Source organism: Xenorhabdus sp. Sc-CR9 (genome assembly GCF_963897815.1).
Classification (GTDB): domain Bacteria; phylum Pseudomonadota; class Gammaproteobacteria; order Enterobacterales; family Enterobacteriaceae; genus Xenorhabdus.
Map to the genome: position 1 here is coordinate 1 of NZ_CAWQTY010000163.1, position 47,653 is coordinate 47,653.

37 protein-coding genes, 1 tRNA gene and 2 pseudogenes are annotated in these 47,653 nt (G+C 40.9%); 13 read left to right on the top strand and 27 right to left on the bottom strand.

What is annotated here, in order from left to right:
* Positions 1 to 89: 89 nt before the first annotated feature.
* Positions 90 to 524, bottom strand: a complete 435-nt coding sequence (locus AACQ81_RS07515) for a hypothetical protein (RefSeq protein WP_237386846.1) — start codon at positions 522 to 524, stop codon at positions 90 to 92.
* Between the two features lie 363 nt (positions 525 to 887).
* Between AACQ81_RS07515 and AACQ81_RS07520 the strand changes: the two genes are divergently transcribed.
* From AACQ81_RS07520 to AACQ81_RS07555, 8 genes are all read left to right on the top strand, one after another.
* Entirely contained in the window at positions 888 to 1,520 is a 633-nt protein-coding gene (locus tag AACQ81_RS07520) for a response regulator transcription factor (protein ID WP_237386847.1), read from the top strand.
* Positions 1,521 to 3,101, top strand: a complete 1,581-nt coding sequence (locus AACQ81_RS07525; protein ID WP_237386848.1) for an MASE1 domain-containing sensor histidine kinase — start codon at positions 1,521 to 1,523, stop codon at positions 3,099 to 3,101.
* A gap of 45 nt (positions 3,102 to 3,146) precedes the next feature.
* The gene (locus AACQ81_RS07530; protein WP_237386849.1) at positions 3,147 to 4,439 is read left to right on the top strand and encodes an MFS transporter; all 1,293 of its coding nucleotides are present in this window, start codon (positions 3,147 to 3,149) and stop codon (positions 4,437 to 4,439) included.
* 860 nt (positions 4,440 to 5,299) lie between these two features.
* Positions 5,300 to 6,331 carry an ABC transporter substrate-binding protein gene (locus tag AACQ81_RS07535; RefSeq protein WP_237386850.1) on the top strand — a complete coding sequence of 344 codons (1,032 nt, stop codon included), beginning with the start codon at positions 5,300 to 5,302 and terminating at the stop codon, positions 6,329 to 6,331.
* Between the two features lie 106 nt (positions 6,332 to 6,437).
* Positions 6,438 to 8,516 (top strand): ABC transporter permease, encoded by a 2,079-nt coding sequence (locus AACQ81_RS07540; protein ID WP_237386851.1) that lies wholly within the window; start codon positions 6,438 to 6,440, stop codon positions 8,514 to 8,516.
* A 15-nt stretch (positions 8,517 to 8,531) separates the two neighbouring features.
* Positions 8,532 to 9,581, top strand: a complete 1,050-nt coding sequence (gene fbpC, locus AACQ81_RS07545) for a ferric ABC transporter ATP-binding protein (protein ID WP_237386852.1) — start codon at positions 8,532 to 8,534, stop codon at positions 9,579 to 9,581.
* Between the two features lie 33 nt (positions 9,582 to 9,614).
* Entirely contained in the window at positions 9,615 to 9,821 is a 207-nt protein-coding gene (locus AACQ81_RS07550) for a Tm-1-like ATP-binding domain-containing protein (RefSeq protein ID WP_237386878.1), read from the top strand.
* A 401-nt stretch (positions 9,822 to 10,222) separates the two neighbouring features.
* A complete protein-coding gene (locus tag AACQ81_RS07555; protein ID WP_237386853.1) occupies positions 10,223 to 11,563 on the top strand; it encodes an MATE family efflux transporter in 1,341 nt (446 codons plus the stop codon).
* A 22-nt stretch (positions 11,564 to 11,585) separates the two neighbouring features.
* Here the strand turns inward: AACQ81_RS07555 and AACQ81_RS07560 are convergent, their stop codons facing one another.
* From AACQ81_RS07560 to AACQ81_RS07570, 3 genes are read right to left on the bottom strand one after another with little or no spacing between them, the layout of a single operon-like run.
* On the bottom strand, positions 11,586 to 12,245 hold the full coding sequence (locus AACQ81_RS07560; protein WP_237386854.1) for a DUF799 domain-containing protein: 660 nt from the start codon (positions 12,243 to 12,245) through the stop codon (positions 11,586 to 11,588).
* Complete coding sequence (locus AACQ81_RS07565) at positions 12,245 to 12,601, bottom strand: DUF4810 domain-containing protein (RefSeq protein WP_237386855.1); 357 nt, start codon at positions 12,599 to 12,601, stop codon at positions 12,245 to 12,247. Before AACQ81_RS07565 ends, AACQ81_RS07560 begins: the two co-directional genes overlap by 1 nt.
* A gap of 23 nt (positions 12,602 to 12,624) precedes the next feature.
* Entirely contained in the window at positions 12,625 to 13,296 is a 672-nt protein-coding gene (locus AACQ81_RS07570) for a CsgG/HfaB family protein (protein WP_237386856.1), read from the bottom strand.
* Between the two features lie 1,251 nt (positions 13,297 to 14,547).
* On the opposite strand from AACQ81_RS07570, the gene AACQ81_RS07575 reads away from it, so the two are divergent.
* Positions 14,548 to 15,873 carry an amino acid permease gene (locus AACQ81_RS07575; RefSeq protein ID WP_237386857.1) on the top strand — a complete coding sequence of 442 codons (1,326 nt, stop codon included), beginning with the start codon at positions 14,548 to 14,550 and terminating at the stop codon, positions 15,871 to 15,873.
* Between the two features lie 1,009 nt (positions 15,874 to 16,882).
* Positions 16,883 to 17,449, top strand: a pseudogene (locus AACQ81_RS07580) (tyrosine-type DNA invertase); the annotation flags it as partial.
* A gap of 353 nt (positions 17,450 to 17,802) precedes the next feature.
* On the opposite strand, the gene yjiA reads toward AACQ81_RS07580, so the two are convergent.
* The 5 genes and pseudogenes from yjiA to AACQ81_RS07605 all read right to left on the bottom strand — a co-directional run.
* Positions 17,803 to 18,765: a GTPase gene (gene yjiA / locus AACQ81_RS07585; RefSeq protein ID WP_237386858.1), complete on the bottom strand. Its 963-nt coding sequence runs from the start codon at positions 18,763 to 18,765 to the stop codon at positions 17,803 to 17,805.
* A 57-nt stretch (positions 18,766 to 18,822) separates the two neighbouring features.
* Positions 18,823 to 19,026 (bottom strand): YbdD/YjiX family protein, encoded by a 204-nt coding sequence (locus AACQ81_RS07590; protein WP_047962587.1) that lies wholly within the window; start codon positions 19,024 to 19,026, stop codon positions 18,823 to 18,825.
* A gap of 157 nt (positions 19,027 to 19,183) precedes the next feature.
* Positions 19,184 to 21,337 (bottom strand): carbon starvation CstA family protein, encoded by a 2,154-nt coding sequence (locus tag AACQ81_RS07595; protein WP_237386859.1) that lies wholly within the window; start codon positions 21,335 to 21,337, stop codon positions 19,184 to 19,186.
* 270 nt (positions 21,338 to 21,607) lie between these two features.
* Positions 21,608 to 23,032, bottom strand: a complete 1,425-nt coding sequence (locus tag AACQ81_RS07600) for a phosphoethanolamine transferase (protein ID WP_237386860.1) — start codon at positions 23,030 to 23,032, stop codon at positions 21,608 to 21,610.
* Positions 23,033 to 23,316: 284 nt separating this feature from the next.
* Positions 23,317 to 23,448 (bottom strand): annotated as a pseudogene (locus AACQ81_RS07605) (type I methionyl aminopeptidase); the annotation flags it as partial.
* A 420-nt stretch (positions 23,449 to 23,868) separates the two neighbouring features.
* On the opposite strand from AACQ81_RS07605, the gene mutS reads away from it, so the two are divergent.
* Positions 23,869 to 26,430: a DNA mismatch repair protein MutS gene (mutS, locus tag AACQ81_RS07610; RefSeq protein ID WP_237386879.1), complete on the top strand. Its 2,562-nt coding sequence runs from the start codon at positions 23,869 to 23,871 to the stop codon at positions 26,428 to 26,430.
* Between the two features lie 200 nt (positions 26,431 to 26,630).
* On the opposite strand, the gene rpoS is transcribed toward mutS, so the two are convergent.
* The 15 genes from rpoS to cysJ form a co-directional block, all read right to left on the bottom strand.
* Positions 26,631 to 27,626, bottom strand: a complete 996-nt coding sequence (gene rpoS / locus AACQ81_RS07615) for an RNA polymerase sigma factor RpoS (RefSeq protein WP_237386861.1) — start codon at positions 27,624 to 27,626, stop codon at positions 26,631 to 26,633.
* A gap of 53 nt (positions 27,627 to 27,679) precedes the next feature.
* Entirely contained in the window at positions 27,680 to 28,753 is a 1,074-nt protein-coding gene (gene nlpD, locus AACQ81_RS07620) for a murein hydrolase activator NlpD (protein WP_237386862.1), read from the bottom strand.
* Between the two features lie 152 nt (positions 28,754 to 28,905).
* The gene (locus AACQ81_RS07625; RefSeq protein WP_237386863.1) at positions 28,906 to 29,532 is read right to left on the bottom strand and encodes a protein-L-isoaspartate(D-aspartate) O-methyltransferase; all 627 of its coding nucleotides are present in this window, start codon (positions 29,530 to 29,532) and stop codon (positions 28,906 to 28,908) included.
* The gene (gene surE / locus AACQ81_RS07630) at positions 29,532 to 30,290 is read right to left on the bottom strand and encodes a 5'/3'-nucleotidase SurE (RefSeq protein ID WP_237386864.1); all 759 of its coding nucleotides are present in this window, start codon (positions 30,288 to 30,290) and stop codon (positions 29,532 to 29,534) included. The genes AACQ81_RS07625 and surE overlap by 1 nt, the downstream gene beginning before the upstream one ends.
* Before the next feature lie 197 nt (positions 30,291 to 30,487).
* Positions 30,488 to 31,537: a tRNA pseudouridine(13) synthase TruD gene (gene truD, locus AACQ81_RS07635; RefSeq protein WP_237386865.1), complete on the bottom strand. Its 1,050-nt coding sequence runs from the start codon at positions 31,535 to 31,537 to the stop codon at positions 30,488 to 30,490.
* A gap of 2 nt (positions 31,538 to 31,539) precedes the next feature.
* Positions 31,540 to 32,013, bottom strand: coding sequence for a 2-C-methyl-D-erythritol 2,4-cyclodiphosphate synthase (ispF, locus tag AACQ81_RS07640; RefSeq protein ID WP_237386866.1), 474 nt, complete (start codon positions 32,011 to 32,013; stop codon positions 31,540 to 31,542).
* Positions 32,010 to 32,834, bottom strand: a complete 825-nt coding sequence (gene ispD / locus AACQ81_RS07645; RefSeq protein WP_237386867.1) for a 2-C-methyl-D-erythritol 4-phosphate cytidylyltransferase — start codon at positions 32,832 to 32,834, stop codon at positions 32,010 to 32,012. The genes ispF and ispD overlap by 4 nt, the downstream gene beginning before the upstream one ends.
* 30 nt (positions 32,835 to 32,864) lie before the next feature.
* Positions 32,865 to 33,158 carry a cell division protein FtsB gene (gene ftsB, locus AACQ81_RS07650; protein WP_237386868.1) on the bottom strand — a complete coding sequence of 98 codons (294 nt, stop codon included), beginning with the start codon at positions 33,156 to 33,158 and terminating at the stop codon, positions 32,865 to 32,867.
* Positions 33,159 to 33,540: 382 nt separating this feature from the next.
* Complete coding sequence (gene cysC, locus AACQ81_RS07655; protein WP_237386869.1) at positions 33,541 to 34,182, bottom strand: adenylyl-sulfate kinase; 642 nt, start codon at positions 34,180 to 34,182, stop codon at positions 33,541 to 33,543.
* Positions 34,183 to 35,625, bottom strand: coding sequence for a sulfate adenylyltransferase subunit CysN (cysN, locus tag AACQ81_RS07660; RefSeq protein WP_237386870.1), 1,443 nt, complete (start codon positions 35,623 to 35,625; stop codon positions 34,183 to 34,185). It lies immediately after the preceding gene.
* Between the two features lie 11 nt (positions 35,626 to 35,636).
* Complete coding sequence (cysD, locus tag AACQ81_RS07665; protein ID WP_237386871.1) at positions 35,637 to 36,545, bottom strand: sulfate adenylyltransferase subunit CysD; 909 nt, start codon at positions 36,543 to 36,545, stop codon at positions 35,637 to 35,639.
* Between the two features lie 10 nt (positions 36,546 to 36,555).
* Positions 36,556 to 38,010, bottom strand: coding sequence for a siroheme synthase CysG (gene cysG, locus AACQ81_RS07670; RefSeq protein WP_237386880.1), 1,455 nt, complete (start codon positions 38,008 to 38,010; stop codon positions 36,556 to 36,558).
* Between the two features lie 266 nt (positions 38,011 to 38,276).
* Positions 38,277 to 39,011, bottom strand: a complete 735-nt coding sequence (locus AACQ81_RS07675; RefSeq protein WP_237386872.1) for a phosphoadenylyl-sulfate reductase — start codon at positions 39,009 to 39,011, stop codon at positions 38,277 to 38,279.
* A complete protein-coding gene (gene cysI, locus AACQ81_RS07680) occupies positions 39,008 to 40,756 on the bottom strand; it encodes an assimilatory sulfite reductase (NADPH) hemoprotein subunit (RefSeq protein WP_237386873.1) in 1,749 nt (582 codons plus the stop codon). The genes AACQ81_RS07675 and cysI overlap by 4 nt, the downstream gene beginning before the upstream one ends.
* A gap of 1 nt (position 40,757) precedes the next feature.
* Positions 40,758 to 42,581, bottom strand: coding sequence for an NADPH-dependent assimilatory sulfite reductase flavoprotein subunit (gene cysJ, locus AACQ81_RS07685; RefSeq protein ID WP_237386874.1), 1,824 nt, complete (start codon positions 42,579 to 42,581; stop codon positions 40,758 to 40,760).
* 279 nt (positions 42,582 to 42,860) lie between these two features.
* Between cysJ and queD the strand changes: the two genes are divergently transcribed.
* Entirely contained in the window at positions 42,861 to 43,223 is a 363-nt protein-coding gene (queD, locus tag AACQ81_RS07690) for a 6-carboxytetrahydropterin synthase QueD (RefSeq protein WP_237386875.1), read from the top strand.
* 34 nt (positions 43,224 to 43,257) lie between these two features.
* Here queD and queE read toward each other — a convergent pair whose 3' ends face one another.
* Entirely contained in the window at positions 43,258 to 43,929 is a 672-nt protein-coding gene (queE, locus tag AACQ81_RS07695; protein WP_237386876.1) for a 7-carboxy-7-deazaguanine synthase QueE, read from the bottom strand.
* Positions 43,930 to 44,098: 169 nt separating this feature from the next.
* Here queE and AACQ81_RS07700 point away from each other — a divergent pair, with 169 nt between their 5' ends.
* Entirely contained in the window at positions 44,099 to 45,481 is a 1,383-nt protein-coding gene (locus AACQ81_RS07700; RefSeq protein ID WP_237386877.1) for an amino acid permease, read from the top strand.
* Positions 45,482 to 45,576: 95 nt separating this feature from the next.
* Here AACQ81_RS07700 and AACQ81_RS07705 read toward each other — a convergent pair whose 3' ends face one another.
* On the bottom strand, positions 45,577 to 46,416 hold the full coding sequence (locus AACQ81_RS07705) for an endonuclease/exonuclease/phosphatase family protein (protein ID WP_272903052.1): 840 nt from the start codon (positions 46,414 to 46,416) through the stop codon (positions 45,577 to 45,579).
* A gap of 1,112 nt (positions 46,417 to 47,528) precedes the next feature.
* Positions 47,529 to 47,605, bottom strand: a tRNA-Asp gene (locus AACQ81_RS07710).
* Between the last annotated feature and the right edge of the window lie 48 nt (positions 47,606 to 47,653).

Sequence of the window (47,653 nt, forward strand, 5' to 3'; positions counted from 1 at the left end):
GTTTCTTTAACAACGGATAAATGTTCAATCAGGGTCATAGGTAAGCGATTAGAAGAGAAATAAGGCTAATTAGATCATGCTATTAATTTTCATTCAATAGATGTTAAAAAAGTATGCTCGCGCCCTGTACCCGATGCAACCTCCTTTGTAAAATTGCATCGTATTTCCCATAATTTTTGTTTATCCATTTCTTCTGTTTTATTTTTTTCTCTCTGTTCTTCTTCTGTTTTCTCATATAGTACATCTTCTTCCTCATACATTACTCCCTTAGATTTAGATGTATTACAAAACCACTCTTCAGTCTGAAGTGAACACATGAAATTATCAATACATTGTAACGCTTGTTGTTTACTAACTTCTTTAACAACAGGAATATATCCATTAATAAATCTAGGATTCTGGTAAGCTACATTCGTATTCAATACCTCTTCTGGAGGCAAGGTACTAAATGATCTCCGACGAGATAATTTTTTGTGCGAAACAAAAGGCATGTAGCTATTGAATGAATTATTTCTTTTTAACATAACTTCCTCTCCCAAAAAACATTTTGAAAACACTAACTTTATAAATAAGATAATTATAATAAACCCCTCCTATAAATAAAATGTAATTTAACTTATTAAAACCAAAACACTCAATTAAAAAATTAAAATAATTTTAACAAGATCATTAAAATACCTTGATAAATTTAAACAAAATAGATTCATTCACACTCATATCTATACAGATAACTAAAAACAATTAAAATCAATATAATTTAGTCACTTTACAATTAAATTTGTTATCTGACCAACAAATTTAATTGATTTATTTGAATAGATTTTATTTTGTGAACATTATGATATATAACTGAACTTATAATAATCACTCTACAATATATAATAAAAATGAAGATAAAAATTGCTCTCATTGATGATCATGTTGTGGTTCGTTCAGGCTTTGCACAATTATTGACACTTGAAGATGATATTTCAATCGTCGGTCAATACAGTAGTACCAGTGAAGCTTGGCCCGACTTGTTAAAAAAGAGGATCGATATTGTCATCATGGATATCTCTATGCCGGATGAAAGTGGCTTACAACTCCTCGCCCGGCTGCGCCCAAAGTATCCGGAGTTTCGCACAATTATGCTCAGTATTTATGACACTGCCGCTCTTGTACAAAGTGCGTTAGATTCAGGTGCTCGTGGTTATCTGACAAAATGCTGTGGACCAGAAGAATTAATCGAAGCAGTACGAACAGTTCATAAAGGCGAAATTTATCTCTGCGCCGATGCAATGAAAGCATTACGCCAAAAACCTCAAGAGACTAAGGTATTACAGACGCTAACATCACGGGAACGGGAAATTTTTAACCTATTGATCAATGGTATTAGCGTAAAAAAAATTGCCGAACAACTTGAACTGAGTCCCAAAACAGTGCATGTTCACCGTGCTAATATTCTTGGCAAACTACGGTGTAATTCTACTATTGAACTTGTCCATTATGCATTACAACATCAAATCATTACAGGTCAATAGATGAATTGGAAAACACGTTTCGGTTTGCAGTCTCTATTTTTATTTATTTTTTACTCACTTGCTTGGATTTCTCTATGGGCCATTAGTTTTTATTTGCACGAGGACGGGCAACAAGCAGTGCTTTTGTTGCCACAAGGATTGAGACTGGTGCTTATGATCCTGCTATGGCGGCGTTACTTACCATTCCTTATTATCAGTGAAACCTGTATATTGTCATGGTTAAATAACGAACAGTTAATTACAAACTCAGTTATACTATTTTCACCCATCATTAGTTTAATCACTGTTTTTATGATTCAACAAATATGGAAACGTTATTCTCTTTATTGGCAACAACTTTATATACTGCTAATTGGCGTTATTATTAATAGTTTGCTACAAACTTTCTTCCTGAGTTTTTCACTATCATCTAAAGTAAATCTTTTTTTTCTCGCTTCAATCACTGGGGGAGTTCTCTTATCCCCATTTGTTTATCTGATTTATATCTACCTGTATGAACAAAGTTTAGAAAATAATCAATTCACGGATAATTCACTCTATCCACAACTGCAATCTTCTTTTTTTATGTGGTGTTTTTTATTTAGCTTACTAGGGATCAGTGGACACTTTTTTTTGTCACCGAAAATTGAAGGACTTTTATCAATTCTGGTCTTTATTCCTAATGTTTTTATGGCCTATCGCTATGGTTGGCAAGGAGGTGTCTTTTCTGCATTATTAGGCAGTTTAATAGTTACCTTTGCTCGTCAATCCAGTGGCTCATTTAGTGAACTTCAAGAATTGGAAATATTTTTGACTACTCAAGCATTATTAGGAATCGGACTTGGCATCGCTATCAGTCGTCAGCAACAGCTGGCAAGTAATCTGAATCACTATCGTGGACGATTGGAAAAAGAATTAATAGCACGCTATACCTTAATGCAAAATTTAGTACATATTGAAGAAGATATCCGTAAAAATATTGCCAGAGAATTACATGATGAAATAGGGCAAAATATTACTGCAATTCAGATTCAATCAACTTTAGTAAAACGTACAGCCACCTCACCACTGATAATAAAATCAGCGGAACAAATCAAATACCTATCTCAACAAATTCATCAAGCCACCCGTCAACTGCTACGTGAACTACGCCCACCAGCTTTAGATGAAATGTCATTTGAACAAGCTATTCGCCATCTGGTAAACGAATTTGCTTTTGAGGAACAAAACATTATTTGCCAATTTGATTATCAACTTTCACAAGAGCCGAAAAACAGTACCATCACTTTAACTCTTTATCGACTTGTTCAAGAACTACTGAACAATATCAGCAAACATGCCAATGCCAGTGCCATTACGATCACATTAAGGCAAAAAGAAAACTTAATTCAACTCCAGATTAGTGATAATGGAATTGGTATCATTGATGATAAGAAAAATACAGGGTTTGGCTTGAAAGGTATTGAAGAACGAGTTCGCGTACTTGGTGGAAATTGGAGCTTAGATACTCAACAAGGAACGCATGTTATTGTTAATCTGCCCATAAACTCAGATGAGTGCATTCAATCATCAAGAATTATTTCTAACGTACTAAAACTATAGCCTAAGTCTTTTATTGCCATTTATTTATTTTCATGGAGATTTATTATGCAATCCAATAGCAATGACCAGATTTCTCATAATTATAGCTATTGGAGAAACTATCTATTGATATCAATGATTGTTGGTTATGCTGCGTTTCAACTAACACGTAAAAGTTTGAATATTGCTATGCCTGAAATGCAAGTAGAGCTAACTCTAAATAAGGATGATATCGGTTGGATAGCAAGTCTATTTTATCTTGCTTATGGTTGTTCAAAATTTGTATCAGGCATTTTTCATGACCATACTGGCTATCGCTGGTTCATGGGGGCAGGGTTATTGATTACGGGAATACTTAATATCATTTTTACATTTTGCTCATCATTAACAGCTTTGTTAATTGTCTGGACACTAAATGGCTTTTTTCAGGGATGGGGTTGGCCTCCTTGCGCACGATTACTGACTCACTGGTATTCACACAATGAACGAGGATTTTGGTGGGGGTGTTGGAACATATCTATAAATATAAGCGGAATTCTTCTGACACTGTTATCAACATTCTTAACAGATTATAGCTGGAGAGTTGCATTACTGCTACCAGGGATTATTAGCATTATATTAGGAATCTGGTTATGCCAACAGTTACTAGGAATACCACAGGAGCATAATTTACCAAGTATTGGAACCTGGCGCCAAGATAAAATGGAACTGAGACAAGAACGATTATCTCCTCCAATACCAATGATGAAAATTCTACAAAAAACTATTCTATTTAATCGCACTATTTGGCTTCTGGGATGCTCCTACATTTTGGTCTATTTCATTAGAATCGCAATACATGATTGGGGAAATCTTTGGTTATCAGAAAAACATGGTGCTAATTTGTTCAATACTAATATTACCCTTTCACTATTTGAATTAGGTGGACTGTTAGGAGCATTTTGTTCAGGATGGGGATCTGATATATTCTTTCGGAGCCGACGAGTACCAATGATTTTGCTGTTTTCTATTGGGTTATTTTTTTCAGTAACCGCACTTTGGCTTATTCCTATACAAAATTACATCTTACTATCTACTTGTATTTTCAGTATTGGTTTTTTTGTTTTCGGCCCACAAATGCTAATTGGACTAGCAGCGACAGAACATTGTCACAAGAAAGCTGCTGGCACGGTTACTGGGTATTTAGGCCTATATGCCTATCTTAGTGCAGCCATTGCAGGTTGGCCATTGAGCCAGATAATTAACCACTATGATTGGTCTGGAATGTTTGCTTTGCTTACTCTTGCCGCTGCATTAATGGGTTTATTGCTAATGCCGATTTTAATAACAGATATTAATAAATATGATAATATACCTTGACAAGAACACTATCTTACAGGTTATTACTCACATCTGACAAATTTGGTATAGAGTTAAAAATAGAAGTCATGAGTGTCGATCCCTTTGCATCTTATGCGCTTCTATTATCAAATCAAGGCTAAAAACCACTTTAGCATGACAAATAAAACCATCTTGTCATAAACAGGTTTTCATAATAGTGATGCCCGCACCCCACCATACGAAGCGTAAGGAGGTGATATACAATTTTGGAATGCTATTTCTTCAAAATTTCACTTTATATTTCCCTTTGTATGATTTAAATTTTGCCTTTACTTAGTTGATGTTTTTTTCCACAGAGAAGTATTACTATAAATTGAAGAGTATTTTGCAACCACCTAAACATTAAATATTACATCAAGCATAGATATTTTAAAATAATTTTTAATTTCAATACCTATTACTAGGTGATTAGCATAAAAATAAGGCATCAAATAGTCTTACTTATACATAAAATTTAAAATAATATTTTTTAACACATCCTTTCTTTCCAAAATGGATAGACATTCTAAAACCAAACCCAAAACTAATTACATCCATTAAAAAAACAACAAAAATCAAAATAAAATATTGTCAATCAATAAATTATAAAATATTAAATTAACATTTAATATTCAAAAATCCTTTTAAAATAAAACTCTACTCAGTGAAGACCATTAAAAATGTTATCTGGTTTGCAAATTCATTCTATTCATTTGCATAAAATGATTAACCTCATCATGATACTCTACGAATGAATTAGCAGGACTCTATTTTTAAATCAAATTAACAGTAAGAATTTCGTTTATTAATATTCAATTAATTCACCCTAAGTAGATATACTGAACATAAGGACATTGTTAATGAAACTCAATTATCTGACTGCACTCATCGCAATAGGATTAACAGCCATCACCCTAACCAGTAATGCCCAAGCAGCAGGTCGGTTAATTGTTTATTGCAGTGGTACCAATGCACTATGTGAAATAGAAACACGTGCATTTGGAGAGAAATATAATGTCAAAACCACTTTTATTCGCAACGGAACAGGTAGCACACTAGCCAAAATCGAAGCAGAAAAACGTAACCCACAAGCAGATGTATGGTATGGCGGTACACTCGACCCTCACTCTCAATCAGGTGAGCTAGGTCTTCTTCAACCTTATCAGTCACCCAATCTATCTCAAATAATGCCTCAGTTCCGCGATCCCGCAAAACGCAAAGGTAATTACACTTCTGCGGTTTATATGGGGATTTTAGGTTTTGGCGTGAATACAGAGCGCTTGAAAGAAAAAAATTTGCCTATACCAACCTGCTGGAAAGATCTGACCAAACCTGAATATAAAGGTGAAATCCAAATTGCTGATCCGCAAAGTTCCGGTACTTCTTATACTGCACTTGCAACATTCATCCAATTATGGGGAGAAAACGAAGCTTTTGATTACTTAAAAAAAATAAATAGCAATATTTCCCAATACACTAAATCAGGTATTGCTCCCGCCCGTAATACTGCACGTGGTGAAACAGCTATTGGGATTGGATTCCTGCATGATTACTCACTGGAAGTTGAAAATGGCGCCCCTATGAAACTGATTGCCCCCTGTGAAGGCACTGGCTATGAAATCGGTGGTGTCAGCATCATCAAAAATGCTCGCAATATGGATAACGCCAAATTGTTTGTTGATTGGGTACTTTCCAAAGAAGCTCAAGAACTAAGTTGGAAAAAAGGTCAGTCTTACCAGATCCTCACCAATATTACGGCTGAGTCCTCCCCTATGACACTGAACCCCGCTGAATTGAACCTTATCAATTATGATATAGATAAATATGGTTCCAATGAAATACGTAAGAGTCTGATCAATAAATGGCTCACTGAAGTCAAAATGAGAAAATAACCCCAAATAATCAATAAAATCTATTCGGGCAACGAACCATAAACATATGTTCGCTGCCTGAGCATGTAATTTATGTACTTTCTTTATAAAATTTATTGGGGGAATTATGTCTCATACCCTTACTTTGCTACACAAGCAGGTTCGGGATTCTGTTTTCTGGTGGGTTATGCTGGCATGGCTGTCATTTGCCTTGCTGCCATCATGGAGCCTGGATTACGGCCTTTTTGATTCTACACAAGAAGAATTATTGTCAGCTTACGGCTGGTACAGTATCAATATCAGCATATTATGGTTTCTGCTACCATCAATATTGTTATTTCGCCCACGTTTTTCCACCACATGTGACACACAGCAGCGCCACTATTTTAATGCAGGATATACCCTATTATGTATATTGTTCATTATCATCAGTGCAACATTAAGTGATCGTGGGCTTGGTTATGCTACAGTTGGTCTGTTTATCGCTTTGGGTGCAATCATTACTCTCTCCCTTTCCCGACTGGAATGGCTTGGTGGTGATAATTTCGTCATCGGTTCTCTGGTGTCTATCATTGCATTGATTGGCGTATTTATTCTTTTTCCCAGCATTGCCATCTTCATCCCCATGTTTACGGATGAGTCCGGTAATTTCGCACCACTTGAATTTCTATCAATACTTGGGCAACCCCATATCCTGAAAATTATCGCCAACTCTGTACTGCTTTCTGTTGCTGTGGGGCTGGGTTGTACGTTTTTTGGATTGGTACTGGCAATTTACACTGCCAGAATTGCTAAACGCTCAGCTATCATTGGGCGAGTATTCTCTATCTTACCGATTGTGACACCACCATTTGTTGTCGGATTAGGTGTAACACTAATGATGGGGCGTTCCGGTTATATAACGGAATTTCTTTCTACATGGTTTGGTTTAACTAATACTAACTGGTTATATGGTTTTACCGGAATCTGGATTGCCCAAGTACTGGCATTTACACCAATGGCATTTATGATCTTGGATGGTGCCATCAAGACAATCCATCCTTCTCTGGAAGAGGCTTCCTATACTCTACGAGCTAACCGCTACCAAACTTTCTTCCATGTTTTTATACCCCTGTTGAAACCTGCCCTCGCTAATGCTTTCTTGATTGTCATTGTTCAATCTTTGGCTGATTTCAGTAATCCATTAGTTTTGGGTGGTAACTTTGACGTACTCGCCACTCAGATTTACTTCTACATTACAGGTTCACAGCTTGATTATCATGCTGCCAGTACATTAGGTGCGTCACTACTGGTTTTCTCGCTTTTAGTTTTCTGTGTCCAATATATGTGGATAGGTAAACGTTCCTATGTCACTGTTTCCGGTAAATCCTACCGTGGAGATGTACAGCCTTTGCCATCCTCACTGACTTGGATCGTTTGTACTACCCTGTTTATCTGGGTAACGTTTAATATCCTGCTATATGGCAGCATTTTCTATGGTAGTTTTACCGTAAACTGGGGAGTGGATTACACACTTACACTGGATAATTTCATCAAATTATTTGGTCAGGGAATGAGTGACGGTGCATGGCCCTCTCTACTGGATACATTACTGTATGCGGGTATTGCTGCACCAATTACCGCTATTTTTGGGCTATTAATCGCTTATATTGTGGTGCGCCAACAATTCCGGGGCAAGAAAGTCATTGAGTTTACTACTATGCTCTGTTTTGCTGTTCCTGGTACGGTGGCAGGGATATCTTATCTTCTGGCATTCAATAATGCGCCATTCTATCTGACAGGTACTGCATTTATAATCATCATCTCCATGACTATGCGAAACGTTCCCGTCGGCATTCGTGCAGGTATTGCCGGACTTGGGCAAATCGATAAATCACTGGACGAAGCCTCTCTCAGTTTACGGGCTGGCTCAATGAGAACCATTCTTTATATTCTATTGCCACTTTTACGTCCGGCTATCTTATCTGCGCTGATTTATAGCTTTGTCCGTGCTATTACCACGGTCAGTGCCATCATATTTTTGGTAACCCCCGATACGCGTGTAGCAACAGCTTATATTTTGAATCGAGTTGAAGATGGCGAGTATGGTTTAGCTATCGCATATGGCTCCATTCTTATTGTAGTCATGCTGGCGGTCATTTTCTTATTTGACTATTTAGTTGGCGAAACGCGTGTTTCTCGCTCAAAAGCCAAAAATACCCAATAATCACGGAGTGATAATATGACTCAGCAACATTTTGTCGAATTAAAAAATGTGATCAAACGTTTCGGTAATAACACCGTCATTGATTCACTAGATTTATCTATTTCTCGAGGGAGTATGGTCACTTTATTAGGGCCATCAGGGTGTGGTAAAACGACCGTGCTCAGATTAGTGGCAGGATTAGAGAAACCGACTGAAGGTAACATTTTCATCGATGGAGAAGATGTTACTGACCGTTCTATCCAACAAAGGGATATTTGCATGGTATTCCAGTCATATGCCCTTTTTCCACATATGTCATTGGGAGAAAATATTGGTTACGGATTGAAAATGCTGGGGCGACCAAAAGCAGAGATCCGCGAACGAGTCCAAGAAGCCTTGGAATTGGTGGATTTGAGCGGGTTTGAACATCGTTATGTTGATCAGATCTCCGGAGGGCAACAACAGCGTATTGCTTTGGCACGTGCACTTATCCTGAAACCCAAGGTTCTGTTATTCGATGAACCTCTCAGCAATCTTGATGCTAACCTGCGCCGCAGTATGCGTGAGAAAATCCGTGAATTACAGCAACAATTCAACATTACCTCACTCTATGTTACACATGACCAAACTGAAGCTTTTGCAGTTTCTGATACCGTGCTGGTTATGAATAAGGGAAAGATCATACAAATTGGCTCACCACAAGAGCTTTACCGCCAACCTGCATCAAAATTTATGGCCAATTTTATGGGAGATGCCAATATCTTCCCTGCGATACAAGGTTCTGACTACATAGATATTTTTCAAAATCGTCTACCACGTCCCGCTAATTTCACAACAACACAAACATCAATTACTGTTGGTGTTCGCCCTGAAGCAATTACCCTGAATCAGCAGGGATGTGAAAGCCAACGTTGCAAAGTCAATCACGTCGCGTATATGGGATCACAATATGAGGTGACGGTTGATTGGAACGGACAAACACTATTGTTGCAAGTCAATGCCACACAATTGCAACCAAGGGTGGGCGAAGATTATTATCTGGAAATCCATCCAATCGGAATGTTTATGTTGGAAGGAGAAAAATAAGGGTAGGTTAAAGTAAAAAACATATCTTCCCTTATTTCTGAAAAAGGATTTTCAACATTAGATTTCAAAGATAATCTCTTCTGGGATCCTGAAGAAACCCAAGAGATTATTGATGTTTTTGCAGTTAACTTTATTGAAACTGAAAACAGGAGACTAATCAAAAGTCCTCACTATATTAATTCACCCGAATTTTTCCATCAAGTTATTAATTTATATAAGGAAATAATCACAATAATTTAATAGGACAAATATCTTAATTAAAGAAAATTCAATTGACAAACATGGTTGTACTAACCTAAAAAAGCATAGATAGTTTAATTAAACTGTAATATCAGGAAACATCAGAACTTCCCATTAATAGCAAAAATATTAACACTGAAATTAACAAACTGGTTAAATGATAAAACAACAATAATTAGCCATTCGTTAGATTATCTTTAGATAATCTCTTCACAATACCAAACTCCTGCGGCAATTAGCACAGGAGTTTCTTCCTAACTAAATTTTTCGCAATTCACAATGATAAATCATCTATTCTGCCTATCAACTCATCACTAAAACCTGTAGAATCATCTACACTTTCTGGGTATGTCACACCGCAAAAAGACCATTAATATCACTTCTAATAATAGGTTTTCACAATGCATCAGTCTGATGTTGTTGATCGCTCGCTTTTTTCATTAAGCTGGCCAATTTTCATTGATATCTTTCTGCATATGGCAACGTTATTGATCAATACATATATGGTCAGCCATATTTCTTCTTCTTATCTCGCTGCAATGGGTGTAGGTAATCATGTTTTTGATCTCTTTATTACTATTTTCAACTTTATTAGCGTGGGTTGCAGTGTTGTCATTGCACAATATCTGGGCTCAGGAAAACGTGATAAAGCCAGTCAGGCAATTCATATTTCCATTGCGTTTAATTTTGTGCTGGGTTTCAGTTGTGCGCTGATCACGGTTTTTTTCGGTTATAAGATCCTGCATATCATGAATCTGCCGGAAAATCTGAGGGAAGATGGATTCGCGTATTTGCATATTCTCGGTATTTGCCTGATACCTGAAGCTATTTCGATTATTCTGGCGGCCTGTTTACGGGTTTATGGCAAGTCAAAAACAGCCATGTATGTCACGTTAATTGCCAACTTGCTCACTATTGTCGGCAATATGATTGTTCTATACGGATTCTTCGGATTACCTCAATATGGGCTGGAAGGCGTGGCATGGTCTACGGTATTTGGTCGTACTGTTGCGGTTATTTTACTTTGCGGGTTACTGTTCTACGGCCTGAGAATCAAACTAGAGTTCAAATTGCTTATACACTGGTCTAGAAATATGCTGAACAAAATTCTGCATATCGGTTTGCCTGCCGCTGGTGAAAACCTGGTGTGGATACTGCAATATATGACTGCACAAGCATTTATTGGTTTGATGGGAGAAACTTCTCTGGCAGCGCAAACGCTATATTTTCAGTTATCGCTGTTCATTATGCTGTTTGGTATTTCAACCAGTATCGGCAATGAAATTATGGTCGGTCACCTTGTCGGAGCAAAACGCTTCGAGGATGCTTATATTAGAGGGCTAAAAAGCCTGCGGATAGGTGTTATTGTTACCGTCGGTGTTGTTCTGGCGTTCTGGATTTTCAGGGAGCCTCTCCTTGAGATCATGACGGAAGACAGGAAGATTATTGAGCTGCTGCTGCCACTGTTCCTGCTTTCCGTCTTTCTGGAGCCGGGACGTACTTTCAATATTGTGATGGTCAATGCTTTGCGTGCTTCTGGCGATGCCCGTTTCCCACTCTATACCGCGATGATTTTTATGTGGGGTATCTCCATTCCTGTCGGTTATTTTCTCGGAATTACGATGGGCATGGGAATTTTGGGGATCTGGATCGGATTTTTCTGCGATGAATGGATTCGAGGGTTAGTTAACGCCTGGCGCTGGAAATCTAAAAAATGGCAAACCAAGCGATTGGATGTCTGATTTAAACACCATAATAAAAAATTTATAACTGTTCTTTACCATAGAACTCTGAACGAGGTCCATACAGCAAACGACCATTCCCTCCTGCACCTAACAGGCGATTACTGGTAATGCCTGCGATATTATGACCTTTGTCCGTGACAGTATTCGCAATCTGGGCGATAGCAGCCGATATCAGCATTCCAACCAAACCACCGCTGGAATAGTTATCGTTCTCTGTGGAAGACGCCGTCGCAACACCACTCCAAAGTGCTTTACCTGTATGTAGATCGACCAAACGGGCTGTCGCACTGACACGAGTATCGCTGTTTATAATTAGGTATTGTGTACCGTAGTCAGTAATAGTCAGATAAAGAGCGGAGTCTGCACCAAAAATATCATGCAGTTTCTTATAGCTGAGGTTATGGATATCCTGCGCTTCATTCATCCCATTTTGACGGAATGTTTCTTCAACTACCGCAACGGGATAAACATAATAGCCTGATTCCGCCAATGGATAAGTGACCTGAGAGATTAAGCTGCCAGAAGCCTGTACCTCTACCGATTTATTCACGGCAGGCAGAACCAAAATGGATTTAGGTTTACTTTCTCTCAGTGCTGAATAATCATATGGTTTATGTTGGACACATCCAGTCAGTACCAATAATAATAAGGCACCGATTGCCCCCAAAAAACGGTTCATTATTTAGCTCCTTTATTCTTGCTCAACAGAAAATCCATGTAAGGTGCTGACTCTGGAAACAGTTTTTTCTCTATATCAAACTGCTGGAAAGCATCCTCAATATTACCCGTTTTGCTATAAAGCAGCCCCATTTGAGCATGTAACCCAGGTGGAACAGGCTTATCTTTAGCCTTGGCTTGTTCGATAACTTTCTGCAATGCCTGAAGCTGTTCTTGTGGCCCTGTTTTATCCTGCTGATAATATTGATACAGAGTTGGCTGATAATCACCCCATACATACAGGGTTTTAGGTGCTTTGACACATCCTGCCAACAATAGTATTCCCAACAACATTCCCGTCTTTTTCATCGAAGACATGTAACTCGCTTCCCCATATAAAATTAGTTAGCCGGCTTCCATGCACCATTTTCGATGCCAGCCACCAGATCATTGATTGCTTCGCGGATCGCTAAATCCAATACCTTGCCGTTCAGGGTAGAATCGTAGCTGGAAGTACCGCCAAACCCAATGATTTCACGGCTGGACAGTTTATACTCTCCTGCTCCCGCGGAAGAGAACACAACTTCAGAAGTCTCTACATTCACTACGTTCAGCATCACTTTTGCATAGGCAACCTGGGATTTACCGCGTCCTAAAATGCCCCATAATTGATGGTCGCCCACTTCTTTACGACCAAACTCGGTTACCGAACCCGTAATAATGTAATTAGCCCCTTTTAATTTCTGAGTTTTGCCTTGTAAACCCGCTTCCGCTTTCAATTCAGCCATATTGGTACGTTCCAGTACATTAAAACGGCTAGTTTGTTGTAAGTGGGTTACGAGGATCGTTTTTGACTGATTTCCTAAACGATCAATACCATCAGAAAAAATACCGTTCTGGTAGCTTGAGCGGTTTTCAAATTTACCTACCGCAATCGGGCTACGAATTCCGGTATAGGTAGTTTTATAAGAAGAAACTTTTTGTACTTGTAGTGTTGACGAAGATTCTGTCGCACACCCAGCCAACATGAGAGAAGCCAGGCAAAGTGAGGCTAATGTGAGTTTGCTTTTCATTATTATGTCTTCCTGAATGAATGATCAAATAAGCCTGTCCGATTTCTTATCTACCCCTTGGCTTTCACATTGCTGCATAATCAACAAAGCAGCAATGTGAAAGCCAAGGGGTATACAGGCGTATACCGATAGCATAAAACCACAGAATAATAAATATTGTTATAGGGAAAGTCTATTTAATTAAATACAAATGTATACTTTCCATTCACCGTGCCAATATATCATTGGCATTAATCCCATTGCTTTGCAAAGGAATTATCCGTTTAACACTGTTTTGAATATTCGCTGAAGGATTATCTGGAGAGTTAATTCCAATTTTCGTTATTCAATAAAACAATGAAAAGATCACCAAGAACAATCCACTTTAATTGTCAATAACAGACTAATTAACATACAAAACTTATCGCTTGTCACTTAAATACCCATCGTCCTATTGAAAAATAGTATAAAAATTAAATTGACATTTCTCTCCTAACGATAAAAATATAGACATCATCGATATCATAGTTACGACAGACAAACCCCATACTCTTGATAGAAATATCACATAAACCCCAATAATCTTCATAAGTAAATAACAAAAAATAAAACTAATGCTATTTGTAGAACAATAAAATCCTATGGCTTATCATTTATTCCACAAAGAGTCATTTAATTAATTTTCAAAATAATCATTGTGAAACATTAAAAATATTCCATAAGAATATGTATGAGTAAATGAGAAAACTATTAAGTCCATTTTTTTAAAACGAATACCTATTCCAATGTGTTAAACATCTCAGAAGATAACAAAACCCACAATAGTAGAATGGCATATTGATTGAATATGTGCTCTTATTTCTAATTAATATACTCAATTATAATCACGTATTGCTCAATTTCACTGATAAAAAATTCTAGATTAATATGCTGAATTACAGCATAATATTAAAAATAAAAAGGATTTAATACTGATGGGATGTATTGAACAGATGCATGCATGATAAAGTACACAACTTTTTTGCACAGTTTCCCTTTGTGATTTCTCATTGAAAACAACAAATAGCGATTTTTTCGTTATTGAAGAGGTTGTTCTCTCAAAAGTCGTATCAGATGGAATGGTGAGGGAAATTTCTTCTCCTCAGAATATTTCCTATCAACACACGATAATTTCATTATTAAAAAAGGGGTTATTTAGTGTTTACGTGCTGTATTTCTCCCTGTACCTGTTCAATACCTATTACAACACCAAAGATGTAAGCAAGAGCTATTATGAAAACAGCAATAAAAAACAATGATGTCACACCCCACTTATCTCTGGCTGCCAAACGAGCCAATTTGACAGAAGACGAATGGAGAAAAGCGATACTATTCGATCGTACCGATATGGGCTGGGTCATCATGAGTATTGGCATGGCTATCGGGGCTGGAATTGTTTTCCTGCCTGTTCAGGTTGGGCTGATGGGATTGTGGGTTTTCCTGCTCTCTTCCGTTATTGGTTACCCCGCCATGTATCTTTTTCAGCGACTTTTCATCAACACCCTCGCAGAGTCACCGGAATGCAAGGATTATCCCAGTGTTATCAGTGGGTATCTCGGTAAAAACTGGGGCATTTTATTGGGAGTGCTCTATTTTATTATGCTGGTGATCTGGATGTTTGTTTATTCCATCGCCATAACTAATGATAGTGCGTCTTATCTGCAAACATTTGGCGTTACCGATGAATTAATGTCTAAAAATCCATTTTATGGGTTGGTGTTAATCTGTGTTTTAGTCGCTATTTCCTCTCGAGGTGAACAATTACTGTTCAAGATATCCAGCCTGATGGTAATGACAAAATTATTTGTTGTCGCATCCTTGGGGTTATCCATGATAGGCATGTGGCATTTGTATAATATCGGGGCATTACCCCCTCTCGGGCTATTGATCAAACAAGCCATTATTACATTACCTTTTACACTTACCTCCATTCTGTTCATTCAAACGTTAAGTCCGATGGTGATTTCTTATCGCAATCGTGAACAAAATCGCGAAGTTGCCCGCCACAAGGCACTGAGGGCGATGAATATCTCCTTTGGTGTGCTGTTTTGTACCGTGTTTTTCTATGCAGTCTCTTTTACTCTGGCAATGGGACATGATGAAGCTCTCAAAGCCTATGAACAAAATATTTCTGCGCTGGCGATTGCCGCTCAATTCTTTCCTGGTGGCTGGGTCATTGGCGTCAGTGTCATGCTTAATATCTTCGCTGTGATGACTGCTTTCTTTGGTGTTTATCTCGGTTTCCGTGAGGCGAGTCAGGGCATTGCCATGAATATTCTTAGCCGCATGATACCTATCGAAAAAATCAATGAAAAATGGGTGCAAAAAGGCATCATGATTTTTGCCATCTTGTTGGCATGGTGTGCCATTATCCTGAATGCGCCAGTGTTGAGCTTTACTTCCATTTGTAGCCCAATATTTGGCATCGTTGGCTGCCTAATCCCTACCTATTTGGTCTACAAAGTCCCTAGCCTTAATCACTACAAAGGGGTATCACTCATCTTGATCATCTTTACTGGGATCTTATTATGCATCTCTCCTTTTCTGGCCTTCTCCTGATATAGGACAGGTTCATATAATAAGAAGGTAAGTGCCTGAAAAAACCAATTAAGATCAGTTTTTTATTAAGTTTTGTTTATGTTATTCAAAAACAGAACACACGGTTGTGGAGTCATTTTATCCATGCAATAAACTGATATACAAATCATCGAAATTACGGCGCATAAGGTAAGTTTTACTGAAGTAATCTGATGAGGCCAAAAATTTTCTATTTGTGGATTTTTTGGTCTTATCCCTGCCATATTCTGCGACACTTAATTCAGCAAATAATCATTATAATAATGAAATTATATTTAATTAATCATTACAGTAATCTATTGAACTGAACTTGGCTAATTGAATAAAAAACAATTATCTTATCAAATTTTGACCACAATAATATACAATGTAAATAATAAAAAACGATACAAATTTAACTTAAATTAAGCACATTACGATAATCCATTTTTCAGCATCTCTCTTAAATTAGCTAAGACTCTTTCTTTGATTATGTGTTCACCTCATGGTGATTAGAATAAAAACCCAGTTAATGATTGAAAACAAAAATATTACACTAAAAACAATATGGGAAAAGTATCTTTCAATCAAATATAGCGTGTTATCTAAACAACTTAGATAAATCATTTACTTTTTTAGCTAAATGCAGTAAAAATACACACTCAATACACCTAAAAGGAACTTTGTAAGAATAAAAAACTAAAAACAAAACCGACCTGAACAATTAGTTGTAAAGTTCAATAGATAAGTTTTTTTATGTGGAATTATATTTATGATTGTCCCATTCTGTACACCAAGGATTACATATCACACGTTTATACAAACTTAATTAGTATTTTCATTAAAATAAGACAAACAGAAGCAGCAAATTTTTTATTTGCAGTATTCCAATTAAATTAATCTGGTATTTTGCCAATCATATTCAAAAAACACTGATGGATTATTGTATTCAGTTGGTTTAAATACCTTGCTATTTACAATTAATCTAATTTGATGTCATAGGAATGATAATTTCATGAAGCAACGTAAATTTTTAACCCGATACGAAATAGACGCAATTTTGGCAGAAACAAAACAAGGACGTCACGCAGAAAGGGATTACTGCATGCTATTAATGTGTTTTATTCATGGGTTTAGGGTAAGTGAGCTGTGTAATCTGCGTTTATCTGATCTTGATCTAAACTCAGCGATTATTCATATCAGACGATTAAAAGGTGGTCTTTCAACCACACATCCTTTGATTCCAGAAGAAATTGAAGCATTAAAGAAATGGCTTAATATTCGCCAAAAATGGCGGGAAGCGGATTCTCCTTGGGTATTCCTCTCGCAAAAATCCGGACCAGTTTCACGGCAGCAAGTTTATGGATTGCTAAAACGTTATGGAAAAAAGGCTTCAGTCAGTGTCTCTCCACATCCTCATATGTTAAGACATGCTTGTGGCTATGCATTAGCTGATCTCGGTCGGGATACACGTTTGATTCAGGATTATCTTGGACATCGCAACATTTCACATACTGTGATTTACACCGCCAGTAATGTGAAGCGTTTTTCCAGAATTTGGGAGACTCAATCTAAATAAATATTTATTTTTCTCTACTTCTTTTACTAACATGACTTGTTATTGCAACAATCTCCACTTATTACTCTGTGGAGATTGCAGGTGGATACAATAGACTATTTCACCATGACCTAACGTGAGTCAGTATTTTATACTTATGATAAATTCAGTTTATGAATAGGTTTTATTTTTATTGTTTTATATTTGTTAAAATAACCATTGAATTTTTACATAAAATTAAACCTAATAACTAGAATATATAATATAAGTTTCTATTTAAACACGAGCAGCGAATTTATACAGGCTATTTCACTGCTCAATAATGAATAAAAAATGAGTAGTTATAATTTGATAATCAATTGCTCCACACATCATTATTCTACAAACAACTCCGCAAATTTTTCACGAATTTTCTGTTCAGGCAGCTCCATGCCAATAAAAACCAATATACTCTCACGGACTTCTTCAGTACACCATTCCCTGTCCCAATCAGCACTATACAGGCGTTGTACCCCTTGAAAAAGTAATCGGCGAGACTCACCTTTGATGGCAAGTATGCCTTTGTAACGCAGTAAATTGTCCGCGAAGCTCAGTAACAACTCTTCCATCAAGTCCGAAATGTCGGATAACTCAACTGGGTTAGGCAAATTAACAATAATTGACCGAATAATGTTTTGTTGTTCAGGTACAAATCGGTATACCGGTGTCGAAACAGTCAGCTTATCATTCAGTATGAAGCCTTCAATATCGAACAATATATTTAGATCTGCATCACCTTGAATGACTTTATGAATAGGTGCTCTGGCGTTGATTCTCTGCAAACGTTCAATTAAGGCATCATGGGTTGGAGCAATATCTGTTTTCGTCAGAATAACCCTATCGGCGTATCCCACCTGAGCTTGCGTAATGGAGAAACGATCTAATTGTTGTTCTGCATGGACTGCATCCACCAATGTGATAACTCCATCCAATAAAAAACGCTGGCACAATACTTCATGGGAAAAAAAAGTTTGGGTAATCGGGCCGGGATCAGCCATACCGGTACATTCAATAATCAGACGGTCAAAGTAGATTTGCCCTTTATCCATGCTATCCAGTAAATCCAGCAGGGCATCTTCCAATTCACTTGAACGGCTACAACAAATGCACCCATTGCTTAATGTTTTGATCTGGGTTGCTCGATTGCCAATCAACTCATTATCGATAGGAACTTCACCAAATTCATTTTCAATGACGGCGATTTTATAACCATGATTGGCATTGAGAATATGACGCAGGAGCGTCGTTTTGCCTGAACCCAAAAAACCGGTCAGGATTGTAACTGATATTGGTTGCATTGTCGTTTTCCACTGGCTATTCGTTTTTCTTTCTGTTCATGGCACTATCCGTGTTTATTAACAACAGCGCATACCCCCCTTCCCATCACCGCCATAGCGGGCATTCTGACGTTCACGGAAAAATTCCTCATAGGTCATATAAGGTTTATCAGGATGATTTTCCTTCATATGCTGTACATAAGTGTCGTAATCAGGGACGCCCACCAACATGCGGGCTGCCTGCCCCAAATATTTGCCAGCCCGGCCAAGATTACCAAACATAATCGCTCTCCAAAAAAATACCCCACATAATACAAAGCTGATTATGTGGGGTACATACCCTTCGTCTTTCAAACTGTAGCTTTGTTGGCTGCAACCCTAAACTCATTAGGTATAACTATTACTGATTCACTTGGTCTGAATCAACTTAAGTATCAAATCAGTGCGTAGAAGAAACTTTTACCCCACCTTCCGGAACTGGAATATAAGAAGTTTCGTTATCAGTGCGCTCTGGGTTTTTACTCGCTTTTATCGCAGTTTTGATACCATAAATAATGATGCTATACACTACCACAAAGAACACGATACTTAAGCCCGCATTAGTATAGTTGTTCACAACAATATGGTTCATGTTACTAATTTGCTGAGCAGTCAATTCTGCACCACCTTCTGCAATCCGTTGCTTATACTCTTTCGCCAGGAATAAGAAACCTTCGAGTCGTGGATCATCACTGAATAATTTCAGCCCCAATGCCCATGTTGTACAAATCAGCAGCCAGACCGCAGGGATCACCGTTACCCAAATGTATTTGGTGCGTTTCATCTTGATCAGTACAACAGTTCCCAACACTAGCGCAACGGCTGCCAACATCTGGTTAGAGATACCAAACAGAGGCCACAGACTCTTAACGCCGCCCAATGGATCAACGACACCTTGATACAGCAAATATCCCCAAAGCCCCACACAACCTGCAGTACCGATAATACCGGCAATCAGGGAATCAGTTTTTTTCAGGAATGGTACAAAGTTACCCAAAAGATCCTGCAACATGAAACGACCAGAACGTGTACCTGCATCCAGAGCCGTCAGAATAAACAGTGCTTCAAACAGAATACCAAAGTGATACCAGAATCCCATATCCGCTGTCGGGATAATCTGGTGGAAGACGTGTGCGATACCCACCGCCAAAGTTGGTGCGCCTCCTGCACGGTTCAGAACAGAGGGTTCACCAATGTCTTTTGCCGTTTGCAGAATTTGCTCAGGTGAAATCACAAAACCCCAAGAACTTACAGTCGCTGCCGCATGGGTTGTGACTTCTTTCAAAGATTCCATGATCATCGGAGCTTCTGCCGTGCCCAAATTATGCAAATCAGGCATGGTAATACCCAACGCTGCCGGAGGTGTATTCATCGCAAAGTACAGACCCGGCTCGATGATAGATGCAGCAATCAATGCCATGATCGCAACAAATGATTCCATCAACATCGCACCATAACCAATGAAACGTGCATCATTTTCGTTTGCCAGCAATTTAGGCGTCGTTCCCGAAGAAATCAGAGCATGGAAACCAGATACCGCACCGCAGGCAATGGTAATGAATAGGAATGGGAACAGTGTGCCTTTCCAGACTGGCCCTGTACCATCAATGTATTGTGTTACGGCAGGCATTTTCAGCTCAGGGTTCAGGATAACAATCCCGATCGCAAGGCCAACAATCACCCCAATTTTCAGGAACGTCGCCAGATAGTCACGCGGTGCCAGAATTAACCATACTGGCAGCAATGCGGAGATAAATGCATAACCAATCAACGCATAAGTAATGGTAGTATCTTTGAAAGTCAGCGCTGGTCCCCAATAAGGGTCAGCCGCAACAACACCACCAAACCAAATAGCAGCAACCAGCATGATAATGCCAATCACGGAGACTTCACCTACACGTCCCGGACGGATATATCGCATGTAGATCCCCATGAAAAGCGCGATCGGTACCGTTGAGCAAACGGTAAATACGCCCCATGGGCTTTCCGCCAATGCTTTCACGACAATCAAGGCCAGCACTGCCAGAATGATGATCATAATTAAGAAGCAACCAAACAAGGCTATTGTACCCGGTACACGCCCCATTTCTTCTTTGATGATCTCACCCAATGATGCACCATTGCGGCGGGAAGAGATAAACAGCACCATAAAGTCCTGTACCGCACCGGCAAGCACCACTCCGGCCAATAGCCACAAGGTTCCCGGCAGATATCCCACCTGTGCCGCCAATACAGGTCCCACCAACGGCCCCGCACCTGCAATGGCTGCAAAGTGATGACCAAACAAGACATTTTTATTGGTAGGAACGTAGTTCAACCCATCATTATTAACGACGGCAGGCGTTGCCCGTGTGGCATCCAGCTTCATCACTTTGGTTGCGATATAAAGGCTGTAATACCGATAAGCAACCAAATAAACCGCTACAGAAGCAACAATAATCCATAAGGCACTAACGTGCTCTCCCCGGCGAAGCGCAACAACGCCAAGACAAAATGCACCAATTATCCCCAATATCATCCAGGGGATATGTTTTAACAATTTATTATTGTTCATAATACTTCCTTTCCAAGGTAAGACGAACAGCAAGTCATCATTTAATTTTTACTTCCTTTTCCATAAACCGACTATCTGATAGCCGGAAGGAAGCCATCCCCATGAAGGGCATATACTCCTCGCCACACTGCACTATGATATAAAACTCTCCCTGCGATAGTAGGAAGGATCTGAGCCAGCGGTTGAATACCCTATTAAGCGGTCAGAATCCTTCTATCAGTGGTTCTTGCTGAGGAAAAACGAATCAGATTTTGTGAGATCACTCACTGCTTATAAAACGGGGTCAATAGTGTCGTCTTTTAATTGATTAAAGCCTTTATATTCGCCATCAAATGAAATTATTGTATGCTGGTTCTGGCATTCTTGGTTAGAAAACCAATTACATTCGGATACCAAACGAGGTTCTTTTATCCCCAGCCATGTGGATAACATAGATAAAAGATACAAACCGCTGCGATGTGCATCTATCGTATTTTTAGCAGAATAATCGTAACCGGTAATGATAAATGGAACTTGATAGTTTTGCTGATTATCATCACTATGCGTCAGATTCTCGTCATTCGTGTTCTTTTGCACAAATGACAATCCATGATCCGCAAAATAGAGCATCGTCCACTGTAATTGGTTCTGTTTGGCAATATTTTCAATTTGAGCCAGCAGGCTATCCGTATTGTAGATACTCTGGATATAACATGAAATATTTTTCGAATGGAAATAGGTCGTGTACTGCTCATCGGTTCTGGCACAAGGTTGTGGATGCGATCCCATTAAGTGAATGACAATCAACTTCCTCTGTTTATCTTTCGTCAATGCGTTACGAATGGCAGGCAACAGATTTTCATCCGGCATATAGCTACGATCATCTGAACTGCCTTCCTTTAAAAAAGTATAATGATTAGCCTGCTGCCCAATCATCGCTACGGGAGAATCAAACCCACCTTTCATACCTTGGTTAGAAAGCCAGTAAGTTTCAAATCCCGCTTTTCTCGCCAGTGAAATGATACTGTTATTCAATTGAGTTTCATTTATTGTACTGATTGCTAAAGAATTCGTCAGTGACAACTGTGTCGATGGTGCGGCAGAAATATAATGGGTTAATATTGTTGCATTCGCATTATTTAACCATGGCGTGTTTTTATCAGGAAAACCATAGGCATTCAGGAAATCTTTTCGGACACTTTCCCCAATCACCATAATGTATGTATCGTATTTTTCTTCCTTAATAACAGGTTGCCAGTCATCTTTATTCTTAATAATCTTGGCAAATCGGCTATTTTCTGACATGACTCTTGTGTAGCTATGATAAGCATCACTGAAAAAACGAACTTCAGGTAAACTGGTGTTCAAAAGCTCCGAGTCATTTTCAAAGCCCGATTTAATATACCCTTTAACTGGTGACCAGAAAGCCGGAATGAAGAACAGTGCGAATAACCATTTTTTCCCTTTCCCCGATAATGTGATATTTAATTTGAAGGCAAATATCATCAGGATAAAAATAGTGATAGTGGTCAAGTAAGTTGAAGCCGAAAGCCCACTAATATATTCCAAAGTTTCATTCTGATTAGTATAGATTAATGATCCTACTGCGTTGATATCCGGGTAACCGTAATTGAGACCAATTGGAGTATAAATCATTCCTACAATGGAAAAAAAAGCTATCAGGAAGATATAGGCTCTTTTACTGACAACAGACATAAATAAAAAGAATGCGAAGGCACTGAAAACATATATCAACTTTAATTGATAACCTAAGCATTTATGCATTAAAAAAATCAGGAAGAAAAGAGCTATAAAGCAATAAGAGTTCTTATTTTTATACAATAAAGACATAGTAACCCTGTAATTTTATATATACTTGTCGTCTTTCAAGTTGCAGCGCGAGGAAAAAGAAACACTTCCCCCAACCATCTGACTATTTAACCGGGGGAAGAGTGTAACCAACAAGGCAGCAACTTAAAAGATAAAGGAGTCCCTACTCACTAGATTTCAAAAAATGCACGCTCGCCATCCCGTAGGGTCAGCACCTTAAAACCGTCACGAGTGACCAAGATTGTATGTTCAAACTGAGCCGATAGCCGGCGATCTTTGGTCGTTACTGTCCAGCCATCTTTATGCAGCTATAGTAACCGTAAGATACGCAGAAATAATAAATATAATCTTTTGTGAAGTGGTATTGAGTAGCTGAAAATTTTCTACCGACATTTCTACAGACATCGCAGCAGAACTCTGCTTTTGAGTATCAACAATCTCTCTGAGTGCTATTGAGTCGCTTCGCAATCCTGCTGAATAGTCAAAAAATCTGATACATTCCTGCGAGTAATCCTGATAACCTACCGACCACATCGTCTTAATCTAATCCACAGATGAATCACACAGATTATCAGTGATAAGATAGTGTTTTCGCCTAGGATGAGATTTATTAGTGTGCCATCCTTAGCTGATTATATTTAGGTTTTATCATTTAGATGGGTTGACTGAGCATCAATGGCCCAACTGAGTCAACAGGAATAGTAAAATTGAATCAAATCAATATGAAAGAATCACCAGCAAAGGATTTAGATAGCCATACCCCCATGATGCAGCAGTATCTGCGCCTGAAAGCACAGCACCCGGATATCCTGCTGCTTTATCGGATGGGGGATTTTTATGAGTTATTCTATGACGATGCCAAAAAGGCCGCGAAGTTATTGGATATTTCCCTAACCAAACGTGGGCAATCGGCAGGTCAGCCCATTCCTATGGCGGGTGTTCCTTATCATGCGATTGAAAACTATTTGGCAAAGTTGGTACAGCTGGGTGAATCGGCAGCGATCTGTGAACAGATCGGAGATCCTGCCAGCAGTAAAGGCCCTGTTGAACGTAAAGTTGTTCGTATTGTGACACCCGGCACAGTAACTGATGAAGCCTTGCTACAAGAGCGACAGGATAATCTTCTGGCTGCTATCTGGCATGATAATCAAGGTTTCGGTTATGCGACTCTGGATATTACTTCTGGTCGCTTCCAGATTTCCGAAATGGCTGACCAAGATACTATTGCCGCAGAATTGCAACGTACCCATCCCGCAGAACTGCTCTATCCCGAAACGTTTGGTCATATAACGCTGATTGAACGCTGTCATGGACTGCGTCGACGCCCAATGTGGGAATTTGAACTGGATACGGCAAGACAGCAACTGAATTTACAGTTTGGTACTCGTGACCTGATTGGCTTTGGCGTGGAAAAAGCGGCGCTCGCCCTGCGTGCAGCTGGCTGTTTACTGCAATATGTAAAAGACACCCAGCGCACCAGCCTGCCCCATATCCGCAGTATTACGATGGAGCGTCCGCAGGAAACAGTGATTATGGATGCCGCAACCCGTCGTAATCTGGAATTGACGCAAAATCTATCAGGCGGTATCGAAAATACTCTGGCATCTGTACTCGATCAGTGTGTGACCCCGATGGGCAGCCGTATGCTAAAACGTTGGTTGCATACGCCAATTCGTAATAAAGATATACTGGAAAATCGCCAGCAAGCCATTTCTGCATTACAAGATATTGGTTATGAATTGCAGCCGTTTTTGCGTCAAGTCGGTGACTTAGAGCGTGTACTCGCCCGTCTTGCACTCCGTTCGGCTCGTCCCCGTGATCTGGCCAGAATGCGCCACTCTTTCCAGCAATTGTCAGATATTCACCAAATCATGGAGTCCTCTGAGTCCCCTTATATTCAGGCGCTACAGCAACGTGTGGGGAATTTTGATGAGTTACAGGTGCTATTGGAAAATGCAGTTGTCGAAACACCGCCTGTTCTGGTGCGTGACGGTGGCGTGATTGCTACTGGCTATAATGCTGAGCTGGATGAGTGGCGGGCACTGGCAGATGGTGCCACCGATTATCTGGATCGACTGGAGATCCGCGAGCGTGAAAAACTTGGCATTGATACTTTGAAAGTCGGCTTCAATGCCATACATGGTTACTATATCCAAGTCAGCCGCGGACAAAGCCATTTAGTGCCAATTCATTATGTCCGCCGTCAAACACTGAAAAATGCAGAGCGCTATATTATTCCTGAGTTAAAGGAATATGAAGATAAGGTTCTGACCTCCAAAGGCAAAGCGCTTGCTATTGAGAAAGCCCTGTATGAAGAACTGTTTGATTTGTTACTGCCGCATCTGGCCGAATTACAAACCAGTGCTGAAGCGCTGGCAGAACTGGATGTGCTGTCAAACCTTGCCGAACGCGCAGAAACCCTGAATTACACCTGCCCAACCCTGACGGATAAAGTCGGTATTCAAATCACTGGCGGTCGTCACCCCGTTGTTGAGCAAGTGTTGAGTGAACCCTTTATTTCTAACCCATTGATGCTCGCGTCACAACGTCGCTTGCTTATCATCACGGGGCCGAATATGGGGGGGAAAAGTACTTATATGCGTCAGGCAGCTTTAATTACGTTGCTGACATATATCGGGAGTTTTGTACCAGCTGAGAAAGCGGTTATTGGCCCGGTAGATCGCATCTTCACCCGTGTGGGCGCTTCCGATGATCTGGCATCAGGCCGCTCTACGTTTATGGTGGAAATGACTGAAACCGCCAATATTCTGCACAACGCTACCGAATACAGTCTGGTTTTGATGGATGAGATCGGGCGCGGTACTTCGACTTATGATGGCTTATCGCTTGCTTGGGCTTGTGCCGAAAGTCTGTCTAACCGCATCAAGGCAATGACTCTGTTTGCAACCCACTATTTTGAACTGACGACGTTGCCGGAAAAACTGGAAGGCGTCGTCAATATTCATCTGGATGCCGTTGAGCATGGTGACACAATTGCTTTCATGCACAGTGTACAAGAAGGTGCAGCCAGCAAAAGTTATGGACTGGCGGTAGCTTCTTTGGCAGGTGTCCCCCGTGATGTGATTAAGCGCGCACGGCAGAAACTAAAAGAGCTGGAATCACTCTCCAATCATGCAACGGCAAGCCATGTCGATACACCACAATTAACCTTGCTGGCAGAAGATACATCTCCGGCAGTTGAAGCGTTGGAAAACCTGAATCCAGATACGCTGACCCCACGTCAGGCACTGGAGTGGATTTATCGTCTCAAGGATATGGTGTAGTCATGGAAGGCGCAGCTATGGAAGACATAGCAATATGGGGTAACGCTAAAGTTTGATAGCAGCCTGTTAGCGCCCATTTATCAGTTTCTACAGTGTGAGACGCCCGATCAGTGGGTAAATAAATAAAAGGTGGGCCTAATTAGCCCACCTTCAGATTACCACCTAAATATACCGTGTTTTTTCGAACCGGGTATAAATAATTAAGTACGGAATAATGATTCTAAATTCAGGCCTTGGGTATGCAATATATCTCTAAGGCGACGCAACCCTTCAACTTGAATTTGACGAACTCTCTCCCTTGTTAATCCTATTTCTCGCCCAACATCTTCTAATGTTTCTGCTTCGTATCCAAGTAAACCGAAACGACGTGCCAAAACTTCACGCTGTTTTGCGTTCAGTTCAAACAACCATTTCACGATGCTCCTTTTCATATCATCATCTTGAATGGTTGTTTCAGGTCCTGAGTCGTTTTCATCAGATAAAATATCTAATAATGCTTTATCTGAATCGCCACTAATTGGTGTATCGACAGAAGTAATGCGTTCGTTAAGCCGCATCATACGACTTACATCTTCAACTGGTCTATCCAGTTTTTCCGCAATTTCTTCAACACTGGGTTCATGATCCAATTTGTGTGCCAGTTCTCTTGCAGTACGTAAATAGACATTTAATTCTTTGACTATGTGAATAGGAAGACGAATTGTGCGGGTTTGATTCATGATGGCACGTTCAATAGTTTGACGTATCCACCATGTCGCATAAGTGGAAAAACGAAATCCCCTTTCAGGATCAAATTTTTCTACCGCACGAATAAGCCCAAGGTTCCCTTCTTCAATCAGATCTAGCAGAGCTAATCCACGATTACTATATCGACGGGATATTTTGACGACCAAACGTAAATTACTTTCAATCATACGCTGGCGCGCCGCAATATCTCCACGCAGTGCTCTTCTAGAGAAAAGAACCTCTTCCTCTGCTGTCAGCAGAGGGGAAAAACCTATCTCTCCGAGATAAAGTTGTGTTGCATCAAGAACTCTTTGGTTTACACCTTGCAACAAATCCAAATCTTCATCAAGACTGGTTACATCATCCCCATCTTTCAGCAACGCTTCATCAAAGTCATCGGCTTCCATGCCACTTTCGTCTAAATCCGCATCATCATACAACTTATTAACTTTAAGCGTACTTTGGCTCATCAGCTGCTCCTACCCATGATAATGCGGGCAGGAATTTCAGATCCTGCCCCGGTTTATCGCTGCGAAAGATAACGCAGCGGGTTTACGGATTTTCCCTTGTAGCGAATTTCAAAATGTAATCTCACGGAACTTGTTCCGGTACTACCCATGGTGGCAATTTTTTGCCCCGCTTGGACATCCTGCTGCTCACGTACCAACATAGTGTCGTTGTGAGCATAGGCGCTCAGGTAGTCATCGTTATGTTTTATAATTATTAAATTTCCATATCCGCGTAACGCATTCCCAGCATAAACTACTTTCCCACTGGCAGTTGAGAATACGGGCTGGCCACGACTCCCCGTAATATCAATGCCTTTATTTCCTCCCTGAGAATCAGAGAAGCCTTCAAGAATTTTTCCTTCCGCAGGCCATCTCCAGCTACTACTACTAATAGTGCCAAGATTGTCAGCACCATTTATACCCGTATTAGTTGCTGTAGGTGCTTTTGATGCGGCACTGTCACTATCAGAAATAGTTGCTCTTGGCAACATTTTTCTTGTGCTAGGTCTATCAACGTTTGCAGGATACGCATTAATTTTTTGAAAATCAACCTGCTTAATTTTAGATTGGGTACTATTTGATGCTATTAATACACCATTCTTGGAGTTTATATTATCCATTCTCAGGACTTGACCAACATTTAAACTATAAGGCTCTGAAATATTGTTTTTGAGAGATAAGTCACGATAATCATGACCCGTAATCCAAGCTATGTAAAATAGTGTATCGCCATGTTTGACTGTATAGGTATTGCCGCTATAGCTGCCTTTCGGGATGTTTTCGTAGTTACGGCTATAGGTAATTCTTCCTTGATGTGAACTCACATTAGCAGCAGGATTCACTGGCTGACGGTTTTCTACAGCACGATTCTCTGGCGTACTATTTTTTGAAATGATTGCAGGAGAAGACGGCATAGGAGTCGAAATTGATGACGATCTGGAGGATATTCCTCCGTTTTTTTCCCTATTATCAATATTCACTATTGGAGCCGGACGATTTGGTGTATTGCTACAACCAACCAATATACTCCCTATAAATATATTGATGATTATCCACTTTATTTTTTTCATTGGGTTTCCTAAATTCATACCTTATTCCCCCACAAAGGCAAATATAAGTACTAATAATGATGATTTATAAAGAAATTTAGAATTACAAAAGATTTAAAGCGAGATATTTTGCTCAGCTTAAAACAAAATGACAGCCAATTTTAAAATTACGCCTCAAATAAATCAGCTGATTATGCTAGCTCGCCTTGAATTAGAGGTACAAAACGGACAGATTCGACAACTTCGCTATGAAAATCATTTCCATAACGATGCACCACTTTCAATGACTGAGAACTCTCGCCAACAGGTAAAACCATGACACCACCATCAGCAAGCTGATAAAGCAAAGCTTGTGGAATTTCTGGTGGTGCTGCTGTAACAATTATGGCATCGAATGGGCCTTTTGACGGCCATCCATTCCAACCATCGCTGTGACGAGTTGAGATATTGTGTAGGTCGAGTTGCTTCAACCTCCGCTTTGCCTGCCATTGCAATCCCTTGATACGCTCCACGGAAAAAACATGTTTAGCCAGATGAGCAAGTATCGCTGTCTGATAGCCAGATCCTGTCCCAATTTCCAGCACATTGGATTCAGGCGTTAAATTCAGCAATTCTGTCATGCGGGCAACAATATAAGGCTGAGATATAGTTTGCCCATGTCCAATGGGCAAAGCTGTATTTTCATAGGCTTTGTGTGCAAGAGCTTCATCAACAAAACATTCCCGAGGAACGCTGGCCATGATTTCCAGCAAGTGCTCGTCATGTATACCTTGCTGGCGTAATTGAACCAGCAAATTTTTCACTGCCCGGCTCAGCATTACTCAATATCCCCGACCTTTGCCAACCAATCGTTTATCAGTTCATATGCTTTGTAAGCCGTCAAATCCACCTGCAAAGGAGTTATAGATACAAATCCTTCTTCTACCGCAGCAAAATCTGTTTCAGGCCCCGCATCATTTTTTTCACCCGGAGGACCTATCCAATAGAGCATATTACCTTTGGGATCTTGTAAAGTATGGACTTCTTCCGCAGCACAGCGGCTGCCGCATCGCGTTACCCGAAAGCCTTTGATTTGTTCAAACGGAATATCAGGCACATTGATATTCAAAATATTACCCGCTCTCAATGGGAATTGTTGCAGCAAAGTCAATAACTTTACTGTCACCTCTGCTGCGGTTTCATAATGTCTGTCACCATTTAGAGATACCGCGAGTGCGGGTAACCCTAAATGACGACCTTCCATCGCAGCCGCAACTGTGCCGGAATAAATCACGTCATCACCAAGATTAGGGCCACAGTTGATCCCTGAAACAACGATATCAGGGCGGGGACGAACTAATTTATTTACACCCAAATAGACACAATCAGTCGGTGTACCTTCCTGGACAGAAATATCACCATTATTCAGTGTATTAATACGCAAGGAACGATCCAGCGTTAAAGAATTAGACGCACCGCTACGGTTACGATCAGGTGCAACCACCTGAACATGATAGTGTTTACGTAATGTTGCCGCTAAAGTTTGAATTCCCGGAGCGGTGACACCATCATCGTTACTCAGCAATATCCGCAGCATTGAATTATCTCGTTGATTTTATTAAATGAAACATAAATTGATACTGTTACTTACCTTATATATTGTCTAAATTATTTAGCATATCTGCGTTCAGGCAATATTAAAGCTGTTGAAAAATCGTCTGATCTTAGCATGATGCTACCAGTTTTGTAGAACGCTTTGCTTTCAGTTCCACTGTGGCTATGCACCACAAGGTATTACTCCGCAATATCCACAACGTTATTTTGATCCTGATTGATCAATTCTCTGACAACGCTGGTTGCAAAGCTACCGGATGGCAGTGAGAAATAGAGAGTAACGGTGTGTTCATCCAACCATTCCCAATTCAGGTTTTGCGGTTTTACCAGAATTGCCCTGCGGGTGCTCTCTACACGTTCACGTTTAACCAGCGCCCAAAATGACTCATAGTCCAGTAAACACTGCTGTTCAAAACTCAGAGCCTGATCCTGTGTCCCCAACGCTTTGTCACCCGGTAAAGGTGCAGTTATTTGTAATTCTCCATCCATGACCCGCTGCTGTAATACCGCCAATTCAGGCTCATCAGCCACAAACCAGCTACCACGTCCGGTTAGTTGCAAAGCGTCACCATTTTTTACCTGTCGGTGTTCATCCAATTCGATACGTGTACTGGTAATGGCATTAAACATAGCGCTGCGGCAGGCAGAGAGGTAAAAACTACGCCGATTACGTTCTTTGACCTGAATTTCATTAGCAGCCCAGCGCTGAGCCTGTACGAGATTTTGTCCATCACGTCCAAAACGCTGCTCGCCAAAATAATTTGGAACACCACCCTGTGATATTTGCTGCAAACGTTTTTCCACAGATTGCCGATCTGAAATTGCTCTTAACACCAGAGTAAAATCATTACCTTTCAATGCGCCAATCCGTAATTTTCGTTTCTGGCGGGAAGTAGCCAGTACTTCACAACCTTCAAGCTGGAATGCAGTTAAATCCGGATCTTGTTTTCCCGGTAAGTGCAGACAGAACCACTGTTCTGTAACCGCATTGCGATCTTTTAATCCTGCATAACTCACAGACCGAGCCGGGATTTTTGCAAAGCGGGCAAGGTGATCAGCTACAAACTGGGTGTTACATCCCGTCTTGCGGATATGTACCATCAAGTGTTCACCTTCTCCATCAGGAGAAAATCCCAGATCTTCACGAACAATAAAATCTTCTGGTAAGGCTTTGACAACGCCAGTCGCTTCCGGTTGGCCATAAAGCCACTGTAATTCACTTAATGTCATGCTTATTCCTTTACCAGCAAAGCCACTGCTTCACAGGCAATACCTTCTTTACGACCAATAAATCCCAGTTTTTCTGTGGTTGTTGCTTTAACGTTAATATCATCCATATGGCATTCAAGATCTTCTGCCAGATTGACTCGCATCTGGGGAATATGAGGCAGCATTTTCGGGGCCTGTGCAATAATAGTGATATCCAGATTCCCAATCCGGTAACCTTTTGCACGGATACGGCGGTAGGCTTCTTTCAGCAATTCACGGCTATCTGCCCCTTTAAAGGCAGGGTCGGTATCAGGAAACAATTTACCAATATCACCCAGTGCAGCCGCTCCCAACAGAGCGTCAGTGGCAGCATGTAAAGCAACGTCACCGTCTGAATGGGCAATGAGTCCTTGCTCATAAGGAATACGAACACCCCCAATAATCAACGGTCCTTCTCCGCCAAATTTATGCACATCAAAACCGTGTCCAATTCTCATACGATAGATTCCTTAAATTTTCGGGATAGGTAAAACTCAGCCAATGCCAAATCTTCAGGTTGAGTGACTTTAATATTGTCTGCTCGTCCATTAATTAATACAGGATGATAACCGCAATACTCCAGTGCCGAAGATTCATCAGTGATACAGGCATTTTCTGCAAGTGATTTGATCAGGCAATCACGTAATAGCTGCAAAGGGAATAGCTGTGGGGTCAGGGCATGCCAAAGCCCATTGCGGTCAACGGTATGGTCAATGGCGGAATGGTCATTTGTGGGTAATTCTTCTTCTGATGGCGGCATTATACGTTTCATGGTATCCCTCACCGGTGATGCCAGAAGGCCACCGCACACATCAGGAAACTCTTCGCTTTGATCAATCAACCGTAGCAAGTTATCAAGGTCACTTCCATGAAGGCAGGGACGGGCTGCATCGTGTACTAAAACCCAGATCTGTCTGTCTGTCGGCAAACCAGATAAGTAATCCAACCCAGACAATACGGAATCTGCCCGTTCCTCTCCGCCCTTCACTGTGGTAATGCGTGGATCTGAAGCGATACTCAGTTGTTCGAATTGTGTATCAGCAGGATTCAGAGCAACAATGATGCTCTGAATACGGGGATGTTCAAGCAATGCAGCCAAAGTATGTTCAAGGATAGTTTTGCCGGCAACCTTGAGATACTGTTTTGGGCAATCTGATTTCATCCGGCTACCAATGCCCGCAGCCGGGATCAATGCAACTATTTCAGAAAAAGCATTGTCGGCAAGAGAACTATCAGCAAGAGAGCTATCAGTAGGAGAATGATACGTTGAATTATTCATTTCAATTAATTTATTTTTCTGATTCAAAGACTATTGTGCACTTTGTTTCGAGGTATCCGGCACCATACGGTAAAAGGATTCTCCCGGCTTAATCATGCCTAATTCATTACGGGCACGCTCTTCAATCGCTTCTTGCCCCCCTTTAAGATCTTTGATTTCAGCAAATAGCTGATCATTGCGGGCCTTAAGCTTAAGGTTATCGACCTCTTGCTTATCGACCTCAGACTTAACCCGCACATAATCGTGAATGCCATTTTTGCCGAACCACAGCGAATACTGTAACCAACCAAGTATAAGCAGCAATAGTAGCGTTAGTTTGCCCATCTCCCCCCCCTGAAAACCCGCTAATCATCCCACAACTGAAAGCATGACGCCACTCACTCTCCAAAACTGCTTATAAAACATGCTCGAAAGACATGGTAATAAGATGTAATGGAAACCGAGGGAATTAAATGTCTGCGTACCCTTTGTCTTCCAATTAATAACTGTGTTGCTGAAACTCGAAATTCATTGGGTATATACACAATGGATTTCAAGTTGCATCACGACGGCAAGAGAGCAAATCCCCGGGAGCATAGATAACTATGTGACCGGGGTGAGCGAGCGCAGCCAACAAAGAGGCAGCTTGAAAGACGAAGTGTATAGAAACACATTATTCCACTCTCAATAATAATGTGTTTCATGATGATTTGTTCAGGGGAGAGAATTAAGCAGGCAAAATACCATCGCTTTTCAGTATAAAAAGCAATTTTCCGATCAATGATTCCACTGGCTGTGAACCATCCAAATAAATATCAGGCTGTTCAGGTGGTTCATAAACAGCATCAATGCCCGTGAAATTACGCAGTTCTCCTGCTCGTGCTTTTTTATATAGCCCTTTGGGATCACGGCCTTCGCACACTTCTAATGGTGTATCGACATACACTTCAATAAATTGCCCCGCTTGCATGAGTTCACGTACTTTTTGCCTTTCTGCTCTATTGGGGGAAATAAATGCTGTCAATACAACCAATCCAGCATCAACCATCAATTTAGAGACTTCTCCGACACGTCGGATATTCTCCCGTCTATCCGCTTCGGAAAACCCCAAATCACTACACAGGCCATGACGTACGTTGTCACCATCCAGCAGGTAAGTTTTGATCCCCTGCAAAAACAAGGTCTGTTCCAGTGCTCCCGCAAGGGTGGATTTCCCAGAACCGGATAGCCCGGTGAACCAAATTACAAATGCTGGATGCCCATTCGCAGTTTCCCGTTGTTTCCTATCCAAGGCATGTGAATGCCAGACAATATCAGGGGAAACGATATCCGAAGCAACAGATGAAACGGGGGTTTTATCCTGAGACACTTATTTTCCCCCCAGTAAGTCACGAGCGCCCCAATGTGGAAAATGGCGGCGGACTAATCGGTTGAACTCCAGTTCAAATTCACTGTATTCCCTGGATTCTTCGTAAACATCGGTTTGAACTTCACGTACTAATCCGGCTCCGACAGTGACGTTAGTCAAGCGGTCAATAAGTATAATGCCGCCGATATCCTCATTTTGTGCATAGCTGTCGAGCAATAGTGGTTCATCAAATGAGAATTCCACCAGCCCAATCGCGTTCAGCGGCAATTCAACTGCAACCTTCTGCGTCAGGTTGTTAATATCTACCTGATATTGGACATTATCGACTTTTCCTCGGCTCTTTCTGCCTGCGACTTTGATATCCAAACTTTGCCCCTGAATCAATGGCTGCTCTGACATCCATACAACATCAACCAAAGCATGGCGGCTGGTCTTCATTTGATCTTCAAAGGCAATCAACAGATCTCCACGACTGATATCAATTTCATCTTTTAATACAACAGTGATCGCTTCCCCAGGTACAGCAAATGGCAGATCACCACTAAAAGTGACTATTCTTTCCACCGTAGAAACTGAACCTGATGGCATAACTTTGATTTTTTGGCCTTGGCGTAAAACTCCTGATGATAAAGTACCGCTGTATCCACGAAAATCGAGATCCGGACGGTTAACATATTGCACAGGAAAACGCAGGGGTTGTTCTGCCAATTTTGTCTGTACATCCACTCTCTCAAGGATATTCAGTAAAGTTTCCCCGGTATGCCATGCCATTTTTTCGCTGCGAGTAACAATGTTATCTCCTTCCAATGCCGAAATTGGAACGAAATAAATACTTAGGTTGGCGGGTAATTGAGCGGCAAAATTCAGGTAATCCTGTTTAATCTGCTCAAATATCTCTTGTCGATAGCCCAGCAAATCCATTTTATTCACCGCCACAACCAGATGACGGATACCCAGCAAGGTGCTGATAAAACTGTGGCGGCGAGTTTGTTCTTGAACACCTTTTCGCGCATCAATCAGCAAAATAGAGAGATCACTGGTTGAAGCACCTGTCGCCATATTACGGGTATATTGTTCATGCCCCGGTGTATCCGCAATGATGAATTTACGTGTTTCCGTAGAGAAATAACGATATGCCACGTCAATGGTGATGCCTTGTTCCCGCTCAGCGGCTAACCCATCAACCAATAATGCCAAATCCAGTTTTTCGCCCTGAGTTCCGATCCGCTTGCTGTCACTTTGTAGCGTCGCAAGCTGATCTTCATAAATTTGGCGGGTGTCATGCAGCAAACGGCCAATCAATGTGCTTTTCCCATCATCAACGCTGCCGCAGGTTAAAAAGCGCAGCAATCCTTTATCCTGCTGTGCATGCAGGTAAGCTTCAACACCACCTTGCTGTTTAATCTGGCTGGCGATGATTTCGTTGTGTGCAACTGCTGGCATATTTGAACTCCTTAAAAATAACCCTGACGCTTTTTCAGCTCCATCGATCCGGACTGATCACTGTCAATCAATCGCCCCTGTCGCTCACTGGTTGTCGATATCAACATTTCCTCTATGATTTCTGGCAATGTTTCTGCTTCCGATTCCACAGCGCCTGTCAGCGGCCAACAGCCAAGTGTTCTGAAACGTACTTTACGCTGGCTGATGACTTCTCCAGATTTTAAATCTATGCGATCATCATCAACCATAATTAACGTTCCTTCGCGCTGTACAACCGGACGAGGTTTGGCGAAATAAAGGGGAACGATATCTATCTGTTCCAGATAGATATATTGCCAGATATCCAGCTCAGTCCAGTTGGATAGCGGGAATACGCGAATGCTTTCCCCTTTGTTGATCTGACCGTTATAGTTACGCCAAAGCTCCGGACGCTGGTTTTTGGGATCCCAGCGGTGGGAACGGTCACGGAATGAATAAATACGTTCTTTAGCCCGCGATTTTTCTTCATCTCGCCGTGCTCCACCGAATGCGGCATCAAATCCATATTTATCCAGTGCCTGTTTCAGCCCTTCTGTTTTCATAATGTCAGTATGTTTTGCACTGCCATGAATAAAAGGGTTAATCCCCAGCGATTCTCCTTGCGGATTACGGTAAACCAGTAATTCAAAACCATATTTTTCCGCAGTGCGATCGCGGAAGTCATACATATCCCGAAATTTCCAGCCGGTATCCACGTGCAATAAAGGAAAAGGCAATTTTCCCGGATAGAATGCCTTGCGCGCGAGATGCAACATCACTGAGGAATCTTTTCCAATCGAATATAGCATCACAGGATGAGCAAATTCAGCCGCCACTTCCCGAATGATATGAATGCTTTCAGCTTCAAGTTGCTGTAGATGTGTCAATCTTTTTTCGTCCATTGACTGTTCCTTATGCGAAATCAATAACAGCTGGGCGACTTACTTGAACTCCAGCGTTTTCTTGATCAATCAGTTGAATTTGATCAACGGACTGCTGCCTAAACCATGCTATCTGGTGGTGGAGTTGAACCACCTCTCCTACCACAAGCAAAGCAGGCGATGGTGCTTTCTGCGCCAACCGTTCCAGTTCAGATAACGTTCCGGTCAACACTTGCTGTTCAGGGCGGGTACCACAACCAATCACGGCAACGGGAGTATTGGGATCTCGACCATGTAAAATCAATTTCTGGCTGATCAAAGCAGATTTCATGATGCCCATGTAAATTGCCAGAGTTTGGTTGCCCCGCGCGAGTGCAGGCCAATCCAGTTCATTGCCATTTTCACGGCAATGTCCTGTAATAAAAGTGACGCTTTGTGAATACTCCCTGTGGGTCAATGGAATGCCGGCATAAGCCGAAGCACCTACCGCCGCAGTAATTCCGGGAACAACATGAAAAGGTATCTCTGCCTCTGCTGCAACAAGTAGCTCTTCTCCTCCTCGACCAAAAATAAACGGATCACCACCTTTCAGGCGAACCACTTTTTTCCCCTGATTCGCTAATTTGATGATCAGGGCGTTAGTTTCTTCTTGTGGAACGGAATGGTTTCCTGCTCTTTTGCCAACACAGATTTTGTCTGCATCGCGGCGCACTAACTCCAGAATTTCTGCACTCACCAGATGGTCATAAAGTACAACGTCAGCTTGCTGGATGACTTGCAGACCTTTTAACGTCAGTAACCCCGGGTCTCCCGGCCCTGCGCCGACCAAAGCCAGTTCTCCTTGTGTCTGAATCTGAGTTTGCACCAATTGCTGTTCGAGTTGCTCTTCTGCTTGTTGTAATTGTCCATTGGCTATTAGTGTGGAAAAGCGTCCATTAAAGGCCTTTTCCCAAAAGTGACGCCGCTGACGGATGGAAGCAAGCCGCTGTTTCACCCGTGCACGCCAGTTTCCTGCAATTTTTGCCATTGTGCCAAGATGAAATGGCAGTAAGGTTTCCAGTTTTTCTCGCAGTAATTTTGTCAATACCGGGGATTTTCCTGCCGATGAAATTGCTACAATTACCGGAGAGCGATCGATGATTGATGGAAAGATTGCTGAACAAAGAGGTTGATTATCAACAACATTGACTAAAATAGCGCGGCTGTTGGCTTCCGCAAAAATATGCTGGTTGAGTTCGTGATCATCAGTGGCTGCAATCACTAAAAACACCCCATCAAGATATTCTGTTTTAAATGTTCCTTCCCGCCACTCAAATTCCCCCTTTTGATAACGTTGCTGTAGTTCAACATGTAATTCAGGGGCAACAATCGTTAATGCTGCCCCTGTATTCAACAATAAGCCCGCCTTGCGGGAAGCGATTTCTCCTCCCCCCACCAGCAGTACAGATCGGGATTTAAGCTCAACAAATAAGGGTAAATAGTCCACAATGAGATCATCCAGTATTAGAGCTAATATCATACATAAGCTCTTAATTATTATGATTGCTAGATAATAAATATATGGGGCTGCGATCAGGTTATGAAATGTCAAAAAGGAATTATTTGTTCCTGAATCGCATAAGGTAAATTTTCTAACTCGTCATAAAGTCAATTAAGTAAGATATTCACGATAATATTTAGAAAAGACAGCGCTTTTTTATAAAGCCGCTGCCCAATAAAATTCATTACAAAGCGTAATATTAATTTATTTTTTTAGCTTTCGTGCAAGCCACATTCACGTTTTAAACCGAAAAACCGGGTTTGTTCTTCGCTCATGCCCAATTCCCATTTTTGGGTTGTATGAGTATCTCCTACAGAAAGGTAACCCTGCTCCCATAGTGGATGGTATTCAAGGCCATGTTGTGTCAGGTATTGATGCACTCGCTGGTTATCCCAATCAATAATTGGCAGAATTTTGAAAACCCCTCGCTGGATTGCCAATACTGGCAAATTAGCGCGGCTTTCTGATTGCTGACGACGCAAACCAGAGAACCAACTTTGTGCTTGCAGCGTGTTCAATGCACGGTTCATCGGTTCGACTTTGTTGATCTGGTTATAACGTTCAATACCTTCTATTCCTTGCTCCCATAATTTGCCATAACGTGCTTCTTGCCAGATAGGGGAATGTTCTGCACGAAAAATCTTTAAGTTCAATTTAAGCTTTTCGGTTAGTTTATCGATAAATTGATAGGTTTCAGGGAATAAATACCCTGTATCAGTGAGGATCACAGGAATATCAGGATATTCCTGTGTCACGAGATGCAAGCAAACTGCCGCCTGAATACCAAAGCTGGAAGAAAGTACAAATTCGCCGGCTATATGCTCCAATGCCCAACGAACACGCTCACGGGCATTCAGAAATTCCAGTTGTTGATTAGTTTCAGCCAGCAATGAGGTTTGCTGCTCCTTTGTCAACAGTATCAGCTCTGATAGATTTAAACGACTCATACGGCCTCCTGCCAATCGTAAAAATCGACCGCTGAATTCAGTACCGGCTTGATAACATCAGTGCGGATCAGGAAATCACCAAAACATTCATCGACACTACGTTCTTGTGCCCAGCGACCAATTAATTCATCCAGTATCTCCATGATCTCTAATGATGTGATATTTTCCTTGTACATACGAGGGATTCTGCTGCCAATTCGGTTTCCACCCAAATGCAAGTTGTAGCGGTCAAGGGCTTTACCCACCAGACCAACTTCTGCCAGCATCGCTCTGCCACATCCATTCGGACAACCTGTCACACGTAATATGATCTCTTCGTCACCAACACCATGTTTTTCCATTAACGCATCAACATGGTCGATAAAAGCCGGCAAGAAACGTTCTGCTTCAGCCATTGCCAATGGGCAAGTAGGAAACGAGACGCAAGCCATAGAATGATGCCGTAATCTTGTCACGCTATCATCAATCAGGCCATGAGCGCGGGCTATTTCTTCAATCCGAGTTTTTTCGCTTTCCGGTATCCCCGCTACAATCAGGTTTTGGTTGGCGGTTAGTCGAAAATCTCCTTGATGGATTTTCGCAATTTCTGCGATCCCCGTTTTCAACGGATTACCGGGATAATCCAATAAACGGCCATTCTCAATAAACAGGGTTAAATGCCATTGATCATCAATACCTTTTAACCAACCAATTTGATCACCCCGACCAGTGAATTCATACGGTCGGACTATTTCAAATTTCACGCCAGCACGCTTTTCAACTTCTTGTCTGAAAGTTTCAACGCCTACGCGCTCAAGGGTATATTTGGTTTTGGCGTTTTTGCGGTCAGTTCGATTACCCCAATCACGTTGAGTTGTGACTATTGCCTCCGCAATTGCCAGTGTGTGTTCCAATGCAATGAAGCCAAATTCACTCGCCAACCGCGGAAAGGTTTTTTTGTCACCATGAGTCATGGCTAACCCCCCGCCCACCAGCACGTTAAAACCAATTAATTGGTCATTTTCCGCGATGGCGACAAAGTTCATATCATTAGCATGCAAATCCACATCATTTTGCGGCGGAATAACTACCGATGTCTTGAATTTACGTGGCAAATAGGTTGCGCCAAGAATAGGCTCTTCGTCAGTTGTTACGATTTTTTCTTTATCCAGCCAGATTTCAGCATATGCGCTGGTGCGCGGTAACAGATGTTCTGATATCTTTTTCGCCCATTCATAAGCCTGTTGGTGTAAGACAGATTGCACCGGATTGGATGTGCACAATACGTTACGGTTGACATCATTGGCAGTTGCCAATGAATCCAGCCCTATCTGTGCCAATAATTGATGTGCAGGTTTCAGATTGTCCTTCAAAATACCATGAAACTGAAACGTCTGTCGGTTGGTCAATCGAATGCTTCCGTATAACGTATTTTCTGTCGCAAATCGATCAATGCCCAGCCACTGGCTCGGGGTAATAATGCCTCCCGGCAAGCGGCACCGCAGCATCATTGCATGGCGTGGTTCAAGTTTTTGTTCTGCACGCTCAGCCCTGATGTCACGATCATCTTGCTGATACATACCGTGAAAGCGGATGAGGAGAAAATTATCCCCCTCAAACCCGCCTGTCAGCCCATTTTTCAAATCTTCACTGATAGTTCCCCGCAGATAATTACTCTCTAATTTCATGCGTTCACTGTCTGCGAGTTTACCTTCAACGATCAAAGGAGCTATCTTTTCATTGTTTTCATTATTCACATTGCTCATATTAGTAAACATCCCTCTGATAGCGGCGCTCAAGGCGCAACTCACTCAAGAATTCATCAGCCTGCTCAGCATCTATACCACCTTGTTGTGAAATAATGTCCAAGAGTGTTTGCTCTACGTCTTTTGCCATACGATTCGCATCACCACAAACATACAGATGTGCGCCATCTTTGAGCCAGCGCCAAATTTCTGCGCCCTGTTCATGCAGTTTGTCTTGTACATACACTTTATGTTGCTGATCTCGTGACCATGCCAGATCAATGCGAGTCAGCAAGCCATCTTTCACGTAGCGCTGGAATTCAACCTGATAAAGAAAATCTTCAACAAAATGTGGATTACCAAAAAACAGCCAGTTCTTACCTTCAGCGCCCTGACTGTCACGCTGTTGCAGGAATGCACGGAAAGGAGCAATTCCCGTCCCCGGACCAATCATGATTACAGGTGTATTAGGATCGGGGGGTAAGCGAAAATTGTTATTCTGCTCGATAAAAATTCTGATATTGTCGTCTTCCTGCAACCGATCAGCCAGATAACCTGATGCACCGCCAGTACGAACCCGCCCTTCAATATCATAGCGAACAACCCCCACAGTAATATGGACTTCGTTTTCGACTTCAGCTTGTGAAGAAGAGATGGAATAGAGGCGTGGTGTCAGTGGACGCAACAAATCAATAAATTGCTGTGCTTCTGGGTGTGAAGCAAATTCCCTGACCATATCCACGATGGGCTTTTGCTGGGCATATTGCTGTAATGCCTGTTTGTCAGCCACTAATCCCAGTAATTTTTCATCTTTTGCTAATGCTGCGTATTTCTCAACAATCACTCCTGTATTTTGAGTCAGTTCTACACGACCGATCAGTGCTTCACGCAATGTGAATAACTGGTTATGTACATTGACCTGTTCTGAACCGTCTAACCAAAGTAATGCAATTAATTCATTCACCAAGATAGGATCGTTTTCATACCAAACACCAAGGGCATCCCCCGCCTGATAACTCAGACCAGAATCTCCCAGATCAATTTCAATATGACGCACATCTTTGTCAGATCCGCATCCTGTGATTTTTTGGTTAGTCAGCAGTGATGCTATCAGAGGTTTTTCTTTGGTATATGTCTCCTTCAATGCGCTTTCATTCACTGAGTTCAATTGCTCAGTTGAAACAACGGGTTGACCAGAAACAGGAGATTTCACGTGTACTGATAAGCGTTGTTTCAAAATATCCGTGATTTTCTGGCACCATTGCTCAGCTTGCTCTTGATATTCCACATCAGCATCAACACGATCCAGTAAGCGTTGCGCACCCAGTTCATTCAGTTTGTTGTCAAAATCTTTTCCTGCCTGACAGAAATTTTCATACGAAGTATCTCCCAGACCAAATACAGCATAAACAGTCTCTTTCATTGATGGAGCTTTTTTAGAATAGAGATATTTATAGAGTGCTACCGCTTCTTCGGCTGGTTCACCTTCACCTTGTGTTGAAGCAATAATAATCAATACCCGTTCTTGGGAAATTTGCTTAAACTTATAATCACCTGCATTCACCAAATTTATACTGAGATTCGCAGCCTTTAGCGAATCTCTAAGTTGTTCAGCTAAACGACGGGCATTACCTGTTTGTGATGCAGAAAGCAAAGTCACTGTTTCCTGCACAGGAACGGCAGATGTATTTATCTCAGTTTGCGGCTGGTGGTTTACCATTCCCCAAAAATAACCAGATAACCAAGCTAATTGGTGTGGAGAAAAATCACTGATTGCGGTTTGCAGACGTGATAATTCTTCTGAAGAAACAGGTAAAAATGGAGTTGAAGGTGGTTTTGCGGTCATTGTCCAGTACCCTATGCTATAGCCAGTTTCCATGCTGTAAAAATTCATTAAAAAGTGTAGTAATCATAAACATGGAGTGTTTATCAGGTTATCCCAGATCAGGGTGAGTATTTAAAGAAAGGATTGCAATATCTCATAACCAAAACGCCTAACTTTATTTACAGATTTAATATATCGATAAAGTCGTTAAGTGTTGTGTCTTATTCCTCCAGAAAAATCGCGTTAAGCTGACAAAGTTCATGTAGAATAGCCGGCCTTTTGAATTCAGGGAAAAGCATCATGAGTACAACTATCTTTAAAGATTTTCAATTTGAAGCAGCTCACCACCTGCCACATGTTCCTGAAGGACATAAGTGTGGGCGTCTGCACGGACATTCATTTATGGTACGCCTGGAAATCACTGGGGAAGTCGACCCTTTTACTGGCTGGATCATGGATTTCGCCGATGTAAAAGCTGCATTTAAACCTATTTGGGAACGGCTCGATCACCACTATCTCAATGAAATTCCTGGACTTGAAAATCCAACCAGCGAAGTCTTGGCCAAGTGGATATGGTGGCAGTTAAAACCAACATTATCCCAACTCAGTGCTGTGATGGTCAAAGAAACATGTAGTGCGGGTTGCATTTATCGTGGTGAGTAAGAATTCAGCACCAAAACTTGGTGCTGAATGAGTTTTAAGCGATATTTAAATATTTATGGGTCTGCATAGAAAAGCGCCAATTACGGGCAATACAAGTTTCTATGCACAGGCGGGTCGCTTCTTCTTTCTGGCTGATGGGTTGCAAAGCAATAATCGGAACAGGATTTCCATCAAGCATCGTTAGTAATTCATCCAAGGCTTCGATATCGCGTTCCCGTCCAACAGGATGTTTGATTTCATCTGCTCGCTTCATGGCTTCAGGCAAGACCTGACATCCACCACGCATTTTCACTTTTGGTGAAACGGTTACCCATGTTTTGTCAGAACACTGGATGGTATGTGTACCACTTGTTTCTATTTGACATTGATAGCCTTCACTTTCTAATGTTTCGGTTAAAGGACGCAAATCATATAAACACGGTTCTCCCCCGGTAATGACAATATGGCGCGCACTGTAGCCTTGACGAGTGAAAATGTTAATTAGCTGTCTTGCTGTAGCCACTCCCCACAGATCACTGTCTTGCGTTTTCAGTAAAATGTTTTGCATCGGCTGCTGTTTATCAGCTTCTTTTTCCCACGTATGTTTGGTATCGCACCAACTACACCCTACCGGACATCCCTGTAAGCGAATGAAAACCGAAGGAACACCGGTAAACACGCCTTCTCCCTGTAAAGTTTGAAAGATCTCATTTATTGGGTAAATCATAAAAAAACTCTGGTTTTACTAAACTACCCGTTATTATTACAGATATCTATCCCGCGAACATCCTTCTTTATGGTAAGGTAGGAGGTTGCTTTTACTGGCATCTGACGCCAGACAGAGCTTCGTATGCCTGAAATACTCTCTGGCATGAAAGGATAGATGGGAATAACGAATGCAAAATAATGAAAATCAGCTTAAACAGGGCCTAAGCGTGCGGCATATCCGCTTTATGGCTTTAGGCTCTGCGATAGGCACGGGGCTGTTTTATGGCTCAGCAGCAGCAATTCAGCAAGCTGGTCCCGCTGTATTGCTAGCCTATTTAATCGGCGGTGCTGCCGTATTTATTGTGATGAGAGCACTTGGCGAAATGGCTGTTCACCATCCCGTTTCCGGTTCTTTTTCACAATATGCCAGTCATTATCTGGGGCCTTTAGCTGGTTTCTTGACTGGTTGGATCTATGTTCTTGAAATGCTGTTTGTTTGCTTAGCTGATATTACTGCATTCGGCATGTATATGAAACTTTGGTTCCCTCATGTTGATCAATGGATTTGGGTTCTGGGTATTGTATGCCTTATTGGTGCCCTGAATTTATGCCACGTAAAAATTTTCGGCGAAATGGAGTTCTGGCTTTCTATCATTAAAGTTACTGCCATCATTGCCATGATTATCGGCGGGCTTGCCATTATGTTTTATGGTTTCGGACAATCCACTGAACATACTACTGGCCTGTCCAATTTATGGGAACATGGCGGTTTCATGCCAAATGGCATCAGTGGAGTAATAGCTTCGCTCGCTATTGTTATGTTTGCTTTTGGTGGTATAGAAGTTATTGGTATTACTGCCAGTGAAGCTAAAAATCCAGAAAAAACGATCCCTCAGGCAATCAATGCTGTCCCATTTCGTATCTTGATTTTCTATGTCATGACGCTGTGTATCCTGATGTGTATCTATCCATGGAATCAAATTGGTCAGGATGGAAGCCCATTCGTACAGATTTTCTCCAACCTGGGAATTAACTTCGCCGCGAATATCCTGAATGTCGTGGTGATTACAGCGGCTATTTCCGCTATTAACAGTGATATTTTTGGTGCTGGTAGAATGATGTATGGCATGGCTCAGGAAAGGCAGGCACCTGAGTCATTTAAAAAACTAACCCATAATGGTGTGCCGTGGATGACTGTCCTCGTCATGATTATAGTTTTGCTGTTTGGCGTGGTTTTAAATTATTTGATCCCTAAGGAAATATTCATCCTTATTGCATCTGTCGCTACATTTGCAACTGTCTGGGTATGGTTGATGATCTTAGTTTCCCACGTTGCTATGCGCCGCCAAATAGGTGCTGAAGAAACCAAGAAATTGAAGTTTCCTGTACCGATGTGGCCAATAGCTCCTATAATGACGATCTTCTTTATGATCAGTGTTATTGTATTGCTGGGTTATTTTGAACAAACAAGAGATGCGTTATATGTCGGTCTAGGTTGGGTATTCGTTCTAGCCCTAGCTTATTTCTGTAGTGTGAAGAGAAAACTATCAATAGATCGCAGCTCTAATTAGTAAATGACTCATGTTTCGAAAAGCGTCGGAATTCACTGGCGCTTTTTTTATTTTTTACCGCAAGATCAATGAATCTCTTTGTCTATGAGGTAGTATCACAAAGAAAAATTCACCATCAGCGGGTTATGATCAGAAGCCCCCGTCATTACAACCGTAGCCCGCGACACTTTTAATTCCCGATAAAAAACAAAATCCAACGGTTTACCAAAGACAATCGTTCTATGATCGTCATTAAAATACACTTCTTTTAGTTGCATACGATGTGCAAAATGTTCCAAGATTTTTAATCTCTGTCGGCTCCACGCATTAAAATCCCCAGCAAAAATCACAGGGCCATGATGTAAGCTTATATGGATACCGATATTATTCAATTGTCGCCTATAAACATCAACACCGAGGCTAAAGTTAATGGCATGCACGTTGATTACCATTAACTGGCGTTTATCTGGTAATGAATAAATAGTGATTAATGATGATTTAGATAACCTGAGTATCGGCTCTTTTTCACGAAGTGGGCAACAGTAAATCGGTGCGGATGACGCTAATGTCATTACGCCTGATGGGTGCTGAGGTATGGCAAATGCAGGTACCTGATCAGCAACCAAACCACTGGCTATGACAAATTTTAATAGTTCAGGAGTTGTCTGAGCCTCTTGCAGTAAGATAAGGTTGCTCCTCTCAGTTAAAGAAGCCAAAACACTTTGCCATGATGGACGTTGCTGTTTATAGATATTCCAAATAGCAATAGAAATCTCATTATTGCTGGCAAGAAGCGGCTCTCCACATGGCAATGTAGCCTCTTCCAATAAATGTTTAGAGGTAGGAAAGACATGCTCCACAGGCTTCCCAGCTATATATCGCATGGTGTAATTTTTTTGTGTATAGCCTTTTTTGGCACGAATTTTTCTTACATAACTGTAACTATTTCTAATCAAGCTAACCCCCAACCTACTTTAATGTCATCTCCTCCGTTAATATGACATCTTAATAATCTATTTCAACCTATAAAACTCAAAAAAAATTAACTTCCTAATATAACAACGTATTAGTTAATAAATTACTTTTAAAAACAAATATAAAAAGAATACTAATATGAAATTAAAAAGATAAACACTAATATATTTTATGGGAAATTTAGGTAAGCTAGTTAAACATCCTCCTGAATTTGGTTCGAACACAAATAATTGTGTATTGCTCAAAAAAATAAATCCGATATGGTTATTCCGTTGGTCTTTTGGGTGTTAAAAGTAAGTATCCTGAGTCTCACAGAATAACTTTCCTGGCTCAGGTACAGGAACTATACTATCTCCGAGTATCCCCTCATAAGCACGACAGAAAAGACCTGCTTAAGATGAAAAGCATTATGAGCTTCATAACCAGTTAAGATTTTATTTTTAGTCATCTCTTACCACTTAAGAATATTTTCCTTAAATTTCTCCCCTACTTCAAAAACATTAGCTAATCTGCTTTATTAATTGTTTCAAAATAAGTTTTAGCCAAATGATATATTTTATTAAGTGAATAGTGACGTTGATTTTTCAAAATATAGAAAGCAATTCCACTGCATAAATAAAACTCATCTGAATCAAAAGAATCACCAGTTTTCGATTGATTTATTAAGTTTTTAATATAGTTATTTTGACTAAATTTAAAAAATTCTTCTATAATTATTCAACCTTTAACAATAGATTGAATTTATAAGAAAAAATAATTACTAAAAATTATTAAATAATAATAAATATTCATAACTATAGTTTATTACTCTAATTTTTATGGAAAATTCCACAATTACCTGTTCACTACAAAATCTTCAAGGTTTCTTGTAAAATTATCTCATAAACCAGAACCAGAAGAGAAATTATTATTATTGATAATAAGGGAATGATATATTTTTTTCAAAAGAAAAAATGAATAGGCCAATGAAGTTTATCAAACACGAATGATATAATCAGTGATTCGAGCTTCTTTCAATCTGTTGGCTTTTGTTGCTTCGTGAAAAAAGAAAAACCCCCCGAGATTTCTCTCAGGGGGTTTTCTTGAAATAAGGTGGCGGTGCGGACGGGACTCGAACCCGCGACCCCCGGCGTGACAGGCCGGTATTCTAACCAACTGAACTACCGCACCACCGAATTTCTTTAGCCTCGCTGCCTTTTGTGCCGGCAACGGCTGTTA

Coding starts and splice junctions, on each gene's coding strand:
- AACQ81_RS07565 (WP_237386855.1), bottom strand. CDS start 12,601: ATGTCTTCGATGAAAAAGACGGGAATGTTGTTGGGAATACTATTGTTG.
- surE (WP_237386864.1), bottom strand. CDS start 30,290: ATGCTGCGGATATTGCTGAGTAACGATGATGGTGTCACCGCTCCGGGA.
- AACQ81_RS07590 (WP_047962587.1), bottom strand. CDS start 19,026: ATGTTTGGTAATCTTGGCCGGGCTGGCAAATATTTGGGGCAGGCAGCC.
- AACQ81_RS07515 (WP_237386846.1), bottom strand. CDS start 524: ATGTTAAAAAGAAATAATTCATTCAATAGCTACATGCCTTTTGTTTCG.
- AACQ81_RS07520 (WP_237386847.1), top strand. CDS start 888: ATGAAGATAAAAATTGCTCTCATTGATGATCATGTTGTGGTTCGTTCA.
- AACQ81_RS07570 (WP_237386856.1), bottom strand. CDS start 13,296: ATGAAAAGCAAACTCACATTAGCCTCACTTTGCCTGGCTTCTCTCATG.
- queD (WP_237386875.1), top strand. CDS start 42,861: ATGAGTACAACTATCTTTAAAGATTTTCAATTTGAAGCAGCTCACCAC.
- ftsB (WP_237386868.1), bottom strand. CDS start 33,158: ATGGGCAAACTAACGCTACTATTGCTGCTTATACTTGGTTGGTTACAG.
- truD (WP_237386865.1), bottom strand. CDS start 31,537: ATGACATTAAGTGAATTACAGTGGCTTTATGGCCAACCGGAAGCGACT.
- AACQ81_RS07560 (WP_237386854.1), bottom strand. CDS start 12,245: ATGAACCGTTTTTTGGGGGCAATCGGTGCCTTATTATTATTGGTACTG.
- ispF (WP_237386866.1), bottom strand. CDS start 32,013: ATGAGAATTGGACACGGTTTTGATGTGCATAAATTTGGCGGAGAAGGA.
- AACQ81_RS07575 (WP_237386857.1), top strand. CDS start 14,548: ATGAAAACAGCAATAAAAAACAATGATGTCACACCCCACTTATCTCTG.
- AACQ81_RS07525 (WP_237386848.1), top strand. CDS start 1,521: ATGAATTGGAAAACACGTTTCGGTTTGCAGTCTCTATTTTTATTTATT.
- AACQ81_RS07625 (WP_237386863.1), bottom strand. CDS start 29,532: ATGCTGAGCCGGGCAGTGAAAAATTTGCTGGTTCAATTACGCCAGCAA.
- ispD (WP_237386867.1), bottom strand. CDS start 32,834: ATGAATAATTCAACGTATCATTCTCCTACTGATAGCTCTCTTGCTGAT.
- cysI (WP_237386873.1), bottom strand. CDS start 40,756: ATGAGCAATGTGAATAATGAAAACAATGAAAAGATAGCTCCTTTGATC.
- queE (WP_237386876.1), bottom strand. CDS start 43,929: ATGATTTACCCAATAAATGAGATCTTTCAAACTTTACAGGGAGAAGGC.
- AACQ81_RS07595 (WP_237386859.1), bottom strand. CDS start 21,337: ATGAACAATAATAAATTGTTAAAACATATCCCCTGGATGATATTGGGG.
- fbpC (WP_237386852.1), top strand. CDS start 8,532: ATGACTCAGCAACATTTTGTCGAATTAAAAAATGTGATCAAACGTTTC.
- AACQ81_RS07540 (WP_237386851.1), top strand. CDS start 6,438: ATGTCTCATACCCTTACTTTGCTACACAAGCAGGTTCGGGATTCTGTT.
- AACQ81_RS07530 (WP_237386849.1), top strand. CDS start 3,147: ATGCAATCCAATAGCAATGACCAGATTTCTCATAATTATAGCTATTGG.
- nlpD (WP_237386862.1), bottom strand. CDS start 28,753: ATGAATTTAGGAAACCCAATGAAAAAAATAAAGTGGATAATCATCAAT.
- AACQ81_RS07535 (WP_237386850.1), top strand. CDS start 5,300: ATGAAACTCAATTATCTGACTGCACTCATCGCAATAGGATTAACAGCC.
- AACQ81_RS07675 (WP_237386872.1), bottom strand. CDS start 39,011: ATGAGTCGTTTAAATCTATCAGAGCTGATACTGTTGACAAAGGAGCAG.
- mutS (WP_237386879.1), top strand. CDS start 23,869: ATGAAAGAATCACCAGCAAAGGATTTAGATAGCCATACCCCCATGATG.
- AACQ81_RS07555 (WP_237386853.1), top strand. CDS start 10,223: ATGCATCAGTCTGATGTTGTTGATCGCTCGCTTTTTTCATTAAGCTGG.
- cysN (WP_237386870.1), bottom strand. CDS start 35,625: ATGCCAGCAGTTGCACACAACGAAATCATCGCCAGCCAGATTAAACAG.
- cysD (WP_237386871.1), bottom strand. CDS start 36,545: ATGGACGAAAAAAGATTGACACATCTACAGCAACTTGAAGCTGAAAGC.
- rpoS (WP_237386861.1), bottom strand. CDS start 27,626: ATGAGCCAAAGTACGCTTAAAGTTAATAAGTTGTATGATGATGCGGAT.
- AACQ81_RS07600 (WP_237386860.1), bottom strand. CDS start 23,032: ATGTCTGTTGTCAGTAAAAGAGCCTATATCTTCCTGATAGCTTTTTTT.
- AACQ81_RS07700 (WP_237386877.1), top strand. CDS start 44,099: ATGCAAAATAATGAAAATCAGCTTAAACAGGGCCTAAGCGTGCGGCAT.
- cysJ (WP_237386874.1), bottom strand. CDS start 42,581: ATGACCGCAAAACCACCTTCAACTCCATTTTTACCTGTTTCTTCAGAA.
- yjiA (WP_237386858.1), bottom strand. CDS start 18,765: ATGCAACCAATATCAGTTACAATCCTGACCGGTTTTTTGGGTTCAGGC.